Here is a 57,671-nt window from a genome sequence, read left to right as displayed (position 1 = left end):
TCAAGATTCGAGAGTTGGGTAACGTCAGTACCGATTCTGATGTCAATCTGGATGATGAAGTCAGTCAGTTGCAGAAGAAGAACGAAGAGCTGACGCGAAAGATCTATTCCAATCTGAGCCCCTGGGACATTGTCCGGGTCGCGCGCCACCCGCTGCGGCCTTATTCGATGGATTACATCCCACGGCTCTTTACTGAGTTTGACGAGTTGCACGGTGATCGCCACTTTGGTGATGACAAGGCAATTGTGGGTGGTGTGGCACGTTTGGACGGGCGTCCTGTGATGGTTATCGGTCAGGAAAAGGGACGTGCCATCAAGGACAAGGTACGCCGAAACTTTGGCATGCCAAAACCCGAGGGCTACCGAAAGGCACTGCGACTGATGCAGTTGGCCGAGCGCTACACAATGCCCGTAATTACCTTAATCGACACGCCAGGGGCCTATCCGGGGATCGATTCCGAGGAGCGCGGTATCTCCGAGGCCATCGCGCAGAATCTGGCGGTCATGTCCAGTTTACGCACGCCCATTGTGTGTGTGGTTATCGGTGAGGGGTCTTCTGGCGGCGCATTGGGTATCGGTGTGGGGGACCACCTGGCGATGCTGCAGTACTCCACCTATTTCGTGATCTCTCCCGAGGGCTGCGCCAATATTATCTGGAAGAGTTCGGAGAATGCGCCCGACGCCGCCGCGGCAATGGGAGTGACGTCGTCGCAACTGCTTGAATTGGGGATTATCGATGCCACCATCGAGGAGCCGCTGGGTGGCGCTCACCGCAATGCCGATGTGATGGCCGATCGTATCCGCGCACATCTGGTCGACCAGGTCGACCGGCTCTGCGATATGGAGATGGAGGCCATGCTTGAGGCGCGCTATCAGCGCTTAATGTCCTACGGAAACTAACGGGGAAAACCCGCTACTGCAGCGTATAGAGCCAGCGCTGCAGGCGCAGCTTTCGGCCCCGGCATGGTGGGTCGCCCTGTCCGGTGGCGCAGACAGCGTTGCCCTTCTCGAACTGCTTTATCAGTGGTGCCGCCTTCGCAAGACCCCGCCGTTACGTGCGCTCCACGTCCACCATGGTCTCGCAGCCGAAGCGGACCAGTGGGCTCAATTCTGTGAGCGTTTCTGTGAAGCGCGCAATATACCGCTCACGCTGACCCGCGTGACCCTGGGCGACGAGTCATCGGCCATCGAGGTGCGTGCACGGGAGGCGCGCTATCGCGCCTTTGATGATGCGGTTGGGCAGGGTGAAGCCCTGTTTCAGGCGCACCATCTTGATGATCAGGTGGAGACGGTGCTGTATCGGCTGCTGCGTGGCAGCGGACCCCGAGGTCTTCGGGGCATTCCGGCCGAGCGCTCCCTGACGCGAGGTAAGGTGGTTCGGCCACTGCTCGATATCGGCCGCCTGGAACTGCTCAATTTTTGCCGTGATGCTCGACTGTCCTTTGTTCAGGATCCGTCAAACGACGATTTTCGGTTTGATCGAAACTACCTACGCCACGCCGTTTTGCCGGTGATTGAGCAGCGATGGCCCGGTTATCGGGCTACCTTGAGTCGCGCAGCGGCTACCCAGAACCTGATGGTCACCTGGCTGGAGGAGGAGGGGCTCCACATTGAGGTCGGGTTGATGGGCGATCCCGGCATCTCATTTGATCGCACGGATTCCGATCCGCAACGCCTGGCGACCCGTCTGCATCACTGGCTGGCGACTGAGGGGCTCTCGGTGCCGGATCAGCGTCGGCTGGTAGAGTTTGCGCGGCAGGCGATGTTTGCCAGAGCAGATCGTCAGCCGCGCTTAGCCCTGGGGCCAACGGTGCTGGAGAGCTGGCGCGGGGTGATTTACTGGCACGCGAGTTCGGTTGACATAGCGCTGCCCAGGCAACTGGTCGCCGGGCAAATCGTAAAAACACCCGTGGGCCGACTGGAATGGAGGAGCGATCCCCTGGGTATTCCCGCGGGTACGCGACTGTCGACAAGGCTGCCAGGGCCCGGCGAGCGCGTCAGGGTTCCGGGAGGTCGGCGGCGAAGCATTCGCAAGCTGCTGCAGGAGCGTGCCGTGCCGCCCTGGTGGAGGGATCAACTGCCGCTTATCGAGTGGGAGGGCAATCCTGTTGCCCTGTTGCCCGTCGGACTGTTGTCTTCGGCTAAGCCCGATATTGAAGCTCTATCCACCGACCCTCTGGCCCCGGTTTGGGTGCCCGATTCAATGCGGCAACTGGGGGGGAGGGTTGTCGATTAAAGGTGGCGGTAAGCACATCTGTCATTGAGGGTATGCCACCGATGCTGGTAGACTGTCCTCCCATCGGACGGAGTGCGCGAGGTTGCCAGACACGGATCTACGCCCCCGGTTTTTAATCTCTTGGTGGGCGGCATGACGCGATACGTTTTCGTTACCGGCGGTGTGGTTTCGTCCTTGGGCAAGGGTATTGCGGCAGCCTCGTTGGCCGCGGTGCTCGAAGCGCGAGGTCTCAAGGTCACACTGCTCAAACTCGATCCTTATATCAACGTCGATCCCGGCACTATGAGTCCCTTCCAGCACGGTGAGGTTTTTGTCACCGAGGACGGTGCCGAAACCGATCTCGACCTTGGGCACTACGAGCGCTTCACCCGCGCGACCATGACGCGCAAAAATAACTTCACCAGCGGCCGTGTCTACGACACGGTACTGCGCAAGGAGCGTCGCGGCGATTACCTGGGCGGCACGGTACAGGTCATCCCCCATGTGACCGATGAAATCAAGCGTCGTGTTATTGAAGGTGCCCAGGGTGCCGATATCGCTGTGGTGGAAGTGGGCGGTACCGCGGGTGATATCGAAAGCCAGCCGTTCCTCGAAGCCGTTCGACAACTGCGGCTCGAGGTCGGGCCCCATCGATTGTTACTCATGCATCTCACGCTGGTGCCCTATATCGCCACCGCCGGAGAGATCAAGACCAAGCCCACTCAGCACTCGGTGAAGGAGCTGCGTTCCATCGGCCTGCAGCCCGATGTTCTGGTTTGTCGCTGCTCGGTGGATGTCGATGAAAGTGCGCGCCGTAAGATCTCCCTGTTTACCAATGTGGAGGAGCGGGCGGTCATCCCACTGCTTGATGCCGATTCTATCTACAAGATTCCGCGGAGTTTGAACAACACGGGTCTTGACGATTTCATTCTTGAGCGTTTTGGCCTCGACTGCCCTCCGGCGGATCTTTCCGAGTGGGATGACGTTGTCGAGCGTGAATTCAGCGAGCGCCATGGTGTTGTGCGCATTGGTATGGTCGGCAAGTATGTTGATCTGGTTGATGCCTACAAGTCGCTCAATGAAGCGTTGGGCCATGCCGGGCTGCAGACGCTATCGCGGGTTGAGATCGATTACATCGATGCCGAAGAAATCGAGCGCCACGGCACCACGCTACTTGAGCACCTCGACGGTATTCTGGTTCCCGGTGGTTTTGGTGATCGGGGAGTCGATGGCAAGATTGCTGCCGTTCGTTACGCCCGGGAGAATGGCGTCCCGTTTCTGGGAATCTGCCTGGGCATGCATGTCGCGCTTATTGAATACGCCCGTGATGTATGCGGCCTGGAAGGGGCGCATTCCACCGAAATGTGCCCGGATACCCCCCACCCGATTGTCGCTCTGATTACCGAGTGGCAAACACCCGATGGGGATGTGGAGGTCCGGGATGAATCCTCCGATAAAGGGGGGACTATGCGTCTGGGTGCCCAGCCCTGTCACCTGGTCGAGGGCACTTTGGCACGGCAGGTTTATGCCAGCGAATCGGTCAAGGAGCGGCACCGGCATCGCTATGAGGTCAATAACAACTACATCGCTACGCTGGAAGAGCACGGCATGAAGATTTCGGGCTGGTCTACCGGTCATCAGCTGGTGGAGATGGTGGAGTTGCCCGATCATCCGTGGTTTCTCGCCTGCCAGTTCCACCCTGAATTCACATCGCGGCCCCGCGGCGGGCACCCTATGTTTACCAGCTATATTGAAGCGGCGTTGGCACATGCCGCGCGCTCTCAATAATGACCGCTCAAGAACGGCGGGTCGCTGTCGCTGATTTTTCGATCGGTAACGATCGACCGCTGGTGCTGATGGGCGGCATCAACGTCATCGAGGATCGGAATTTTTGTCTTGACGTCGCCGACCATTACGTCAAGGTCTGTTCGCGTCTGGGCATACCGCTGATTTTTAAAGCCTCCTACGACAAGGCGAATCGATCATCGATTCACTCGTTCAGGGGGCCCGGGCTGGAATCCGGTCTGGAGACGCTTGCAGCGGTGAAGGCGCGTTTTGGTGTGCCCCTCGTGACCGATGTCCACGCGCCGGAGGAATGTGCACCGGCGGCCTCGGTGTGTGACGTAATTCAACTGCCCGCGTTTCTGGCCCGCCAGACCGATCTCGTTGCGGCGATGGCCGCCACAGGCGCCGCCATCAACATTAAAAAGCCACAGTTCCTGAGCCCGGAACAAATGCAGAACGTGGTCGAAAAATTTCGAGAGTGCGGCAATGACCGGTTGATGATTTGCGAACGCGGCAGTAATTTTGGTTATGACAATCTGGTTGTCGATATGCTGGGGTTTGGTGTGATGCGCCGCGTCACGGGCGGCGTGCCGATGATCTTTGATGTGACCCACGCGCTGCAGCGCCGGGATCCCGGAGAGAAGGCGTCCGGCGGTCGCCGGACTCAGGTGATGGAGTTGGCGCGAGCCGGTGTTGGTGCCGGCGTGGCGGGGTTGTTTCTCGAAAGCCACCCGGATCCGGATCGCGCGCGCTGTGATGGTCCGAGCGCCTTGCCACTGGCGTTGCTGGAACCCTTCCTCGAGCAGCTCAAAGCGCTTGATGACCTGGTTAAATCCCAGCCCAAACTACATATTCCCTGATTTTTTACGTCTTTTTGAGGAGATAAGCTGTGAGTGAAATCGTCGACGTTCGTGCTTTTGAGGTGCTCGATTCGCGCGGTAATCCGACAGTGATGGCCGAGGTCACCCTTGCCGATGATTCAATGGGCACGGCATGTGCACCCTCGGGTGCGAGCACGGGTACTCGAGAGGCACTGGAGTTGCGCGATGGCGATCCCGAGCGCTATTTGGGTAAAGGCGTCCTCAATGCGGTTGCCAATGCCAGTGGCCCTATCCGCGAACTTCTGGTGGGTCACGACGCGCTGGATCAAAGGGGCGTCGATAAGCGCATGATTGAGGCCGATGGCACAGAAAATAAGGCTAAATTCGGCGCCAACGCCATTTTGGCGGTATCACTGGCCAACGCCAAGGCCGCCGCACTCTCTCAAAATATGCCGCTTTATCAGCATATCGCCCAATTGTCGGGCACCACGAAACTGTCGATGCCGGTTCCGATGATGAACATTCTTAATGGTGGCGAGCACGCCGATAACAATGTCGATATTCAGGAATTCATGATTCAGCCGGTGTCAGCGGATAGCTTCGCGACGGCCTTGCGTATGGGTGCCGAGATATTCCAGCACCTCAAGAAAGTGCTGTCCAAAGCGGGTCTGTCGACTGCGGTGGGTGATGAAGGCGGTTTTGCACCCAACCTACCGTCCAACGCCGCAGCCCTTGAGATCATCGCGGAGTCCGTGGCGGCGGCGGGATATGTACTGGGCGAGGATATTACGCTGGCACTGGATTGTGCCGCTTCAGAATTCTACAACGATGGGGTCTATGATTTGAAAGGAGAGGGCAGGACCTTCTCCAACGCCGAGTTCAGTGATTACCTGGCCGATCTCGTTGACAACCACCCCATTATCTCCATCGAGGACGGACTGGATGAGTCCGATTGGGAGGGGTGGGCCATTCTTACCCGAAAGCTGGGTAAACACGTGCAACTGGTGGGTGATGATTTGTTCGTCACCAACACAAAGATTTTAAAACGCGGTATCGACGAAGGTATCGGTAATTCGATTCTGATCAAGTTCAATCAGATTGGTTCGCTGTCCGAGACTCTTGATGCGATTGCGATGGCGAAAGTCGCTGGATTTACTGCGGTCATCTCACACCGCTCGGGTGAAACCGAAGACGCGACGATTGCGGATCTCGCCGTGGGAACCGCAGCAGGACAGATCAAAACCGGCTCCCTGTGCCGCTCTGACCGAGTGGCCAAATACAACCGTCTGCTGCGCATTGAAGCGGAGTTGGGCTTGACGGCGTCCTATCGCGGCCGCGCAGAGTTCCTCCAGGGTTAATATGCGATGGTTATTGGGGGTTCTTGTCGCCCTGCTCGTGTTGCTTCAGTACCGTCTTTGGCTCGCCGAGGGTGGCATCGCTGAGGCGACTCGTTTGAGGCAGCAAATTGCTGAAGAGCAGGCGCGCAATGCGGAGATTCAATTGCGTAACGACGCACTCGAAAAGCGGGTCCTCGAGTTACAGAGTGGCAACAAGGTGATCGAGCAACGCGCCAGGGAAGATCTGGGTCTGGTTCGCGAGGGCGAGCGCTACTATCAGTTTGCCGAACCACTGCCGGGCGGTGATGCCCGTGAGTGACCTGTGGGCTGTGGTACCGGCCGCGGGTACCGGAGTCCGCCTGGGCGCGGATATCCCCAAGCAATACCTGACCCTGGCGGGTCTGCCGATGATCGAGCATACCCTGCGAGCGCTGCTGGCCAATGACCAGATTCGGGCCGTGGTGGTTGCCGTTGATCCCGCCGATACCCTGATTGATACGCTGCCATCGGCTACCGATCGCCGCGTTATTATTGTTCATGGCGGGCAGGAGCGCAGTCACTCGGTGTTAGCCGCGCTGGATACGGTCGCAGAGCTGGGCAAGTCCGGGGATTGGGTGTTGGTGCACGATGCGGCACGCCCCTGTCTCCCTCGATCCGCATTGGATCGATTGATTGCTGCTGCGCGCTCAAGCAATACGGGATCCATTCTTGTCAGTCCCGTCGACGATACGCTAAAGCAGGTCAATGCCGAGGGCGAGGTAATTGCTACCGTCGATCGCGAGGCGATGCGACGCGCGCAGACGCCGCAGATGTTCCCGCTCGGTGTCCTGCGCGCATCGATTGCGGAGGCACTGGCCGCCCATTATTCGGTGACTGATGAGGCCTCGGCCATGGAGTTTGCTGGACACCCGGTGGCGACGGTGCCGGGACCACGCTGCAATATTAAAGTCACGGTTGCTGAGGATGTCGCTCTCGCTGAGTGGTACCTCACCACTACCGAGCGAGGGCTTCAGTAATGCGAATTGGTCATGGTTTTGATGTCCATGCTTTTGGCCAGGGCGATCATGTGGTTTTGGGCGGCGTGCGGATTGCCAATGACGCGGGCCTTGTCGCCCACTCGGATGGCGATGTGGTTCTGCATGCGCTGATCGACGCGTTACTGGGCGCTGCCGCTCTCGGGGATATTGGGAAGTTGTTTCCCGATACGGACGCTGCCTACGCCAATGCCGATAGCAGACAACTGCTGCGGGATGTGGTCTCGCGGTTGCAGCAGAAGGGTTTGCGTGTGGGTAACGTCGATATCACGGTGATTGCCCAAAAGCCGCGATTGGCAGCCCACGTTACCGCCATGGTCAACGCTATCGCTCGTGATCTTGAGGTCGGCGAAGGTGCAGTCAATGTCAAAGCGACCACGACGGAACAGCTGGGCTACATTGGCCGCGGTGAGGGCATTGCTGCCCACGCCGTCGCACTGTTGCGAACCGAGGGCAAGTGACGGTGGATCGCAGGGGCATTGGCATGACCTCGAAACGGACCCGAGAGCGCTTGATTCAGCGCCTCATGGACCAGGGTATCAAAGATTACTCGGTGCTCGATTCAATTCGCGAAACACCGCGACACCTGTTTGTCGATGAAGCGCTGGCGCATCGGGCCTATGAAGACACCGCGTTACCGATTGGCTTCAACCAGACGATCTCCCAGCCCTATATTGTCGCGCGGATGACCGAACTTGCGATCGCCCATGGCAAACCTGAAAAAGTACTGGAGATCGGCAGCGGCTCCGGTTATCAGACGGCGGTTATCGCGCCGCTGGTGGGGCAGGTCTATGCGCTGGAGCGCATCCGCGGTTTGCTGGAAAAATCGCGAGCCCGGATTCGGGAGCTGCGTCTGCGCAATGTCCAGTTGCGCCATGGTGATGGCCTGGTCGGGTGGGCCAAGGAAGCACCCTTCGACGTCATTATTGCCGCGGCGGCACCCGAACGTATCCCCGGGGAGTTGCTCGAACAGTTAGCCCCCGGCGGCCGTCTGATCCTGCCCGTGGGTGGCGTGAAACAGTCCCTGGTGGTAATCGACTCAACCGAGGAGGGACTCAAGGAGACCGTTGTTGAACCGGTGACCTTTGTCCCGATGCTGCCCGGCACTCTTCGATGAATCCCCTTGGTATTTTTTGGCGGGGTATGGCGATGGGGGCGGCTGATGTGGTTCCCGGTGTCTCCGGCGGCACCATTGCACTCATTACCGGCATTTATGATCGGCTGATCGCGGCGCTTTCTGCGGTCAACAAAACGTCGGTCAGGCTGTTGCTGCAAGGCCAGTGGCGCCAGCTCTGGCAGCATTTTGATGCCGGGTTTCTGGCGGTTCTTTTTCTCGGCATTGTCACGGCGATCATCACACTCGCCAACGTCATCCATTTTTTGCTCGAGACACACCCGCTGCCGCTGTGGTCGTTTTTCTTTGGGTTGGTTCTGGCCTCTGTTATTCATTTACTGCAAAAGGAGCTTTGGCCAGTGACGCCCGTGTCGCTGGTGTTGGGTGGCCTCGGTGTTATCGTGGCTCTCGCCATTGCGTTTGCGCCGGTCGCCGGTTTCCCGCCCACCTACTGGGGGTTTACTTTTGCCGGGGCACTGGCGATCTGCGCCATGATTTTGCCGGGTATTAGTGGAAGCTTTATTTTGCTGATTATCGGCATGTATGCCCCGGTTATTGAGGCGCTGACGACTCCCGCCATGGGTTATCTCGCCTGTTTTATAGTCGGCTGTACCGTGGGCTTGCTGAGCTTCTCCAAGCTGTTGCATTTTTTGGTGGGGCATTATCGTGCACCGACCATGGCGTTGCTGACGGGGTTTCTGGCGGGGTCTTTGGTGTCCCTGTGGCCCTGGCAAATTCCCACGGTAGTCGTTATGGATCGCCATGGTGAGGACCGGGTGGTTCAGTCCGATCCCGTGTTGCCTTCGACGTTCGCCGACCAGGTGAGTGATCCCACGATACTGTTGTGTCTTGTAGCCATGGTTTTCGGCATTGCCGTCATCGCTTCGGCTACCGTAGCGGACAAATACTCGAGTGCGGCGAGGCCATGACCCGGTACCTGCTGGGATTGATGGGTCTCGGTATTGTGCTGTTCGCGGCCTGTGCCGACCACCCGCCCGCGCCGATTGAGGATCGGAACGCGGTCGCGGCTCCGGTCAAGCAGAACAGAACCGCCACAACCTCGAGCTCGATTGTCGCCGACAAAAAGGTCGCCGCGACAAGCAGCCCTCCGCTGCGGCCTGGTGTTCCCTATCGGGTGGAAAAGGGCGATACGCTGTATTCCATTGCCTTCCGGCTGGGTATCGATTTTCGTCGCCTGGCGGCGGTTAATGGCATCGAGAGTCCCTATGTCATCAATCCGGGTGCGATATTGACAACCGATCTCTCTAAAACCAGGAAAACGTCCGTCGCTGCGAAGCCAGCACCGCAACCCGCGGCCCGACCATCGCCGCCTAAACCCGTCAAGTCGGCCCCCCCAGTGGCAAAAACCCCGGCACCATTGCCGTCGTCAACACCCGCCAGGACTGTGTCCCCCGTGACAGCGGTCAAGCTGGGGCCGGTCAGCACCTGGCGATGGCCGACCAATGGTGGCGTGCAGAGAACGTTTTCAAACAACCTGCACAAAGGCATCGATATTGGTGGGGCTCGCGGGGCGCCCGTTCGCGCGACTGCGCCGGGAGTGGTGGTTTATGCGGGCACGGGCCTCAGTGGCTATGGCGCGTTACTGATCATCAAGCACAACGAGCGATTTCTGAGTGCTTACGGACACAACGACGCAATGCTGGTGAAAGAGGGTGACGGCGTGCGTGAAGGGCAGCAAATAGCCCGAATGGGCAGTACGGGCACCGACTCGGTCAAACTGCATTTTGAGATTCGCCAGGACGGCAAACCGGTCAATCCATTAAAACTACTGCCCGCGCGTTGAGCTCAGCGCTCGAGAAATTGGAGCTTGTCGGGCTTGCCGGCCCAATCTTCCGCGTCTGGGGGAGGGTCTTTCTTTTCGGTGATATTGGGCCAGATATCCGCTAACTCGGCGTTGAGTTCCATGAACTCGGTCTGATCGGCTGGGAGCTCGTCTTCGGAGAAGATCGCGTCAACCGGGCATTCGGGCTCGCAGAGCGCACAATCGATACACTCGTCGGGGTGAATAACCAGGAAGTTCGGCCCCTCGTAGAAGCAGTCCACCGGGCAGACCTCGACACAGTCGGTGTGCTTGCACTTGATGCAGTCCTCGCCAACAACAAACGTCATGAGTGATTTCCTCCAAATTTGAGCCGCGAAGGATACCCTTCTATGGGATTAAAAAAAATGCCTTGGGGCGCTTCACTGATCACTTTTTTCTTTTAGCTTATACAGGAAATCCAGCGCTTCCCTCGGGGTGAGTGTGTCTGGATCGAGCTGCTGAAGCTGTTTGAGCACGGGGTGAGGTTCTCCGCTGAAAAGATCAGTCTGGGCCGGCGGTGGCGTGGGAACCACCGGGGTGGTCGTATCACCACGCTCGAGTGCGGCCAGTTTTTCGGCGGCGTTGGTGAGTACCGGAGCCGGTACGCCGGCCAGTCTTGCGACCTGGAGACCAAAGCTGCGATTGGCGGGCCCTTCCTGTATCTGGTGCATAAAGACCACATGGTCTTCGTGTTCGGTGGCGTCCAGATGAACATTGGCCATACCTGGGCACTGGGTGGGCAGCGCCGTCAGCTCGAAATAATGCGTCGCGAACAGGGTGAACGCCTCAATGCGTTGGGCCAGGTCCAGCGCGGCGGCCCAGGCGATACTCAACCCATCGAAGGTGCTGGTGCCACGGCCGACCTCGTCCATCAACACCAGACTGCGGCGTGTGGCGTTGTGCAGGATATTGGCGGTTTCGGTCATTTCGACCATAAAGGTTGAGCGGCCGGAGGCCAGGTCGTCGGAAGAGCCGATCCGGGTGAAGATTCGATCGAGGGGTGACAGAATCGCTGACGAGGCGGGAACAAAGCTGCCGACGTGGGCGAGCAATGCAATCAGTGCCGTCTGACGCATGTAGGTCGACTTGCCGCCCATATTGGGTCCGGTGATCAGCAGCATTCGCCGTTGGCTGTCGAGGCGGCTATTGTTGGGGATGAATGGGGTTTCGGTGAGTTGCTCCACGACCGGATGGCGTCCGTGGGTGATGTCGAGCACCGGCTGATCCGAAAACTCGGGACGACAGAAATCCAGCGCGAGGCTGCGTTCGGCGAAGCAGGCAAACACGTCGAGATTACAGAGGGCTTCAGCGGTCTGTTGTAATGGCCTCAGCCACTCACCGGTTTTGCTGATCAGTTCTTCGTAGAGCGCTTTTTCCCGGGATAGTGCCCGGCTTTTGCTCGACAGGGCCTTGTCTTCAAATGCCTTGAGCTCGGGGGTGATAAATCGCTCGACGTTCTTGAGTGTCTGGCGGCGGATGTAATGCTCGGGAGCACCATCAGACTGGGCGCGGCTGATCTCAATGTAATAGCCATGCACGCGGTTATAGCCGACTTTCAGTGTGCTGAGCTCGGTCGCTTCGCGCTCTCGCTGTTCGATCTGGAGCAGGTAATCACCGGCATTCTGACTAATGCCCCTGAGCTCATCGAGCTCCGTGTCATAGCCCTCGGCGATAACGCCGCCATCGCGGATCAATACCGGCGGATTGTCAACCAGGGCACGCTGAAGTAGTTCCACCAACTCGGGGTAGTCCGGTAAATGCTCAATGAGACTGTCGATGGCCGGGCAGTCAGGGGGCAGGGTAGTCCGGAGTGCAGGCAGTGCCGCGAGGGTATCGGCGAGTCGCGAGAGGTCCCGCGGTCGGGCAGAACCCAGGGCAACTCGTGCCAGGATGCGCTCCAGATCGGCGATCGGTTTGAGGGCATTGCGGACCGTCTCAAAGCCGTAGTTGCTGCGCAGGGCGTCGATGGCGTCGAAGCGGTGGTTGAGGATTTCAGGATCGCGTACGGGGCGATGCAGCCAACGTCGCAGGTGCCTGGAGCCCATCGCGGTAATCGTGGTTTCGAGGACCGAAAACAGGGTATGGGTCTCGCCGCCGCTGAGGTTGATGTCGATTTCCAGGTTGCGCCGGGTGGCGGCATCAAGAACCACCGTATCGCCGAGGGATTCGGCCTGCAGCCCCTGCAGGTGGGGAAGGCTGCAGCGCTGGGTATCCTTGACGTACTCCAGCAGGCATCCTGCCGCGCGCACGGCCAGTTCCATGTCTTCGACACCGAATCCTCTGAGGTCTCGGGTCTGAAACTGACGATTCAGCATTTCGCGGGCGGCGCTCCCGTCAAAGGCCCAGCTGGGCTGCCTCCTGAGACCGCGTCGATGTTCAATGCCTTCATGGACCGAGTTTTCATCGATAAGCAGCTCCGCCGGGCGGAGCCGCTCGAGTTCGGAGAGCAGTGCGTCGCTGCCCCTGACCTCAGACACCCGGAAGCGTCCGCTACTGATATCGAGCCAGGCCAGCCCATGTGCATCACTCTGGCTGTATACGGCCATGAGCAGCGAGTCATTGCGTGCATCGAGTAGTGACTCATCGGATAGGGTTCCGGGTGTGACGACGCGAACCACCTCACGCGCCACCGGTCCTTTGCTGGTGGCGGGGTCGCCTTTTTGTTCCGCAATCGCGACGGGATACCCCGCACGAACCAGCCGCGCGAGATAATTCTCTGCCGCGTGGTAGGGCACTCCGGCCATGGGAATCGGTTCCCCCGCGGATTTGCCGCGGGCGGTGAGGGTGATATCGAGGACTTTTGCCGCGACCTGGGCATCTTCATAGAACAGTTCGTAGAAATCGCCCATGCGGTAAAAGAGTAGCTCGTTGGGGTGCTGCTCTTTAATGCCCCAATACTGTTGCATCATGGGGGTATGTGACTGGTCTGACGGTCCTGTCATTGCTAGGTTTAAAACCCCGAATAATCCGCTATATCAGTGTGAGGCTGCACTTAATGGGTCCACTGTCTATGTCCCTAACTCCCCAGTTCCTTCTCCGCATTGCACCCATTGGCGTACAAGAAAGTGTAGAAAGCGCAGATTGAAGTTGGCCCGTCACAACATTGATGCAGATTGAATCTACACCACCCGAAAAAATGGGGAGATCTTTAGGCAGCCAGAGCACCCCTTCAGTCAATGCGACGACACGGCCACCACCGAAACCAGGAGCAAGTCTAACAAGGACGGCGGCGCAAAGCCCCCCAACGGCGATCGCAATCAAGAAGATGAAGCTCGGGCGGGGGAGTATGTTCGACCCGTTGTTGATTTGATGACCACATTGGGTACCTGGCAAGGGCGTACCTGCTCGAGATAGCCTTTGATGCATCACCGGTGTTTTTCAGGATAACAGTATCCAATTCCCTGACGGGTTTCTGCGCTTTATGTTTGGCAAGGAGTGATCGGAGAGGCGGTTGACGTCGCCTCCTCAACCTTCATCGCGCGATTTCAGAGCCAGAAGCCCATCATTAATACGCATTGCCCAACTACCGAAGGCCCGGCGCACTTCAGCCATGTTGGTGACCGAGTTATTGATACCCCAGATATTGTGGTCTCCGCGGCGGGCGTCCTTGATCAGTGCAACGATTTCACCGCTGTCTCCATCCATAAACGCGATGGCGATGGAAATACTGCCGGCACCATCGGTGTAGACACGACCTCGAGCGCTGGACCGGGAGGCCATGTCCTCCTTCGGGGCGGATGGCGCTATGCGCGTGATCATGGCGCTGATGATTAGAACATCGTCACCATTGGTGTCTGCGATGGCAAATTCACCTTTCTCGGAAATTTCTCGAGTCATAACCTCAAGGTAGGCGCTCTGTAGAGCCGCTTTGTCTGAATCCGTAAGTTCCCACTCACGATTGTAGCGATTGAGCGTGCCGCTGGAGCTGGGCTGAACGATCTCCACATTATCCAGATTCAGGGGCTGGATGAGCACGCGCTGATAACGGGCGTAGTCTGCTTCAGGGTCAACGTAGGCCAGTCCGGATCTGGCGTTGTCGACTCGGTTAAGATTGCCCATGAGGACTTCGGCGTCTTCACCCGTCTGTATCGTCGGTTCACCTGCGCAGCCCATCAGGATCAGAATGGCGGCAGTGCCGAAGGCGATGAACGTGCGCCTGAGAAAAATCATAGTGTTGCTCCATTGTCCTGATCGCTTGTCATGATCGCCTGTCATGATCGATTTATTGGGTCGCTTTGCCTTGCTACCAGCTCGCAAGATGAAGCGACTGAAAGTGAAAAAAACACCGTGAGAATCTGATGATTCCCGCCCCGTAACGTGAGGATATCCCGTCGACAGGATCGGCTCAATGCACATGATTCTCGTTTTTTAGATGGCCGGCAGGCGCGAAACGCCTGGTAGAGCTGACGATTACACGCTGTAAACTGTCCGGATGATGCGCAGGGGCCCCCAGGTTGAGCTGCAAACGGTTGGTCTAACCCTGCGCTGGGTCACTGAGGCCGATGCGTCTTCGATGCTGGCCATTGTGTCGCCTGACAATAGGCCGTCGCTGCGACTGCTTGAAAGGTTGGGTAATGCAGTTCGAGAGAATGCTGCGCATGCCTGATGACGAAACAGAGGTGGCGCTTTAGGGGACCGCGTTTAAAAGCGCTTCACTGACCTGGATCAAGCGACTGATCCCGGCCGGGAGTAGCCTGCTGCAATCAGTGAATCCGCTAAAAAAAGTGCAGTGATTCAGGCAGAGGTTGGCCGTTTTTCTTTGGGTTGAACACCGCTGACACCGGAAGGAATGGTCGTGATTTTGCCGCCCTCTCGCTTGAACGCCTCAATTTGCTGGTTAAGTTCCTCGCGCGAGAGTTCCTCTTTCTTTTTCGCCATAGTGCGTTGTCTCCTTTATCGGATCTTGATTTGCGAGGCCGGCAATCATCCATCCATGCCCCTCGGTAATTTGGCCACGTAGCATACGCGCTTAGCCGCTTCAGCGGGGTTTTAATTAGCCAAACCATCACCAGAGCGCCGATAAAACGACTATTGGGTCACAGATAGGGTGACTGGTCCATTCATTGTTCCTCGGCGGCCGCTTGATTTTGGCTCAACGCGAGTGCTCCGGCCGTTTCAGGCACATGACCACTCACGACCCACAGCCGTCAGCCGCGAGTCTTCTATCATCAGTTTTCGCGTGAAGAACGGCGCCAAGCGAAGAAACGATCATTTTTTAACTAAGGATCAGTCTTGCAGTATCTCAGGCAATGGCTGCGGTTTAGGTAAGGGAGGCGGAAGCGGTTCCCTTGGCATGAGTTCGTCGCGTATCGCCGCGTGATAGACCAGGCTGGCCATGAAGGCGGCAGATACCATCAGGTCCTGGGGAACGATATGGTCGACGGTATCAACATTGGAATGGTGGGTATGTGACCAGTAATCCAGTTGATCCTGCAGTAGGTTAAAAGAGGGCAGACCAACCGCATCGAAGGCCTGGTGATCCGTGCCCCAATCATTGCGGGGAACCGCCGCGGAAATACCATGTTCTTCGAAGGGCTTCATCAGTTCAATGAAAATGGGTTTCACCATGTCGTTGCCCTGGGTCAGGATGCCACGGGTCTTGCCCGACCCGGTGTCTATGTTGAAGTAAACCGAAAACGTCTCGTGCGCGGATTTCAATTTCATGGTTCGGGGATCGCCCAGGTGCTCCTTGACGTAAGCCCGCGAGCCGAGGTGGCCGACTTCCTCTGCGTCCCACAGCCCCAGACGTACAGTGCGATCCAGCTCGAGATCCAGTGTCTTCAGAATCCGCATTGCTTCCATGACAACCGCCACTCCGGCGGCGTTATCGGTGGCGCCCGTGCCGCCGTGCCATGAATCGAGATGGGCGCCCATCATCACCACCTCGCGACGTTTGCTACCGCCCGGCAGGTCGGCAATCACGTTTTTTCCCTTTGCGTTCAGTTCGGGAAATGTGGCGTCGACCTTGATACTCAGGGATACGGGAACCTTGCGCTGGACCAGCCTTACCAGGCGATTGTAATGTTCCGGCATCAATTGAACGGCTGCTGCCGGGATGGGCCCCGACGCCAGGTTGGAACCGAAGCTTTCCGCGAAGATCACTGCACCATTGCCTTCGGTATTGGTCATCGCTACCGCAGCGACTTGCTCTTTGTTGAGAAATTCAATCAGGCGATTCATGAGCCTGGCAGTCCGATCGGAATAATCACTCTGAATTTCGGCGGGGATCATTTCGTACATCAACCAGCGATCCGCGGTTTTAAACGGCACTTTAAGCAGCGGCCATTCGTAGAGGTCTTCTGTCCGTGGGTCGCGGGCCGACATCATGCCGTTCAGGTCATCCGCGCTCCAGCGTTGGGTTTCCGGTTCTGAAGGTAGCTTGAAGGGACGTTTTCCAGAGAGCAAAACGATTTTGTCCTTCAGCTTGCCCGCATACTGGTTTTTGTAGGCGTCGATGCGTTCAGCCAGTTTTACCAGGTCGGTTTGCGCCGTGTCCCTCGGATTTTCCCACAGTGGTGCAAAAACCACGGGCGCTGTTATTAGGCCGTCGGTGCCGGAACTCCAGGCTAGGGGTACGGCATTGAGGGTCGTGGCTTGAGGTTCGATCATTTGCACTGAGATGCCCGACCATGTCCAGCTACGCCCGAAATCACCAAATTTCTCTATCCGCGCGCTTTCGATGCCGTCTTTACTGAGGGTATCCACTGCCCACTGTGCGGCGCGCTGGTATCCGGGCGACGCTGCCAGACGCGGACCATTTTCATCGGCCAGGTGATGCATGTATTCCATCACACGCGAGTGGTTGAAAGCCTGGTCTTTGATGCGGCTCACCACGCTTAAACTCGCTTCTCCTGCGCTACTCACGGTCGTCGAAGTGAGCAGGGCTGTTACGAAGAACACTGGGGAAAGCCGCATGCTTTGATTCCTGATTAAATGCATCGGCTATTGTACCGCGTCGGACTTAAGCGTCGAGACGTTCCGCTTCACCGTATTCTGTCACGGCATCCATCCCCTCCGGGACAACGATGCCTGTTGCGGCAGGGTACGCGGTATAGGGGTGGCGGCACATACCCGGTACTCTTTTGCCGTAAGCCCGTGAAATAGCGGTCTCATCGACTCATCGAGTGGATTCCAACGCTACCCTGGCAATTTGGTCTGGCGGCAAGCCTGCTGTTGTTTGCCAGTGAGATGTGGAGAACGATTACCCTGCGGAGACTGCCTTCAAAGCCGATGCACTGACGGCCCTGCACGGTGCTCCCATCACCTACCGTGTCGCGCTCGGTCCCCAGCAGGGGCGCAAGGTCTTCACTGTGCAAACCCTGCCGGCCTGCGAGGAAGCCTTATTTTCCCTACATGCCGGCGTCGCCGCGCGTGCCCAGGAGCGCGGCAAGGTGTAGCACCGGTGCCGCTTAGTGAGCCGGTGGCCGAGTAGCATTACGATGCTTCAGAATTCATTTGAACTCGTTGGCGAACGATCGAATCCGTAGCCGGTAGCGGACGCTCGCAGGCTTTTTGGCCCATGACCGCTTCCGACCCTTGGCTGAATCCATTTTGTATATCACGTGTCAACGAAGCTCTACGCCGCCGCGCGCTCTAGTCTCCGTCAGATTGCTCCGAATCCAGCCGCTTCTCTCCGCCAAAGCGATAGAGAACCGCCACTGCCACGGAAAGGATAACGATCGCGGACGCCTCATACAGAATTGCAGACGGCTCCATCTCTTTAGACTGAAGAACAATCAGCCGGGATAGGGCGGTTATCGCAATCAACAGGGGATATACTGTCGGAATCTGTCGGCTGGTGTAAAAAGCGCCGGCCATGGACAGCACCTCGGTATAAAGGAAAAGAAGCAGTATATCGGCAATAGTAACGTTGCGCTGTTCCCATATGGTAAAGATCTCGAAGAGCACAGCGATAACAGTCAGCGCTATTATCACCACAATCACGGCGCGCTCGATTACTGATATGAAGTAGCCAAATCCAGATTTTCCGCTGTTTGTCATGGAGCATTTCCTTTGATTCAGGTCTTTTGCGGAGTAACCATCGTAAACCACGGTGGCGAAGAAAAGAGGACTGTCCCTGCTGCCGACCTTTGGTCAGTTCCTGGTGGCAGGGAACGACTTTTGTCACTGTATATTGTCTTACACTGAAAGTGCTAGGTTGAATCCACAGCCGATAGCGGGCGCTCTCAGGTTTCTGGGCCAATGGCCGCTATCGACCGGTTGAATCCACGACTCTACTCGGTCACTAATTCCGCGGCCTGGGGCGGCCGTGCAGTGGACGTCCCGGCGTGGAGCATGCGTAAGCATGCGGGGTGACAGGTTCGCTGGTTTGCTTTAGCTTCATGTTATGCGTCGCTAGCGCTAGTGCGCGATTAACTGCTGTAATTCTAAGTCCAGCCAATGAGGCAATAAGGAAGGAGAAAACATGAATTGGTATTTTGAAGCGCTGAAAAAGTATGCAGTATTTTCGGGCCGTTCACGCCGCAAGGAATACTGGTATTTCTTTCTTTTTAACTTGATTATCACGCTCATCCTTGGATTGGCAGAAGTATTTGCAGGAATAGCACCAGAAACAGATCAAAGCGTCCTAGCCGCTCTGTATCAACTTGCCGTTTTATTACCCAGCATTGCCGTAGGCGTCCGCAGGTTACATGATACTGATAGATCAGGCTGGTGGTTGTTAATTGGTTTAATTCCAATTGTCGGAGTAATTGTATTAATCGTATTTTTCGTTCAAGACAGTAGCGCAAACGGAAACAGATTCGGCGAAAACCCAAAAGAAGCAGCCGCTTAACCGCCTAACAAGGCAGGTTCACCTGGATGTCACAAATTAAGTGTCAGCAGACCCTTGATCATTGACTAATCTATAAATTGCTTTTGGCCGAAGGCGGGCGTCCAGGCTGGGATTGGGATATGACCGCTTCCGACCCGGACCCGACGCTAGGTCAGCCGTTGAATTGACAAGAAGCGGTGTGCGACTATACTCAATCTGGCTCGCACAACAGTGGGTAGAGTTTTCACGTAGCAAAAAGGGCATGACCATCGAAAGGTGGTGGCGCAAAGTTACCGGCCTAAGGGCAAAACCTACGGCAGCGGGATTACCGGAAATATGTTGAATATGAATCGCAGTTCCTCGCACAAATCCCACATCGCATTGCGAAATAAATCGCCCCTTAAGAAAGTTAGGGGAGATAGGTGGTCGTCGATACCGTCGATCCTATGAACCTCGTAATGTAGTCATGCCTACTTCGCCTGCGCGCCGCGAGACTCCGGCTGAACCGAAGACTGAGGCCCCGCCTGAGCTCCGTTTAGAGCGCCGAGCGTATGAGCGCGACGTGCATCGGACCGGGATGGCGGAGCTCTCTCCCGTACTGAAGCTCGTCGCTGCGAGCGCGGCGGCGTTAGACGCGTTCGCGCCAACTATTGCTACTGAACTGATGCTTCGGCACTTCACCCGACCCAGGCGCAAGCCGAGGGGCGACTATTTCCAAAGCATGCCCGCGGGAGCAGTGCGGCTCGCTATCGCCCATGAAGACATCGAACTTGTGGGATGGGAGTGGGGTAGCGTTGGGCCTAAGGTTTTACTCGTTCACGGGTGGGAAGATAACTCGGGCAGCATGCTCGGTTTCGTAACACCATTGCTGTCTCTGGGCTACCGCGTAGCCGTTGTTGATATGCCGGGTCACGGGCTCTCGCCCATGCGAGGCACGCATTTAGTTGATGCCAGTATTGCGCTCGCAGCCACTGTGCGAGAGCTTGGTCCCATCGAAAGCATCATTGCGCACTCTTTCGGCGCCGCGGCAGTCTGCCGCATGGTTGCAGAGCAGCCACAGTTAATGCCGCGGCGCATGGCGCTGATTTCGCCAATGCAAAACTTTGCGCAACACCTGAGCATCTTCGCTGACATAGCGCGCTTGTCAAAATCCCGCGTAGATCGTTTAAGAGATCGAGTGGAACGTATGATTGATGGCCCAGTGGACGCAGTCTGCTCAATGCCAGCCATCAGGAGCTTGGACCTTCCCGGACTCGTAATCCATGACCTGCATGATCCAGTAATTGCTCACAGCGTAGGCGCACGTTTGGCGGAGGAATGGCGAGGGGCTCGCTTTGTTTCAACGGCCAACCTTGGACACCGCCGGATTTTGCGGTGCCCCAGGGTTTTAGAAGAACTTATGCGCCACCACCGCGCGCCGAACTCTGGATAGGTGAGGTTCGGTACCTCAACAACACAGTTTGACGACTATCAGAAGGCATCTATCTTCCTTCCAAGTCTTCGCTGTTTGATTGAGCTTCCCCACTCTAGAAAGCAGTCATTCACCGGCTGTTGGTAGAGGGCCGGTTTCGACCCAACTGAGACACCTGAAGAGGTCGCAATTGGTGATCGATTGAGACCTCAACTAATAGAAACCTCTTGTCGCATCGGGTCAAGCTCATGGCCTCAGAAAGCATGGATACATAGATTCAGCGGGCCTAGACTGTAGCCATCCAAGGCAGGAGGAAACGAAATGAATGCGAACCTAACTACATGTCGTGACTGCGGAAAAGATATTAGCCGACGGGCATCGACGTGCCCTAATTGTGGTGCCCCTAATGATGCTGGAGTTCTAGAACGTCAAATTCAAGCCCTTGAGAACCGGAGCATAGAAGAAAATACCGAGCGTTTTATTAAGCAGACTGATAAGTACTCAAAGGAATTTGGCAAAGCTGCTCAGGGATTCATTTTGTTCACCTGCATCGGCGCTCTAGGTGTTTGGGCAAGTTACGATTTTGAGCAATGGGAGTCTGCAGCAGCTTTTTTCGCTGCAAGTGCTTTTCTGGGGATGATAGGTATGCCGGCAAAGCTGCGTGGTCATGCGGTGCTGTCGAACTTGGCGGGAATTGCTTGCGGTGCTCTTTGGGGGTATACAACTTGGTTGGCAATTAGCAATTACCTTGATTGGCCTGAATGGGCGCTCTGGGGTGGTACCATTTCAATGGGCCTAATAGCACTCGGAATGATTGGTGGCGAGAAACCCCCAACCTTAGACACCGATTAGACGTACGAAACCCAAGTGCCTAATGATCACTCTGATGTGACAGCTGTCGACCCAATAGAGACTCTGGCACCGCTGGCGCGCTCAGGATTAGCGAAGTAGGCGTCTTTGCATGAGGCTTGCCACCAACCAATTGATACCGGTTTATTGAAAGGCTGAAACGGATCAGCCAAAGATGGCGGAACAAGAAGCCCAGCCGCTTCCTTTGGTCAGCCCCACCAGGCGCAAACGGGGCATCCCATAGCTGTCTCGTAAAGCCTAGCCGCCTCCAGGTGATCTGAGTACTATGCCTCAATCGTGCGAATCCCCCAACAAAGCATAGTCGCGAGACTTAACTCTCAGAGGAATGAGTAATGAGGCAGGCATCTTTTTTTCTGGCACTGGTGATCCTCACGGTATCCGCTTGCTCCGAGACTGTCGTGGACGCCGACAAGCTGCAAGAGAGAAATTCCCTGTTTTACCTGCCCAACGAGACTGAACCGTTTAGCGGCCGCGCTGTAATCTGGTACGAGAACGGCCAGAAACAGGAGGAAGTCACCTACAAGGATGGCAAGCCAGAAGGGCCGTCCACCACCTGGTACGAGAATGGCCAGAAAAAGGAGGAAGGCACCTGGAAGGATAACAAGCCTGAGGGGCTGGTGATCTTCTGGCATGAGAACGGCCAGAAGAAATTGGAGGACACCTGGAAGGATGGCAAGCCAGAAGGTCCATCCACCACCTGGTACGAGAATGGCCAGAAGAAATTGGAGGACACCTGGAAGGATGGCAAGCTAGAAGGGCCATCCACCACCTGGTACGAGAATGGCCAGAAAGAGTCGGAAGGCACTGCCAAGGATGGCAAGCGAGAAGGGCCGTACACCACCTGGTACGAGAACGGCCAGAAGAAATCGGAAGGCACCTTCAAGGATGGCAAGGAAGAAGGTCTGCACACCTACTGGCATGAGAACGGCCAGAAGTATTCGGAAGGCACCTACAAGGATGGCAAGGTAGAAGGGCTGGTGACCTCCTGGTACGAGAACGGCCAGAAGAAATCGGAAGGCACCTACAAGGATGGCAAGGAAGAAGGTCTGCACACCTACTGGCATGAGAACGGCCAGAAGAAATCGGAAGGCACCTACAAGGATGGTGAGCGACATGGGCTGGTGACCTCCTGGTACGAGGACGGCCAGAAGAAATCGGAAGTTACCTGGAAGGATGGTGTAATGGTTAACTGAATCCGCACACTTTATTAAATGGTATGTCCAGATAAAAAGAAAGCTTAGACCCCGTTGCAGGACTTTAAATAGCGTAGCAAACCAAAGCCATTGCTCAATAACTATCTCAACTGTGTAGCCAGCGCCCCAGTCGTCACTATTCACCCTTACTGTGCCAGTGCCGCCAGACTGCGACCAAAACTGACCTTGCATAATTGCGTCAAGAACCATTGGGGAGCAGCCTCGCCTGTTGCTCTAAGAATGAGTGGCTCGGCATAAGCCAACATGTCTTTTGAGGAAGCCTCAGCTTGGCTAGGATCATTAACGTTCAACACCAGCCCCTCGACGTTATCAATGACAGGGCTAAATGTCGGATTATTGGTCTAAGCCAAAAATTGCGTTCTTTCTTGTCTGCTCTTGGCCGGTAGCGGACGTGTTAGGTGGCCTTGGCAGATGTCTGCTTTCGACCCCAAGCAGAAGCCATTCGACTATTTTCTTTTGCTCAGCATGCTGAGACACTGCTCGTATTTGCTGTCAGGAGGGCCAAGCCGTTGAAACTGAAGTTGCTTCGATCAGCCACGATGATGGTTGCCATCCTGTTTTCTGGGTTGGCTTTTGCTCAGGTGATCTTGCCAATTTTCGGCACAGCGACATTCGGTGGGTCGGTCTTTGGGGGCACTGCGAGTCCTCCAACGCCAGTACCAATTATGCCGCTGTGGACACTTGTGTTGACTGCCACTGCTCTATGGTGCGTTGTCATAAAACTGAAACCCCGTCTATCAGAAGAGGAATAACATGTTTAAGTGGATATGTACCATCGTATTGGCCGCAGGGGTTTTCACGGCCTACGCTCAAACTCAAGTGCCCAACACGTTTAAGAATGGTGATGTGATTGAAGCTGAGGAGTTCAATGAGAACTTCGATGCGCTGGAATCCGCGATAGACGGCATTCCTGCTGGAGCCCAAGGACCTACTGGACCCGCTGGAGCCCAAGGACCTGCTGGAGCCCAAGGACCTGCTGGACCTCAAGGAGTTACGGGACCCCAGGGCCCAGCGGGGCCTCAAGGAGCTACGGGACCCCAGGGTCCAGCGGGTTCCTTGAATGCAATTGGCACGCAGTGCCCTGGAAGTACGGTAGCTAAGGGTTTTGACGCTCTGGGACAGTTGGTATGTGCTTCGGTTGCAGATGGCTCCCAGTTGACGTGTAGTCCGTACAACCTAACGCAAGTTAATGCCATTATTGGCGCTGCTTCCACATCCGTGACATCGTGTATCATTTTTGACAACGCCGTGGATGACTATCGTTTGAGCATTGTAACCGCGCTCCCTGACCCCTCTGGCTTTAGTGAAAACAGGATATTTTTTCGAGCGCAACGCCCCCTCACCCTTGTTAGAGGTGCTTGCGGGGTTGAAGTAGAGGGTGCCGGAGCGTCTGCCGAGTGCGGCGCCATCGTTATAAATAATGGTGCGGCGGCCACCGAACAAACTTATGCCTGTGCAACAGAATTGCGTCGTATAGCCGATGCCTTGTGCCCGTGACACGACCCGGCCGCCACTTTACGTGAGTAGCTCTCGCGAAAGACGGAAACGGCGGCAAGCCACAACAGGGGGCGAAAGAAGAACGACTGAGTCGGCTACTGGCCGATAGCGGACATACTAAGTGGCTTTAGCAGATGTCTGCTTTCGACCCATTGCGAACCAGTGCCAGCTAATTTGTCGCTATTGAATTCTCGTGTGCTAGAGGGACATTCGTGTTTCCTTGTATTTTGGGTGTGGGGGAGCTACTCTTCATGCACAAGGGCAAACCCATCGAAAGGTGGGGACGCAAAGTTTCCGGCCTACCGAGCAAGCCTCCAAGGTCGCGGGATTGCAACGCATAAGGTAATTGCCGAGGCTTTCGGAGCGCTTGCTCCTCTCCGGCATCGAATTCCTCCGCAGGCAATCTCCCTCTCTTGAAGTAAGCTGCTTCTAACGTCCGACTTTGCTCTTTGTGCAAATCCGCCGATGTATCTGGAGGATTCAACATGCCATGGGATTTTATCCCGAGGAGCTTATTGATATGAACACCCCCTGCTTCAAGCAATTAACACTCCCATTCCTGCTGGCGACGGCCCTGCTTTCTACACAAGCATCGGCTGCATTGACGGCGTACTTAAAAATTGGCGATATCAAGGGTGAATCTCAGCGTGTCGATCACGAGGAGGAAATTGATGTCCACGGTTTTTATTGGGAGAGCAGTACAGATTCGCGCACGGGTTCATCATCGCGGCAAAGAAGCGCCGGTTGCGACATCAAGGACCTTGAGATCCTCAAGTACGTCGACGCTGCGTCACCGCCGCTCATCATGTCCCAACTGTCCGGGCAGGTTTTCGACGAGGCAGTGCTGGCCGTGCGCAAAGACAGTGGTGAGGCGCATCTGGATTATCTTGTGATCACGCTTTATAACGTGACTGTCACCAGCATCAAAGCTGTGGGCGGCTCAGAGCCTGCCAGTGTGGGGCAGCGAGTCACGGAGCGCATCACGTTGGGCTTCGATAGCGGCATATACAGCTACACAGTACAGGAAGATGATCATTCTGCAGCCGAAACAATAGAGGCATCATTCAACGACTGTTGATGGCCAATAGCACGCACTGAGCGCCAGCCGCTCTGACGTCCGCTATCGGGAGAGCAGACGTTCAAGCTTCCCCAAGAGATGGCCGATAACCCGAAGGACCCGCTCAGTGGGTGGCCAGCCAATGGCCCCTTTTCCGTGAGGCCAGCTTGATCAGTGTCGGCGCCTTCGCTTTTAAAAGAGCTATAGAAAGTTCTACCCCACGATATCAATTCAAAATCAGAGGCGATAACTATCCCAGCACAGAGGAAGTACGATTTCGCATCATTAGGTCGAAAGGTTGCGCCGCGCCAACAGCAGCAGCCCAAGCAGGGTTAGTCCCAAGCCAAACATTGGCATGGCTGGAATAGCTTCCGGCGGTGCAGCAGGGACTGGCGAAGGCGGAGTCGCAGGGCCTGGTGGAGGCGGAGGAGGGTCCGCTGGCTCAGACCAGTTGACCGTGACGAACAGATCGGGGTTGAACGAAGCCTGAAATTGCACCGATTGCGCGATTGAGCTGGCGACCGTGTACGCCGCCTCACCATTGGAATCAGTCGTGGTGGGGCTAGTGGCAATGGTAACTGCCGATGTATCCAAGGATGCACTTGCCACAGCCATCGTCACTGAAATATCCGGAACTGGGTCGCCGGCTGAGTCACGTACGGTTACTGTAATTATGACGTCGTCATCAACTAACACTGATGAAGCGCTTACATTGATCGACGAAAGCGATTCGGATATTGGAACTGCTGACAGCGACACTGTTGTTGATGAAGAGTCGTTTGAAGCATTCGGATCTTCTGTTCCTGACCCGAAAGTGGGCTCGATGGTCGCCGTATTCGTCAATTCGTCACCGCCAGCTCCCGGGGCAACAGTGGCTGTGTAGCTAAAAGTGCTGCTCTCGCCGTTGGCCAGAGCGCCTGCACTCCTACACGAAATCTCTTGTGGGGCTCCCGCATCCGATGTGCACGTCCATTCACCGCTATTCGCGCCGGAAAGCAAGACCGACCCAACAGCACCGCCGTTGACCGACATACCTGCAGGCAACATATCCGTAATATCAACAGTGCTACTGGTCGCGTCGGGACCGTCATTAGACGCGGTAATAGTAAAGGTTGCGACCCCACCGCTAGCCGCCACCTGAGATGGCCCTGTCTTGGTGATACCGAGGTCACTGCTGACAGCGGCTCTGATCGATACACCGTCTAGGAACACCCAGCTACTGTTGTCTCCGTCGGTATTGCGAGCGGTGAACGTGAGGTCACAGGTTTCGGCATCGGCAGTGAAAAAGAGGCGCTCCTGAAACCACGTCCGCCTCTGTCCCGGAGTGAGTCGCAGCGTATCCTGCGTATCGGAGCAAAGGGTAACCTCAAACCAAGCTTCCGCGGAGGGGCCGACGCCCTGTACCAAATCCGTCATGACATACCACTCGACGGCATACTCTTGCCCGATTACGAGATTGGTGTAGCTCTTACTGATGCTTTCCTGAATACCAGGGACGCCGCTGAATTGAACACCGCCACCGTAATTATTTCCGTCTGGAGGAGTTAGGAATTCGTGATTAATGAATCCTGCGGGTGTAACGCAATCATAGCTTCCAGTACCATTGACCCACCCGTCGTCGCCGAAGCAGGGATTCATATCATTGTCGGCCGCGGACTCCGGCACGGTCGCGGCGTTAGAGCAGGTCGCGACCAGAAATAGAGTTACGGCGAAAAATCTCAGCATTCCGAAACAACTTGTACGCATGACATGCACCCCACCCGACTTGGGAATTCGCTACGTCAGAGGAGCGTAACTAATAACAAGTTGGACATCAAATCAGTCGAAAGTAGCCATAAGTGGGAAGACTGATCGGCTTTTTCAATCATTACGCTCCTGGCCGATAGCAGCCGTCCAGTGCGTCTCTAGCGGATGTCCGCTAACGACCCGGAGTGGACGTCACTTTGCCTTACCACTACAGTCGCGAGAATGGGGTATCCAATGACGGTACAGAAGATTCGAGAATGGCTTGAGATTATCGGATTATTCTCCGTGGTCGGGTCTTTGATTTTTGTCGGCCTTCAGATGAAACAGACTCAAGATATTGCGATAGCAGCGTCGTTTCAGGCGCGTACTACGACGCTTTCGGATGGGTTCAGCGCGAGGGCTGCCAACACCGAAGCCCTATCCGCAGAGCTAAGAGTGGAGGGAATAAACCCCAATAATCAAGTAACAGGTCTACCGATTGATATACCTGAATCTGCTGGAGTATTGACCGAGTTGGAGTACCGTGCCGGTATCCTGCACGCACTTTCAATGTGGCAGCAGTGGAACAATATTCACTATCAGCATGAGATGGGCTTTATGCCCGACGGTAGCTGGTCGAGATTACGCTCTGCGATCAAGCGTAATTTCGAACAGAAAACGTTGGCTTCACTGACCTACAAATCTTTTCAATGGCCGCCAAAATTTAGAACCGAAATTGACGAAATCATTGCTGAAGTTGAAGTAGAGAATTCGCAATGAACCGCCGTGAAGCGATGCTCGCTTATGGCCGATAGCAGCCGTCCAGTGCGTCTCTAGCGGATGTCCGTTAACGACCCATCTGAGGCGCTCAAAGCGGTCGCGATTGATGACCGCTTTCGCCTAGCAGCGGACTGTCGCGCAGCAGCTCCTGCAACGTGCTCAACTAGCGAAAAACTGACCCTACGCAACCTTGTTTCTGCGAACGCCAAAATAGACGAGAATAAGTAAAGAAAGCGCCAAGAAAGCGAGAGACCATAGAGGGGTAGTGGGAACACTAACGCTCGGAACAGTGCACACAGCATTCGTGAACGTCACCTGAGCATTCGGGTCAGTTCCAATGTCAATTGTAAACGTGCCGCTAGTTGGAACTCTGTAGCTAACGGTGCCTGGAAAAGCGGCAGTCGCCACAACGACGCCATTTTCTTCAATGACTAAATTTGTTGTCGAACCGGGGGCTGCCGCAGTGGCACTAATAGTCTCTCCAGCTAAATAGGCTCTTGGCGCGCCGTTAATTCTGTCAACAAAAGCTGGAAGTACCGCGATACCATTTATGATATTGCAACCTTCAGATTGCGCAAAAGTCTGCGAGCAAAATAACATTGAGAATAACAACGCAGAAACTTTGATGCGATTCATGAGCCACCCTGAATTAAATTACAGTTATTAGAATAGTGTGTTCTCAAAATGCTATTGATGCAACTTCGCGTGCCACCTAAATTCATAGCGCGGTCCAACAGACTAGCCAGACACAAGGCGAAAATCTATGGCTTCCCAACAGCGGCATTTGGCAGATTACAGCAGCAAAGAATATGCGATCCTAGCCCATACGCGTGACCGCTTCGAGGTGACAGCCGTCGCCCACTTGTAAAGCCTCGCACTTCCGCTCTTGGCCGATAGCGGACATTATGGGTGCTTCAGACGAGTGACCGCTTTCGACCCAACCGAGACGATCAGCTAGACGTTACTGAAGGTCGGCTATCGCCTAACAGCGTCCCTCCGTCTAAGCTCACACAACGATGGAAGCGCAGCACATCGACACCGCTTACCTCTGGCTCTGCCACCGGCGCCAGCACTATCCAGATAATGCGGACATCTGGCACCTGCGATTTCACTGGCAAAGCGAGCGTGAGCGCATACTGGACGCGCTGCGCCAGAGCAGTTATCGCGTCTCTCCCCTGCAATGCATCCACAGGGCCGACGGCACCGTGATTCACCTGTGGAGCGCCGCTGACGCACTGGTAGCCAAAGCACTGGCGCTGGCTATTAGGCCACATCTTGGTATTTCGAAGCGCTGCACGCACATCAAAGGAAACGGCGGTCTGAAGGGCGCCGTACGCGCCGTAGAGCGCAACAGCACCTGGTTCCGCTTCGTTATTCGCACCGACGTCAAGGCGTATTACGAGTCGATTGACCAATCCCTTTTGCTGACCCAACTGTCCGCCCATATCAATGACCGCTGGACCCTGAACCTGCTGTCCCAGTTCATCGGCCGTACAGTCGAGCATGGCGGGCTTTACCGGGATATTCGCCGGGGCATTGGGCGCGGGTCGCCACTCAGTCCACTGTTCGGTGCGGTTTACCTGCAAGAGCTGGATGCCGCATTGGAGCCACGCGACGTCTTCTATGTCCGCTACATGGACGACATTTTGGTGATGGCACGAACACGCTGGCAACTGCGACGGGCCATCGCCGTGCTCAATGGCGTGCTGGGGCGGCTGAAGCTGTCCAAGCATCCGGACAAAACGAGCATTGGCTACATCGCCCGAGGATTCGATTTCCTCGGTTACCGATTTAGCCGCAACAGACTGCAATTGGCGCGCAAAACCCTCGACAACATGCGAAGTACGTTGTCCCGGCTTTATGAGCAAAAGAAAGCCGACCCGCAAAGGTCGGCCTATCTTGGGGCGTACTTACGACGGTGGCGAGGCTGGGCCAGGGGTGGGCTGTGTGAAATATCGGTGGATTTAGCGGTGCGTGCTAGGTCCTGCGAGCCGAAAAAGGGGCTCCTATGGAACAACCGCAGGTCTATCGCGTAAGTTACCGTATCGGAATGTGGGCATCACTGCTCGGCGCAATACAGGCTGTTAGGAGCACCGCAAAACGGTAATGATGAACCCGGCGCGGGTGAGTCTATGGCGAATGAGTTTCGCAGGCTCGAACGCCCAACGTTCACTGGAAAGAGAAACTGAGTTGTCCACCCCTCGCAATCTAGCCCACTCTTGGACCAATCGGCATCAAGCGCCGTGAAGACATCCCGATCTGGTGTTGCGGTAATGCCTGCCGACAACGGGAAAGCAAATACCGCATTGCCATTTGTGCCAGCGATGAATGTGCCCGCGGCGTCCGGCCTGAAATACTTCGTGTCGGCCGCCAGAACCCAGTCGGTCGAGGTTGGCGCTGCCGACCTTCCCCCGCCCGCCAGCATCGCCTTGTAGGTACTACCATCGTTGGGCTTGTTTGCATCTGCCTCACACTTCGCATCCGCGCCCGCGATGCCACTCGTGGACGCCGTGTCCCCAGCGGGCCGCAGATCGCCTGTGAAAGTAGCGGCAGTCACAAAGAGGCGCTTGTCAGGAGCCGTGATCGCTGCCTCCGCTGAATCCTCGGTCCCGACGGTATAAGCAGCGCCAGCGGACACCGTCACAATCACGGTCTCACTCGGATCGTAGACGTCGTCGCCTAACACAATAATCGGCAGGTCAACAGTGGCCGATGCGGCGGGAATTTCAATCTGGGTCAGACTGGCTACCGTGTAGTCTTCATCATCAGACAAATCATCGGGAGTGGCCACTACAGCAACTCCGGTTGCGGTTCCTGCCAATGTATAGGTCACCATCAGAGGGTTGGTGGTATCGCCCGTCCGCGACACCGTAAAGGACGCATTCGTGGGCGTCATGCCCTCAGCCCCATCTGCCGTCTTCGTGACTGTCACCACGGGCGAGGCAACACTGAATGATTGCTGTATCTGTGGGGCCGCAGAGAAGTCCGTATCCCCCGCCTGATCAGCGTTGATGACGCAGTCACCCACAGCGTCGAATGTGACAGTGGAGCCGCTGACAGAACAGGCGGCGCTGGTAGTGCTGAACGTAACGTCCAGACCAGACGTCGCTGTGGCGGCCACGTCATAGGTACCACCACCGGAGGTGGCGTCGGTGGGGGCCGTCGAGGTAAAGCTGATGGTTTGCGCCTGCTTACCAACACTCACCGTCTGCATAGCTTGCGGTGCGGGGTCGTAGTCCGCATCTCCCGCCTGATCGGCGTTGATGACGCAGTCCCCAGCAGCCTCAAAGGTCACTGTAGAGTCACTGACAGAACAGGCCGCGCTGGTGGTGCTGAAGGTTACCGCCAAGCCAGATGTCGCAGCGGCTGTCACAGCGTAAGTGGCACCACCGGCGGTGGCGTCGGTGGGGGCTGTAGATGTGAAGCTGATGGTTTGAGTGCAGTCATATACCGTGCTGCAGCTTTCACCGTTTTCAAGGGTCAGGTCCGTAACACACTCGTCAGCAGGTGCGCTGGTCGCGCAGGATGGCGGTGCCGTTACCGTTCCGATCTGCAGGGCCACACCCGAGGTGTTGGTGTAGATGGCATCCGAGACAGGAATATCCACCGTGCCGCCGTTCGGCTGGTTCAGCTCAATCATCATCTGCGCAATGGCGTCCTGTATGTGCAGGCTGCTGATACCGCCAAGGCTCACGCCCGAGGCGAGCAGCACCGCGCCCAGCAGTTGCCTGCCACCTTGCTTACGCAGCGCCCGGTAGCCGAAGAACGCCAATGCAACGGCCAGCGGCAACAGGAACAGGGAGGGAATCGGAACAGGCTCTGCAGGGGTCGCGCCACTGCCTCCAGCCCCAGCCGACGGCCCGTAGGTCAGGGTGCCCGTGGTTTGAGCTATAGCTGACACGGGTAGGGTGACTGCGAGCCAAGCTAATACGTGCCTGAAGACAGACATGGGCACTCCCTGAGGAAATAGGTGTCGGAAAATTGAGGAGTGACAAGCATTCCAGTAAAAGAACGCGTCTGCAAGAGTCACGGACCGATGGTGCCTTTGGTTATCTCGTGAGGTTGAGCGGGGTCGTGAGTTTGCCGTTCAGTCTCTGGCAGGTTGTGGCCGATAGCGGACGCTCGCAGGCCTCTGAGCCAATGTCCGCTAACGACCCGAAGGCGACGCGCTAACTACGCTGTCCCAACTTTATGAGCAAAAAAAGCCGACCCGCAAAGGTCGGCGTATCCCGGGGCGTACTTACGACTGTGGCGGGGTTTGGCCCAGGGTCGGGGTGCAGGAGATGTTGCCTGGGATGTAATGTCGTGGTCAACGCCACCATTAGTTTGTTTCAAGACAAATCGTTCAATATCCCCCCGCCGATTCAGTCAGTCTTTTAGCAGCGATTTTGCGCTGGTGGGCGCGATCCTAACTGCGCCTACCCGCATTGACCGTTTCTGGCGGCGGGCAATGATCTAAACCGCAATCAATAAACTAGTTTCTTGTCTTTGAAATGATATCGATGAGCTCATCGAATTTTTGGCGTTGATCGATGGGATCGCCGGAAGAAATAGCCCGCTCCACGCAGGTAGCGGCGTGGTCCTTCAGCACAGCATCCTGTACTTTTGCAAGTGCCGACTGGATAGCCCGCAGTTGTTGAAGCACGTCAATACAATAGCGGTCTGACTCGATCATCCCTATGACTCCCCGGACCTGGCCCTCGATGCGGGCCAGTCGCCTGAGCGTCCCATCGCGTTGCTGATCCATCCCTACTCCTTGACGTATACCCCCCGGGAGTATTAAGTGTACGGTAATGCTCGATAGGAATCACATGAATTTCACGCGTCGGAAATTTCTTCAGCAGGGGACCTTTGCCGTGGCCGGCGTCGGCCTGAATTTGGCGCTGCCACCCTGGGCGCGCAGTGGAACAGCGTCAAATCTAACGGGAATGCGGCCGTTAGCGGGTAAGGTCTTTGATCTCAGCGTCGCTGCAGCATCCTCTATCATCGACGGGCGCCGTGGGCACGGTGTTCTGGTAAATGAACAGTTGCCGGCACCCCTGTTACGCTGGCGCGAGGGTGATACGGTCACCCTGCGGGTCACCAACAGGCTCGAGGTGGATACGTCGATTCACTGGCACGGCATATTGTTACCTTTTCAGATGGATGGAGTTCCGGGCGTGAGCTTCCCGGGTATCAGCCCCGGCGAAACCTTCGTTTACGAATTTCCCCTGCAACAAGCAGGCACCTACTGGTATCACAGCCACTCCGGGCTGCAGGAGCAGAGTGGACACTACGGGCCATTGATCATTGAGCCCCGGGAAGCCGATCCGGATTCTGTTGAACGCGAATATGTGATCCTGCTGTCGGACTGGACCTTTGAGGACCCCCATCGCGTTTTTGCGAAGCTGAAGAAGATGCCGGACAACTACAATTTTCAGCAGCGCACGGTGCAAGAGTTTTTCCGCGATAGCCGCGAGGATGGCCTCGCGAGTGCCGTTGACGACCGGCTCATGTGGGGAGATAAGCGCATGAACCCGACGGATATTGCTGATGTCACTGGCGCAACCTACACGTACCTGATTAACGGTCATGGTCCAAAAGACAACTGGACGGGTCTTTTCAAGCCAGGAGAGCGGGTGCGGTTGCGGTTCATCAATGCTTCGGCGATGAGCATTTTCAATGTGCGAATCCCCGGGCTGCCACTCAGTGTTGTACAGGCGGACGGATTACCGGTTGTTCCCGTTGAGACAGACGAGTTTCAAATTGGTGTCGCCGAGACCTTTGACGTCATAGTGAAACCCGACGACCGGGCCTACACACTGATGGCGGAGAGTAATGACCGGTATGGATACGCCCGCGCGACCCTCGCGCCGAGGGAGGGCATGGTTGCCCCCGTCCCGGAATTGCGGTCTCGGCCGACCCTCACCATGAAAGATATGGCAATGGATCATGGCAGCATGGGTAGCAGCGACGCGGGTCATGAGAGCATGGATGGTGGTCCGGTTGACCACGCCGCGATGGGGCACGGGAAGATGGATCACGGCGCAATGAACCATGATTTGATGGGGAATGGGACAATGGATCACGCGGCAATGAACCCTGTATCAAACCACGGTAGAGCCGCCGCACCACAAGCGCACGATCACGTCAAAGGCCCTGGTGTCGTAGGGCTGGCCGCGAATCCGGTCAATCGTCTGCATGAACGCCCCCTGGGCCTACAGGACGAGGATCACCGGGTGCTGGTGTACACGGACCTGCGAGCACGAGACTGCAACCCCGATGTGCGCATGCCCGGGCGTGAGTTGGAGCTCCATCTCACTAGCAATATGGAGCGCTATATGTGGTCCTTTGACGGGGTGAAGTTTTCAGAGGTGGACGAGCCTATCAAGTTTTACAAGGGTGAACGGGTTCGGCTGACCCTGGTCAACGACACCATGATGCCGCACCCGATACACCTGCATGGCATGTTCTTTGAAGTCGTAACGAACGACAGTGAATTCAAGCCCCGAAAACACACCATCGTTGTAAAACCCGGCGAGAAGATGTCCGTCGACATCACGGCCGATGCGGTGGGAGATTGGGCATTCCATTGTCATCTGCTTTACCACATGCACGCGGGCATGATGCGCGTTGTCTCCGTAGTCGATGAGCTTGTTCCAGTATGAGCCGCATCCCGACGCTGCCAACCATTGGGCTCGTCCTGTTTGCTGTCGGGGCTGATGCCCAGAATGCGGCCGATGCCTTTTATGACGCGCAGGCCATGGCCACTGCGCGCTCGAAATTGCAGGAAGGACATGGCAATCAGGTCAACAGTCTGATTATTGCGGAGCGTCTCGAGTACAGCACCAATGACACTGGAGATGCTGTTGTCTGGGAAGGTCAAGGATGGTTGGGTACTGACCGCAACAAATTCTGGGTGAAGACAGAAGGCGAATATGTCGACGGCGAAGAAATCGATGAAGCCGAACTACAATTGCTCTACAGCCGCGCAGTCAGCGCCTTCTGGGATGTGCAGGCAGGTATACGGCATGACTTTGAGCCCACTCCCCGTCGAAGCCATTTGGTGATCGGCACTCAGGGACTCGCGCCGTATTGGTTCGAGGTTGATGCCGCGCTATTCCTAAGTGACGAAGGCAAAGTGACCGCTCGTATTGAGACAGAATACGAGCTTTCTTTGACCCAGCGTTTGATTCTGCAGCCCCGCCTGGAAATCAATCTTGCAGCATCCGCTGACGAGGAAGCTGGGATTGGTAAAGGCCTATTTGATACGGTAGCCGAGCTTCGGCTGCGCTACGAATTTCGTCGCGAGTTTGCTCCGTACATTGGGGTTAGCTGGGGCGGTGATTTCGGTGACACTGCCGACATGGTGCAACGGCAAGACGGCAAGGCCAGGGGTTTTTCGATCGTTGCCGGGTTTCGCCTGTGGTATTGATTCGATGCACCATTGCTATCAATGATCGCTTGTGGCCGATGGCGGACGTATGAGCTGGCTTTGGCGGATGTCCGCTTCCGACCCTGAGCTACGTGTAGATTACGGGTTGTGGGTGTCACCGGTGCTGGGCCTCCGATGCTATGCAACACATCCCTCCATTTAACGTGGCCTAAGCTCCATTATCTGATATCTTGATCAGGGCAGCGCCATTGCTGCTTAAAGGCAACCCCGCTGAAAGGCGGGCAACGCAAAGTCACGGGTCTAACGGGCGCATGCCCTATGACAGCCGGACTGCCGATAACGCCGCTCTCATGGTGGTGCTACCGTCAATCTGACTAGTGACATGCGACAAACCATTACGTGGTCCTGGGCCACTACGGAGAACGCATGACAACTACAAATAGAAACACTTTAAGATCGGCAGCGTGTTTCACGCTCCTGGCGAGCTGTATCGCCACGACTACCTTCGCCGCAAGCGAGAATGGAAAGCAAAAAGGGGCAGATAACGGCCAGCCCTTCGTCGATCTGACGGCACTGATGCAGGCCGAGATCGACCTTGGATGCACGACTGATCAAATAATCCGTTGGGACGATACCGGTGGAACATGGGTGTGCGCGACAGATCCATTTGTTGGGCTATCGTGCAACGATGGAGACGCTCTTAGGTTCTCGTCTACTAATGGGTGGCAATGCACGGCGCAACCTATAACAGCCTCGCTCGTCGACACCTTCGTCGATTTTTCTTCTGGCGGGGGGGTCTATCTTTCTGACCGTTTTGAATCATTCACTAACGTGAGGCCTGACACCATTTGCGACGCCTTTCCTTGCGACATCGTAGTGCTTGGGGTTGCAGATCACAGTAGTTGCGTAGTAGAAATTACAGGGAATTCGAGGGCCTCCCGTTTGAACATAGATACATCTGTTGGCCGCATTACTCTTTTTTATATGGATGATTTAGCGTTCGGTGAACCTCTCTTCATAAACATCAGCTGCGCTACCTAGAATTAAAATGCCATGACCGCTTCTGGCCGACAGCGGACGCTCGCAGGCCAATGGGCCAATGTCCGCTACCGACCCTTAACGGAAACCGTTTGCCAAGGTAGCTTTCGTCATGATGCAATGCCGTTCAATGCTCCTCTAAGGCGTTCGACCATGGCACGTAAAGCCCTTCGGCTGATTACCGCTCTATCGGCGCTCACCGTCTCGGGACTGGCAGTGGCACAGGTGTTACCGCTCTTCGGCACAGCTGTTTTCGGTCAGTCCGTCTTCGGTGGCACTGCTAGCGCACCAACGCCTGTCCCCACTGCGCCTGTTTGGATGCTAGTCGTGACGGCAATTGTCCTTTGTATTACCACTTTTAAACTCAAGCCCAGCACGGCGAGCCATGGAGATTAGGATGATCAGATTGATTGGGGTGATAGCGGTCTCATTATTTGCCTCTATGGTGACTGCTCAGACGCAAGTACCGAATACCTTTAAGAATGGCGACGTGATTGAGGCCGAGGATTTCAACGAAAACTTTGATGCTTTGGAATCCGCGATAGATAACATCCCTGCTGGTCCGCAGGGTTCCGCAGGTCCTCAAGGAGAGCCGGGGCCTCAAGGAGTGCCGGGGCCTCAAGGAGTGCCGGGGCCGCAAGGAGTGCCGGGGCCGCAAGGAGTGCCGGGGCCGCAAGGAGTGCCGGGGCCGCAAGGAGTGCCGGGGCCGCAAGGAGTGCCGGGGCCGCAGGGGCCTGCAGGTGTGTCCGGGTACCAGGTGGTGACGTTCGGTGTGTCCATTGAAGCAGCGATTGAGTCCGGTACGTGGCTACGGGAATGCCCCGACGGGAAAACGGGAGTTGGCGGCTTTATCAAACCTGGTGCAATTAACGTCTCCACGATCACAGGCAGCTTCATTTATCCCCGCACCGATCTCACCAATCAGCCCTGGGAATTTCGGATTTTGACTACCGGCCAGACGCTCGATGCAACGCTCATTCTTATCTGCGCGAACGTGTGAATCAGGCGGAGCCAAATTTCGCAAGGTAGAGCCGGGAGCAACGCGATCTAGTCGCCCCGTAAAAGCCCGTTTTTAGCAATTCGGGTTTGAGAGGTTCACGGGTTCCTCCTGCTGGCAAGCACACCTAGAAGTTGTCACGTGCGACACTAAAGGCAAATGACGAAGTGCAAGTCCGCTCCTGGCCGATAGCGGACATACTAAGTGGCTTTAGCAGATGTCCGCTTACGACCCAAAACGGACATTCATACAAGCCACTTATTCTATAATCCCGAGGGAAAATGGCGACCAGCTTGCGGAAAAATTGAAAGAGCTGGCTTTAGGGGTAAAGACGGAGCGTGTTGAAAAGGTCACCGTTGAGCCGGAATGGTTTTTAAGTCTGTAAGGAAGTGATTAAGTGCGTTTCATAGCAAATAGGATCAACGGTGTTCATTTGCGCGACATATTACCTGGCGCGGACGGAGATATTGAAGGCGTCTACGCGGCCATTGCTTATGGCTCAAGAAGTGTAAACGAAAAAGAAGACTTTATAGGTAACTGCTTAGCCAATAATCTCCGTTTAGATATTTGGATGAGATACGACCACACAGTTCCCGTCGCAGTTTCCGTACTTAGGCGAATATTGGCTAATCATAGAAACAACATTTTTTGTAAATTAATCCCCGATTACCTTCATTCAAAAGTTATCTGGTGGAAAGGTTATGGGGCCTATGTGGGATCAGCAAACTTAACAGATCGTGCATGGCTTACAAATATTGAAGCAGGTATTTTCTTATCCGAAGATGATCTACAAACAAGCGGTATGCTGGCAGAAGTCGAAGGCTTCTTTGAAAGGCTTCAGGGGCTAGAAGTAGCTTTTCCTCTTTCGGAAGAGGTAATTCTAGAAATGGAGGAGCTTCAAAAATTGCGTAATGACCTAGACGAAAAAGGCAAGGCACAACGTAAAATCCCCGAATGGAACGGCCCTAGTTTTGAAAGCAAAGAAAAGGCTAAGGATCGTCGCAAGGAGAGCTTCCGAAAAGAGTGGCACGACACGCTAACTACCCTCCGAAAGATCGGTGATGAATTAAGTGGAAATAGACCATATTGGGTTCCTGCTGACATTCCCATAGGATGGCAAACGGATCAATTCTTACATGCGTACTATTACAGTCAGGTTTCTGATGGCTTAAAAAAACCATACGAAGATTTTTATCAGCTGAACAAGAAAAATCCTCAGCTTGCACTAGCGAATGCTGTTTCCTGGTGGAAAGAGACTGCAAGCCCGCCGTCAAATGAGGATCACACTTTTAACGAGTCGGCGCCTTATATTCAACAAAAACTCGATCAGAAAAATATTCTAAATCTAACGCCGGAAGAATTTTCTCAAGTCTGCTACCACACTCATGCCACTAAAGATCATGTAATCAAAATCAATTTGGCAACCCTTGGCAGACCAGATATTTCCTCAATGCCCAGAGATGAGCGAATTCCATTATTCGCCAATTGGTTGCTTTCACTGCGTAACAAAAAGGGTTGGGACGTTAGAAAGCTATTGCACTACGTGCTGTACGAAGGAAATGATGAGATGCTTTGGGAGCGTTTGTATGCCGCAGCAAAAACTGCCGAATACAGCCTCCCTCATTATGGTTTGAACTCCTTGGCAGAACTTGTGGGTTGGGCTAGACCAGAAATAGCTCCTCCCAGAAATGGCCGGACAAGCAAAGCACTACGAGCCTTAGGCTATGATGTTAGGATATATTAAAACCTCGCTTTCCCCTCTTCGTATTAAATGAAGTAGTTCAGACCAAATCTGACACCTCGCATTTAAAAAGAGAGGGTTTGTAGTGGTCAACAAATATTGGACAGCAAGTCAAGTTTTTTCTGGTTAATGCCTAACATTGAACAAACTGTTGGGCAGCCCAGTCGTTAGCCTGCGCTTCGGGAACCCCGTCTAGGGCGTCCAGCGCCTGCCAAATATCTTCGATTCGAACGGTCATGGTTCGGTCGTTCATAGCGTGTCCCCGATAGAAACGCCCCACTTGCACGCCCAGGCGGGGGCTGACCTGGTGGAGGTCGATACTGTACGCCCATAATCTTGCGCGGCCATTCCGCCATAGAAAGATCAGAATCGGTCTAACTTCACCATTGGGGTTGCACTGACCCTTGAATCCACAGCCGATAGCAGACGTTCAAAGGCGGCCCGTACACGCACCATGGGGCGAGGCGGCGAATGTCCGCTATCAACTGCGGATTCAATCGGTCGCTGCAACACAGGCATTAAATCTATCGGCTGGCGTTTCAAACCTGGTCGGGGTCAGCGTGAATCCACCCGCCGAGGCCGTTGCGGTCTCTGGAGCGTTTCGTACCGAGTCGGAAGATTCTTTGTTTACTGTGAAATATACATGCGTGTTTTTATTGCCTATAGTCATTATCTTTAGGCTAATCCAAGGAACGACGGTCGCCTTTTTTGTTTTGTATACGCCCCATCCACTCAGTAGGAATTAATGCGTATCTTGGTGAACGGCGAGAATTAGCCACGTTGAGGTCGTAAATATCGCAGGGAAGTATACATCGGACGCTAACTCAGTTTGGTCTCGCACACACGCGAGAAATGGCTTTGAGTCGTTGTGCATATCGACGTCAGATAAAGGCTGGTGCTGGAAAATCCCGTGTACAACCTGCGCGAATCATGAAATTCGCTGTGCCATCCATGACATTGCATCTGGCATTCCAATTCGAGAGTCGTACGTCGATAGCCCAGCAGAGTCTATGGTTTTAGACACCGCGAAGTGGCGACATCTGGCTCGTGTATCGGCTCTAGCTAACATTAAAAAAATAGCTGATGAAGCCCGTTTCCCTGATTGGCTGGGATGTATGGGGCAGATTCTGTTTTGGATCAGCCGAGACAAGGACGCATACAGAACGGTAGCAGACAGTTGGGCCAAGCAGCTCATAGATGTTGTGGATCCTGGTAGCCATGTCCACACGCGATTATCTCGGGTCCTAAATGAACCAGACGAGCTGTTGACGTTAAAGGACTTAGAGCTGTGTGAGCAAGGGATGTTGCTCAAATTTAACTCACAGTAACGAATTAAATTATGCGCTTGAAGTGGAGGCTGATAGGGCAGCGGGGAAAGATCAGTTGATGGCCGATAGCGGCCGTCCACGAACGGCCGCTTTGTTCGTCAAACCTCAGTCTGCTCGGCCAGCTCAAGGGCGTCATCTACCTCGACGCCAAGATACCGTACGGTGCTTTCCAGCTTTGTGTGACCGAGCAGCAGCTGTACAGCGCGCAGATTCTTCGTCCTCTGGTAGATCAGCGATGCCTTCGTGCGCCGCAGGGAGTGCGTCCCGTAATCGCTCCCGTCGAGGCCGACGAGATCAATCCAGTGATGAACGATCCTTGCATACTGCCTAGTCGATATGTGTGAAGAGCCTCGAACCCTGCTCGCGAACAGATAGTCCGTCGCTTGCAGGCGCGCTTTGTCAATCCAACTCGACACAGCCTCACGTGTGTCCTCAGTGATCTCGAATTGGACCCGCTGATGGGTCTTCTGTTGCATCACGGTTGCTCTGCGCATTACTTTGTTGCCGTGTGTCACGTCCGTGACTCTCAGCTTCACCAAATCGCAGGCTCGCAGTTTACTGTCGATCGCTAGATTGAACAGTGCAAGCCCACGCACATCGCTGGCCATCTGCAACCTGACACGGATCGTCCAAATTTCCTTGAGCTTGAGGGGCTTCTTCTGGCCAATGAGCTTGCCCTTATTCCAGGGTGGGTGGGGTGCTGTGTCGTCAACGAGATAGAACATCCTTCGATTCCTCCTTTGGTTGGAAGGAACCGCATTGTGACGCCGGGGAAAGCGGACGTTGGTGACTGTCTACTATCGTGGCGGGAATCGACCCGATTCGGAATAAACGCGAAGTCGCGATGTGGCAGTCACGTCTCGTGCTCGTGGGATGAGAGCACCTCTCCAGTATTTTTACCAATAATCTGGATTATCGAACTCCGAAACGCACACGGGGCGACCCTTAAGCTCCGGGATAGCCTCTCCCGATAATGACTGACCGAGCCACCCCTCGGGCATAGACAGGTCTAAAGGGGCTTGAATCACATCTTCAGATAACGCGTGAAAACCGACCTTTGAGTAATAGAGTGGGTCCCCGTAAGTGACCACTACGGATACGGAACGTCTCTTTAGCTCCTGAAGCCCAAAATTGATTAATGCCTGACCAACCCTCGATCCTTGATGTGCAGTGCTGACCGCAACGGGAGAAAGCATGTAAGTATCGACAGGCTCATCGAATCGGAGTCGGGTGAAAAAAATAGCTCCGATGATCGATCCGTCCTGATAAGCGCCCAGACAGATTACTTCCTGATCATCGACACGCGCAGCCAACTGGGAAGCAAGACCGCCGATCAGTCTGCCTTCTTGCTCCCCTTCAGATGACGAAAACACTGAAGTGAAAAGACTCGATAGTTCTTCGTCACTCAGGTTATTGAGAATCCTGTATTCCATGCTTCGATCTGGGCTGCTGCTCTACCGCTGTCCTTGCAGCGTAACAGAGGAGTGCTCTCTTTCTCTGGTGCTGCAGGACAGAGTTTCCGCTCCTGGCCGATGGCAGTCCTTGTTTCGCCTTTGGTGTTGATTCGAAGCTCCATTGTTATCAATGATTGCTGCAGGTTGATAGCGGACGCTCGCAGGCTTCTGGGACAATGTCCGCTATCGATTGTGGATTGAATCGGTGGATGCAACACATCGATATTCTTAGCGCCACACTTACAATGCGAGCCGCTTTACTTCACCGCTTGGTTACTGCAATTATTTTTCGGGCGGCCGCAAAAACAACCAACACTGTTCCAATCAATATTAACAATGCTCCTAGGGGGAGAAACATAGTTTCATTCAGTACGCCGTCTTCATCCAGATACTGATAGAAAGTGCTCTCTAGCCAGACGAATACGCCACCGGTCAGCAGAACAGCGAGTCCCGCGACCAGAGGCTTGCCTACCACCAGTTTAGGCTTCATGACTATTCTGCGTATAACAGCGTATTAAACTGCACAGGTTCGCCTTGTCGTTGCGCGCGAACACGCTGTTGCTCCTTCGTTGTGTGTCTGAAAACGTAAGCTAGCGCAGTACGTTTCGCAAGCTTTTTTCGCTGAGGCCTGAGTGCGGGGCAGGCATCGGTCCGCCTCAGGCCGATGGCAAACATTTTTTGACCCCGGCCGAAGCGGTGTTGGCTAGGCAGCGTTGAGAGCAGGGTGCAGGAAGGGATTAACCCATACTACGTTGAAGTGCATCATATACGGCATGAATGCAATGGGTTTGGTGTGCTGCGTCGCTGCGAGGCGTAAAAAGTACTCTGGAGCACAACGTTTTTACGTTTGTCACCATTGACTACCGGTTGCGAGAGGGTCTTCATATCATAGCGGCCGGGAATGGGAGTAAGTCCCCGTCGGGGGGCTGAAAACGACGGCCACGGCGTCTGAGCACAACCAGCGATAAGGCGTGGGAGGGCAGTACCTTATCGGCGGCGGCACTGATTGAGCGCTAGCGGCAGCCCCCGACCGTTTGTATCAATGTTTCTTATGTTTGCCATGGCAGCCACGCTCAAGGTAGTGTCACTGGTATCGATCGACCGATTACAGCTCGAGGGCTTGGCTTATGCACCAGGAGAAAGACGCTGAAGATCTAAGTTTCATAGAAACCGAGGAGGCGCTGGAAGAGAACTACGGAGAACCTCTGGAGATCGCCAAGGCGATTATGTTGGAGAGCCTTGATAAGTATCATACGGCTTTCATCAACGCCTCGCCCTTTTGTTGCATTGCGACCGCCGACGCGGGCGGACAACCCACTATCTCACCCAAGGGCGACGCGCCCGGTTTCGTAAAAATCATCGACTCGAATACTCTGCTGATACCCGACCGCATGGGTAACAATAAGCTCGAGTCGTTTCATAACCTCATTGAGAGCCCAAAGCTGGGGCTGATCTTCTTTGTGCCGGGCTACAAGGAGACGCTGCGGTTATCGGGTCATGCACGATTGATCAAAAGCGAGGAGCTTTTGGCCTATAGCGCCGTCAACGGCCGCCACCTCGATGTTGGGCTTCTGATTACCGTGACCAAAGCCTATTTCCACTGTGGTAAAGCCGTTATTCGCTCTAAATTATGGACCAATGAATACCAGCCCGAGGACAAGATAATCCCGTCATTTGGCCAAATTATTGGTGAGCAGGCAGAATCCGATATGGCGGTGTCAGTGATGGACGACATCGTCGATCACGCCTATCAAGACGAGCTTTACTGAGTAATTTGCGCTTGAGCCCGCCAGGATCGTTTGGTCGGGTTCACAAAAGTACGCGTAATCGGAGGTCTTCGCTGGGGCCGATCGAGGCACAGCGTCAAGTAAACCGGTGATTGAGACAGCCGCGGCTCAGTATCGGTAATAAGTGTTTCGATCTCTTTGGTGGTTGCAGTGGTGACCTGATTTCGGCGCTGTGCAAAAAGCATATCCCGAAGCATTACAATTTTTGGCCATCGCGCTACCGAAAAAGGGGTAAACCTATTACCCTCATTCGTGTGGCACAAAATAATTCTTCAGCGAAGACACGCCGTCGGGTTGCAGCTGGCGATGGGGCGTTCTCCCTCTTCGTGGTGACGTGGATGAACGGTTATGGATAACTCCCCGATCGTTGCAGTCCTATTGGTCTACCTCGGATTCATGCTGGCAATCGGCGTCTGGGCCCGGCGTAGTCACGATTCTGCTGCTGGATATTTTCTGGCCGGACGTAAGCTACCGTACTGGATTGTAGCGTTTAGCATGAATGCAACCGGAGAGAGCGCCTGGCTCTTGTTGGGCTTATCCGGTGTTGCTTATCTCACCGGTTTGCAAGCACTTTGGGTGGTTGCGGGTGAGACTATCGGCGTTGCGTTGGCGTGGCTTTTGGTGGCTCGGCGGTTGAATGAGCAGTCCCGCGAGAACAATACCATCACCGTGCCGGATTTCTTGTCCACTCGCTTCCCTGCGCAGGGTGCCCCAATTCGTTATGTGAGTGTAGCAATCATTCTCGTGATGGCCTGTGCCTATATCGCGGCGCAGATGTTGGCGACCGGAAAGGCATTTAATGTTTTTCTCGGATGGAATTACAGCACCGGTGTGTGGGTGGGCGGCCTGGTGACTGTGGCTTACACGGCGTTCGGTGGCTTCAAGGCGGTGGCATACACCGACGCGGTACAGGCGTTACTCATGCTATTCGCTCTCGTAGCCATACCAGTTGTGGGTATCGCTGCGATTGGTGGGCCCACTGAGCTCTGGCATGGTCTTCAGGCCATTGATCCCAGGTTATTAATTCCCTGGTCGGTGGGAGAGGGCAAACTCGTTGCCGTGGTAGCAATCGCTAGCGCACTGGCTGTTGGTCTGCCATTTTTGGGTGTGCCTCAACTGTTGGTGCGGTTCATGGCGACCAGGGATACTCGCGATGTGCCGCGCGCCGCCGCGGTTTCAATCGTCGTGATTATCCTATTCGATGTTGGCGCAGTCGCAACCGGTCTCGTGGGTCGAATACTGTTTCCCTCTCTTGGGGACGCCGAACAAGTCATGCCCGTTCTGGCACAGGAGCTGTTTTCCCCCATCGTGACCGGTGTGCTCGTCGTGGCGGTGCTATCGGCGGTTATGTCCACCGTGAGCTCCCTGCTGAATCTGGCTTCTTCAGCACTGGTACACGATATCTACCGCAAGGTATCGCAGCGCTCCGGTTCGTCCAGGCGGGAGGCCATTATTGGGCAGTGGGTCACCTTGGCGCTGGGTATTGCGGGTTGCCTGGTGGCACTGGTCCAGGACGGTTTTATTTTTTCGCTGGTACTATTTGCCTGGAGCGGCCTGGGTGCGGCGTTCGGTCCCGTGATGCTTTGTACCCTACGCTGGAGCGGCACAACGGGGCGCGGTGTTATCGCGGGAATGATCGCAGGATTTTTTACCAGTGTGACCTGGGCACTATTGGCCAAGTCGGCAACCTTTGGCTTGTATGAAATGATTCCCGCGAGTGTGGCTAGCTTACTTGCCACGGTGCTGGTGAGCCGTGCCACCGCTGTCGATGATCAGGTTGGCGAAAAGTAAGGCACAACAGGCTGCTTGTTACACAGGCTTGGGGTTGCGCCCTCGTCTCTTGATCGGGGGGAGGGCAACCGCGACCCGACGCAGCCAAACTAAACGTTAATCGTCGTGGAGCAATTCGAGTCTGACTAAGCGAAGCACCTTTCTCGCGTCGTCGCTTGCGAATTTATGCCACTGGGCTCGCATGGCCTGCATTTTAAGGATCGTTTGAAGGTGAGGTAGTGACTGCCTCATCGTCTCCCAATCAACGGATTCAACCTCAAAGTCGTCGTTGCTAATCTGCCTTCCTAAAACACTTTCAGTCTTTAATCGTATAGGCGCATCAATAACACCTGAGTTGAGCAATGCTACATGCTCTATAAGGAGCATTCGATCAGCGTCAGCTTCACGGGCATAGAAGGTGAGGGCATCTTTCAGCTCTGGGTCTCCGATCCTCGATAGCATTCCCGAGTCCACGGCCTCATTCTATGAAGGAGGAATTGGATAGCTGGTCCAAGTATCTAATGCGGCAAGAAGCCAGCTTTCTGTCTCCTGGTTCAGTGTTAGGTTTTTGTCTGACCATAGCGCTTCAATGAGATGGCTGGTTAGAGCGCTTTGCTCGCGAAGTTTTGGTTCAACCAAATCGGCAGTCGCAACGATGTCTGTAAAATCATCCTTTAGCCGCTCAAGTAAAACGCCATCACTGATTCGCAGCTGGCGCTGGTCATTCCAGTTGGCCACCTGAATACCAATAACGACACCGACGATGACAATGAGCAAATCAATGCCTACAGCAACCCAGTTTTGATTCCTCACGTGCTCCGTGATGCGGCGCAATAGCATTGAATGGCTTCCGGATTGAGACTGACTATAAAGATTGCCGTAATCAGTGGATTTTGACCAGACCGACCTTAAAGTAAGCGTCCAGACAGCCGTTTCGAGATGTTAGCTGCCTGCTCATGCAAAGGCACCCACTGAGTGCTGCTGGCCGATAGAGGATTTTAGGGGTATTACGACGAGCGACTGCTTACGACGGTTGTTCGTATCATCATGCCTCTGGCGGTTACGGATCGCTGTGCTATTTTAGGCATGTATTTCTGCTCCTGTTTCATAGTATGAAAGATAGCATCCAATCCATTAACGAACTGATCGCGGACCAGAAACCGGGCTATTCGCTCGATCAGCGATTCTATACTGACCCCGCGATCTATGAACTTGAACTCGACAAGGTCGTCTATCGCAACTGGATCTTTGCGGGCCACGCATCCCAGCTGCCGGATTCGGGTGATTTTCGAGTCCTCAATGTGGCGGGCGAATCCGCCATCATTGTGCGCGGCAGCGACGGAACGCTAAAAGGCTTTGCCAACGTCTGTCGGCACCGCGGCTCCCTGGTTTGTCTTGAAGAACGCGGGCACGCCGAAAAATTTACGTGCCCGTACCACGGCTGGATGTATGACATCGACGGCAAACTGTTTGCCGCGAGGAACATGCCTGACGATTTCGATATGGCGTCGCATTCGTTGAAAACAGTGTCCGTGGAAACCGTGCACGGACTGATCTTTGTGTGTTTTACCGATGAGCCGCTGTCACTGGAAGGTTGTCGGCGGGACATGGCCGAACCGATGGCCATGTTCGATTTCGAGAATCTCAAAGTCGCGGCCACGAAATCCTACGAAATACCTGCCAACTGGAAGCTCTCGGTCGAGAACTACCAGGAGTGCTATCACTGCGCCACTGCCCACCCTGAATATGCACGCATGCACACACTCATGCTTGACGAGGACAAGAAGGCCCGTGTGCAGAAGAAGATGTTGGATAGCATGGACGCCTGTGGTCTTAAGAAAATCGAAATAGACTTTTTCAATGAAGCGGCACGCCCGGGCGAGATGGGTTACGGCTACTCGCGTACGGCGTTGTTCAACAGGTACAAGACCGGCACCAGAGATGGCAGTCCCGTTGCGCCGTTGCTTGGCAATTTAACGGACTACGACAATGGTGCCTCGGATTTCAATTTTGGTCCCTTCTCTTTCATGCTCGCCTACAGCGATCACGTTGTTGCCTATGTCTTCACGCCGATCGATCACAATAGCTCGAAATGCGAGATCTACTGGATGGTGCGAGGCGATGCGGAAGAGGGCAAAGACTTTGACGTCGATGAGCTAACCTGGTTGTGGGATATCACGACGATTTCCGACAAGGAAATCATCGTTAATAATTCAAAAGGCGTGCACTCGAAGTACTACCAGCCAGGCCCATTTTCCGGCATGGAAAAAGAAGAGCGCTCCTACATCGAGTGGTTTCTCCGGGAGTTGCAGCGACCTTAGCTTGCGTTGTCCCGTTCGCGAGTAACCAACCAGGCGAGCAGAGCGCCAACGCCGACGAACCGGATGATCAGCGTTGTTTGTATTCTCGACGGGTCCACTGCTCACAGGTTGGCGAGCTTGGTTTTTAGGTTACGAGGGCGTTTCGGTATCAATAGGGGATCTGCACGGAGTGGTGCGACGCGATGACAATCAGGGATATGAGAATCCGGGACCATCGCAGCGTCGCATGATCGGGGCCTAATTTTCTTCTCCGCAATCCCTAGCGGTGCCGGTTGAAGGGAGGACGTCCGCGAAACTGAACGGGTTCCGCCGCCTCGGCCGCTTCCACACTCATGGCCGATACCTCGGACACCGGAAGCTCTTCAAACCGGCGCTTGAAGGGGGGCTTGCCGCTGCGATCAATGGTCCAGACTCTGACAGTCTCTGCGTTTTCATCAGCGATCTCCAGGCGAGCAGTATCCACTACCGGCACTTCGATACGCTTGCGGGCATAAGGCGGCTTGCCGCGCATGTCCACTTCCCAGAGCGTTGTCGTTTCGATGTCTTGTTCCATTGGTTGCGCGTTCGCCAGTGGCAGGCCCGCAGAGATTCCCATTGCCATTGCCAGAGCCAGTGCGTGTTTAGTCATGATCAGTAATACCTCCTTGTTGATGTGGTGTAGCCCACGAGTCAAATCTAACAGAGGAATCAGGGTTAACCTGCGCCACTCTGCCGCTATTTATGATAGTTTTTAGCTATCATAAAGCTAAATTTTAAAGGCAAAGGCTAATTTACGGTAGCTGAACCTGCACATTTCTGGTGCGGGCGCTTCGTTTTAGTGCGCCTTAATTCCGCCTTATTGTAATTCTTCTTTAAAAAACATCAACTTAGGTTTTGGCACGGCGGTTGCAATATATACCGGCACTATTTCCCGGGTTTTGCCTATGTCAGCGCGCGCGCCACGACGATTCATCCCTACCATGGCACTCTCTGTGTGGGCGTTGTTCCTGTCGGTGAATAGCTTCGCGGAGGAGTTTGGCCATACCGTCTCTCTGGCACGAAGCGGCGCTGGAGGTATGTATGTCAGTGCGCAGATTGCCGGCGTTGAAGCCGATTTTCTGGTGGATACCGGAGCCGACCTGGTAACCGTTACCGAGAAACTGTTTAACCGCATCAAAAAGACTGGTGAGGTCCGCGAGGTTCGTCGTGTTGCAGCGCGGATGGCGAACAATCGGCTGCAAGTCATGACCGTCTACGAAGTTACTGAGCTGACGTTGGGCGGCAACTGTGAACTCGGGCCGGTGGAGGTCGCCGTGATGAAAGGGGCCGGGCGAAACCTGCTGGGCCTTAGCGCGTTGAGTCGCGGTGCGCCGTTCACCCTTTCCATAGCACCGCCGACGCTGGTTTTGGATGCCTGTCCCGGTGATATGCGGGTTGTCAGCACCCAGTAGCAGATCTGACTTGCCGGTCGCCAACGGGATGCGGCGACGTCGGCTTCAGACGGGTAACCCCGAAAAATCGGTGCGCGCGGGAGGTTCGCTTCCGAGCTGAGGCCGTCATCCACGGACGCCCAACAGAAATCCATGCCTTTGCAAAGTCGTCATCGAATTCCACGGTGACTCGTCGGGTACTGTTTTAAATGCGCCACACTCGGTAATGGCAAATTTCATGCATCGGCTAAGGCGATCATCTTGCATGATTTTATCGGAGATGCCAGTCGCGAAGCGGTGGTAGATGCATCCCAACTCTCCGGCTCGACGTCGCTGCCCCTGCGGGGCGGTTCCGCTGGTGCGGTGGTGCGGTGGTGCGGTGGTGCCTTATTGTGGGTGTTCGTCCATGGAAACCGGCATGCGTTTCTTGCCCAGAAATGGTGGATCGTCGACGTCGATGGACAGAACGTACTGTTGCCCGCAGTGCACTCTTCAGGGTGCAGCGCTACTGTAGGGCCTTGTTTTCAAGGACTGGTTTACAGCGATGCATTCAGGACAATTCGGTAACGATTGGGCGTAGCCCTACCAGCGCCGCTTTCACCGTAAAATAGGAGAGGTAACCTGCCGGACGAACGGCAGAGCATTGGCGATGAGGACATTTTAGATGGGATTATTCGAACGTTATCTCAGCGTGTGGGTAGGGCTTTGCATCGTTGCCGGTGTTTCACTGGGTAGCTTGTTTCCCGCGATTTTCCAGACATTTGCGGCACTGGAATATGCGCAGGTCAATCTGCCTGTCGCGGTACTGATCTGGTTAATGATCTACCCCATGATGGTGCAGGTTGATTTCTCTTCGATCAGGGATGTTGGTAAGCGTCCGCGCGGACTCGCATTGACGCTGGCCATCAACTGGCTGGTTAAGCCTTTCACCATGGCGGCTTTGGGCTGGTTGTTCTTCAGAGTGCTGTTCGTCGATTGGGTGGATCCAGTCACCGCTGGCGAATACATCGCCGGGATGATTTTGCTCGGTGTGGCGCCCTGTACGGCGATGGTCTTTGTATGGAGCCAGCTGACAAAAGGGGATGCTAACTACACGCTGGTACAGGTTTCAGTGAACGATATCATCATGATCTTCGCGTTCGCGCCCATTGCCGCCTTTCTGCTCGGCGTGAGCGATGTCACTGTACCCTGGGAGACCTTGCTGCTGTCGGTCGTGCTTTACGTGCTGCTGCCGCTGCTGGGGGGTTACTTTACCCGACGGGTGCTGGATTCAAATGACGACCACGGGCGGCTTGACCGCTTTCTTGCCAAACTAAAACCGATCTCGATCGCCGGGCTGCTGATGACGGTAGTCCTGTTGTTTGGCTTTCAGGCTGAGACCATTCTCGGTCAGCCGCTGGCAATCGTGCTCATCGCGATACCCTTGCTCATTCAGACCTACGGTATCTTCGCTATTGCTTACTCCGCAGCACGTTCGCTGAAACTGCCGCACAGCATCGCCGCGCCCGCCTGCATGATTGGAACGTCAAACTTCTTCGAACTGGCCGTCGCTGTCGCCATCTCCCTGTTTGGACTTCAGTCGGGTGCGGCTCTGGCCACTGTCGTCGGCGTTCTGGTTGAAGTGCCCGTGATGCTCTCGCTGGTCGCGTTTGCGAACCGGACTCGGCACTGGTTTCCCGAGTGATACGCGTTTAATCCCGGCATAAGCGTGCCGGCTTCCCATGGTCAGTCGTGATCACCAGTTTCTCCGATTGTGCAGTCCGCGCTCGATGCACAGTGATTTAAGGTCATCGGTCGGTGTTTTTTGGCGTGTTAAAAAGGGCCAATGCGTAGGCTGCACCCCAATGTGCACCTTATTTGCACCCAAAAGACGCATAGCCCAGCCGTTGAGTTAGGTTAGGATCACTACAATGATAGAAACACAACCGTTCGAGAAAGGAACCCGTGACATTGATGCCGTTCAATAACAGCGTACCCCGACTGAGGCGTGTGCTGCCGACCATCGCCTTGGCATTACCCGCGTTCGCCAGTTCACAAGAGGGGGGGCAGACCGACATCGCGGCGCAATTGGCGAATCCAATTGCGTCGCTGATCAGTGTGCCGATCCAGGCCAACTACGATGACAATTTTGGTATCGACGACAAGGGCTCAGTGTTTCGCACCAATGTTCAGCCGGTGATCCCGTTCTCCCTGAACGAGGATTGGAATGTTATTTCCCGCACTATCCTGCCCATTATCGATCAGCAGGACACGCCCTTTGTCGGCTATAGCGAGTTCGGATTGGGTGATGTGACGCAAAGCCTGTTTTTCTCACCGAGTAAGCCTACCGCGGGTGGCTGGACCTGGGGCGCTGGGCCGGCTTTTCTCCTGCCGACGGCCACAGATGAGTTCCTTGGTGCCGAGCAGTGGGGTGTCGGACCGACCGCCGTTGCGCTCAAACAGTCTGGTCCCTGGACCTTTGGCGGGCTGGTCAATCATATTGAGTCGTTTGTCGGCGACGACGACCGCGGCGATATCAGTGCGACGTTTCTGCAGCCTTTCGTGTCCTATATAACGCCGACAAAGACCACATTCAGTATGAACCTCGAATCCACCTATAACTGGGAGAATACGGCCTGGTCGGTGCCCATTAATCTGCAGGTCAGCCAGCTACTCAAGTTCGGCGACCAACTCATGCAGTTGGGGGCGGGTGTCCGCTACCGGGCCGAGTCTCCCGATCAAAGACCGGAGGGCTGGGGCGTACGATTGAACGTGGTGTTCGTGTACCCGCGATAGATGCCATGCATCTTTCGGTGCGACTATAAAGCTCTCAGACAAGCTGAAAGCGGGGGAGGACAGCTCCTCCCCTTGATGGGTTTGGCGCCTCCCAGTGCTATCAGGCGGCGGCCTCTGAATAGTCGACCAGCTTGGTCTTGTAGGTTTCTCGAGGCAGAGACCCGTGTTCTACGAGACGAACGTCGCTGGTGACCAGCAGTCGCGCTTTGATCTCGTCTTTGATTTTCTTTGTGAGTTCGGCATTGTCTGTCGCCGTACCGTGGGCTACCTCGACCAGCAGCGGCAATGGTGGTGTCTGCAATACGCCATGGGTTTTCGGCCGAATACTGAAGATACCCGATACTTCATTCTCGAAAGACTCCAGAACACTTCGAACTGCGGTTGGGAACAGGTTGACGCCGCGCACAATGAGCATGTCATCGGTGCGTCCGACACAGCGAATCCTCGGTCCCGTCCTTCCGGTCGGATTGTCCTGCATATTCACCACGACGTGATCGCGACTACGGAAGCGAAGCATCGGCATCGATTCCCGTTGCAGCGCCGTGTAGACCAATTCACCCTCAGCGCCGTCTTCCCATGCGATAGGGTTGCCCGAGGCAGGGTCAATCAATTCGACATGAACGAAACCCCGGGCCATGAAGTTCATACCATCTTCGGCGGCATCTTCGGCCCAGACCGACAGGGAGATATCACCAATACCCATTGATTCCCGGAGTGTGCAGCCGAAGGCCTCGGTGATGGTTCGCCGGACCAGAGGATCACCGCCGCCGGGCTCGCCCGCGGTAATCATGTTCTGCAAGCCCAGTGACTGGGTGTCGATACCGTGGTCACGGCACCAGTCGATCAGATACAGGCCATAAGAGGGTGTACAGCTCACGCCTGTGGCGCCAAGCTTTTGAATCGCGGTGACCATACGCTCGGTATTACCGGTGCCCACGGGTATGACATTGCATCCAATCTTGTCAAAGCCGTAGTAAACGGCCCCGGCGACGAAGGGACCGGCGTTGAAGCCGACCACCAGGCGCTGTCCTTTCTTGAAGCCGGCGGCGCTATAGCCTCGTGCCACGTTGGTGGCGTACATATCCAGATCGCCGCGGGTCAGGCCGAGATAGCAGGGCGTGCCGGTGGTTCCGCTGGTGCTGAACACCCGAACCAGACTGTCCGGATCGGCGGCAACGTGATTGCCAAATGGCGGGTGGTTCGCCTGGCTGGAGCGAATCTCATCCTTTTCGGTAAAGGGCAGCGCTGAAATATCATCGAGCTCACCGATCTTTTCCGGCGTGTCGAATCCGGCATTCGCCAGCTTCTCCTGATAGAACTCGGAGTTCTCCATCAGGTACCGGATCTGTTTCCTGTAGGCGTCCCTGTCGAGCTGGAACTGCTGATCAATCGGACGCGTCTCGATATCCGGATCAAAGATTTGGTGGTCGCGCATGCTATTGACCCCAGCGCTTCGCGGCTTCTGCAACACGAGCACCGAAGGCAACGGCGGTTTGACGATCAGAGTCGGGGGGGGCGACGTCGCCGCCCTGGTCTACGTTCGCCTGGGTCATACACCCAATCGATGCACCGCAACGATTGAGGTCCGACTCCGACCCCTCTGAATGATTGTTGCCCGGCATCTGTCCCAGCCCCACCCAGATCATGCTGTGCTGCATGGCGAAGGTCATAAACTCAACAAGCGTGTTCTGCTTGTCACCGTTCATCGACCCGGAGTTGGTAAACCCGGCGGCGAGCTTGTTCGCCCACTGTTGCTCCATCCAGCGCGTGGAGGAGGCCTCCATGAAGCCTTTAAAAGCGGCGGCAGCGGAACCCATATAGGTGGGTGAGCCAAAAATCATGGCGTCAGCGCTGTCGAGTTTCGCAAACTCCGGACTTTCGGGCGAGGTGATTTCGCCGGCTTTGACGATAATGACCTCAACACCATCCACAGAAGCGGCACCTTCAGCTACCTTTTCGGCTACGGCGTCGGTGTGACCATAACCCGAGTGATAAACTACGGCGATATTCAATGACATCTGTTTTCTCCTGAATCAGCGGTGGAACTGTTCGTTGTTGGGTGTGTGATCCCCTGAAAGCCATTTCTTCAGGTCCTCATGTGCCGTTGCTGCCTTGTCGCGATTGATGGTTTCAACATCGTCGTGATCAACCGTGAACTCCACGAGCAGTCCCGACGGGTCGAAGCAGTAAATCGACCAACAATAGCCGTGGTTGAGCGGATAGGCCTCTCCGCTTTCGAAGTAGCCGGCTGCTTCGAGTCGGTCCTTGATCGCATCCTGCGTTTCCTGATCAACTTTCATCGCTAGATGACGAAAGCCCGAACGGGGCAGCTCGGGGCCAAATTCCGCCGCATCATCGTCGTCGGCAAACTGGAAGAAGGCCAGGCAGGAACCATCGCCAAGGTCAAAGAAGCCGTGACAGTAGGTGCGGACTTTTCCGAACAGATCGGTTCGTTCCGCCCATGTGGCCACCAATTTGAAGCCAATGATTTCCTCGTAGAATTTTCTGACTGCCTCCAGATCCTTGCAGACGTAGGCGTTGTGGTGAAGGCTGCTCTTAATTTGTGTAATAGCGTTCATGGTGTGTTCTCCGCTGTTATTGTTCGCTGCAGTGAATTAAAACCACTTGGTCAGCTCGATGCCGTAGCGCACTGGCTGCGCTCGCCACAGGAAATTGAAGCCCGGTGCCGGACCCGGTGAATACTCGGTGTTGTATTCTTTGTCGCCGGCATTCCTGACCCAAAGCGTCACTGCCCAGTTATCGAGGTCCTCAATACCCATTCGGGCATCGAGCAGATTAACGCCGCTTCTGGACGAGTCATTATTGGGCTCCCACCAGGTCTCGCCGAGATACTGGTAGTCGCCACGGATAAAGAACTCCTTGTCGTCGCCAATCGGTGCACGGAACTGCAACCCGATATTACCGGTTACTTCACTGACCAGCGGTGCCTGGTTACCCAGCCAGTCTTCGGTTGGAGATTCTGTGATTTCGCTGTCAGTAAGGCCCAGTCCAAAATTCAGGGTCACGTAGTCACCCAGCAGGGCGCTACCCTCGATTTCCAGACCCGTGTATTCAACCTCATCGATACTGCCCAGATTCTGGGTGTTGGTCGGTGCGTCGTAGAAGAAGAAGTACGCGCCTTCAAGCGTGGTGTGGTAAGCGGCTGCCGAGAGGCGTAGCTTGCCATCAAGCATTGTTCCCTTTGCGCCGACTTCGTAAGTATCGGCGATCTGCTCATCAAACAGATCCTCAATGCCAGGGTAGGTGACTGCACTACCCACGCCGGTCTGGTTAAAGCCGCCGCTGCGGAAGCCCCGGCTGGCATCGGCATACAGCATCCAGTCCTCATTGGGGCGGTAACGCACGGTGAACTTGGGTTGCAGTGCGTCCCAGGTCTCTTTGCGAACTTCACCGAACACGATCTCCGGGTTGAACGGTACGTTGTATTCCGGTGGTGTCAGCGTGGTGTTCTCCCGCTCGTCCTCGTCGTAGCGAATTGAAAGTGCGACCTCCCAGTAGTCGTTGATATCGTAGGCCAGTTGCCCGAATACCGCCCAGGCAAAGTTGTCCTGCTCATCCGCGAGCACACCGAGTTGCGGGCTGGGGTCATCGACCACGCCGTCAGCCGCGTCGATAAAAATCTGCGGGCGGAAATTCTTCTCGACATCAAAAACGCCAAGGCCGCGGTCGATCTGGCCGCCCGTGGAGATGTAACGGTCCGTTGCAATAACGTAAGCGCCGGCGATCCACTGAAGACCCGTGTCGTTGTTGCTGGTCAGACGGATTTCCTGACTGATGGATTCAACCTCGAGGAACTGGTTTTGGCTCAAGTCGGTGAATTCGTCGCCGGTGAGGAACTTGATAAATTCTCCAAAAGGATCGTTGTTAAAGAAGTTGAACTCCGCTTCCCGGGGCAGGAAGTTGAAGTTGTCGCCGCTGGAGAGTTCGGTGACATCGTCGTAGGAGGTAATGCCGGTCACAGTGAAGGCATCGGTTTCCCAATCGAATTTGAAGCTCGCGCTGGTGAATTCGCGTTCGTTGTTCCCGGGGTTGTTGACCTGGATAGGAATGTCCACGTCGTCCGCTTCCGCATCAATCACAAAGTAAAAGGCCTGGGTCTCAAGCTTCGAGTAGCTTACGCGGAAGTCGGTAGTCAGGTTGTCGCTGACATCCCAGTTCAGTCGACCACGGAAGGAGGTATCCTCATACGGATCCGCTTCCTGGTTGAGATACTCGTTGTCGAGATAACCGTCAAGGTCGATGTAAGAACCCGCGAGGCGGTATTTTATTGAGCCGTCGTCGTTCAGTGGCCCGCCAACGTAGCCTTTGACGCTGTAACCCGGTGCGCTTTCCGCGCCGACCCGGATCTCTGCTTCGGTTTCTTCACCTGGCTGCTTGGTGACAATCGTGATTGCACCGCCAATCGCGTTACGTCCGTAGAGTGCGCCCTGGGGACCACGCAGTACTTCAATCTGCTCGATATCGAACAGCTGCTGGTTAAGCTGGGTGGGGTTGGATAACAGCACGCCGTCAATCAGGATGGCCGCCGCCAATTCGCTGTTTCGCGAAGAGGATATGCCGCGGATGTTCAGGAATGAGTTGCCGGTGCTTTGGGTTTGCACCAGCGTTACGTTCGGTGTCAGATCGACGAAATCCTGCGGTGTCTGGATTCCTGTGGCGCGTATCTCTGATTCAGTAAAGGCGCGGACGGAAACCGGGCTGTCGGAGAGGGTCTCGGTGCGCTTCCGGGCGGTCACTACGACTTCCTCGAGCAATCCCTGTGCCTGTGTTTCGGTAGCCAATAGTGCAGACAACACCCCAAGTGCTAAAAGCTTTCGCTGGTAAACCATGGTTGGTCCTCTAATTTTGTATTATTCGATAATCGAAAAGGTATTCGGAATCCGAATTAGTGATTCTACCGTATAACCGCACAATCGGATTAAATTTTTTTTAGTGAGTGACAGGAATGACTATGACAACGGATAACCAACCCACGACCAGGATCTGCGGCTACGACGCGGACAGCATTACGCTCCGAGGTAAAGACCTTGTTGCCGACGTCATCGGTAATTACTCGTTCACGGGTGCGTTCCTGCTCCAGGCGTTGGGCAAGGAACCGACAAAGCGGCAAATGGCGCTTGTCGATGCGGTTCTCGTGACGATCATGGAGCACGGTCTTGTGCCCTCTGCCGTGGTCAGTCGCCTGACCCTCCATGGCGCACCAGAATCTTTTCAGGGCGCGATTGCCGCGGGGCTGCTGGGCGTGGGTGATCGTTATGCGGGGACGGCAGGGAAGTGCGGTGAGTTGGCCGAGCGGATCATTTCGTCGGGTGATATCGACGGCGAGGCCGTAAAGGTGGTGGCTGAACACCGAAGTATCAAGCGGCCCGTCCCTGGCTTTGGTCATCCCATTCATACGGGCCGTGATCCGAGGGTGGAGAAGCTTCTTGAAATGCTTTCTGACGAATCCCCCGCGAGACGCACCATGTTTGCTCTGGAATCAGCGATTAGTGATGCATTGGGACGCTCCCTGGTAATGAACGTAAGCGCTGTGCTGGCGGCGCTCTTGATAGAGGCCGATGTCCCTCCAGCGATGATGCGCGGTGTGGTGCTCGTTGCCCGCTGCGCCGGGCTGGTCGGCCATGTGCTCGAGGAATCGACGGACCCAGTGGGGCATGCTCTATGGCAGGGGGCACAAGGTGCTGTCAGCTACCAGGAAGATTGAGCCTCAGCGCAGCATGCAAGAAAAACAGGCGATCGTGAAACCACTGGTGCAGGATCTTGAGGTACCGGTATCCGGAGGAGTGATCGCGCTGCAAGTACACATGCCCGAGCGGGTGCGGGGACCTGCACTTATTTGTGTGCATGGTTGGACCCTGGACCGAACCTCGTTTTTGCCACAGCTGGCACTTGTTGATCGAGGCATTCCGGTAGTTCTGTACGACCGTCGTGGTTTTGGTGATAACCCACTGCCGCCGGACCTCAGTCGAGAAGCCGATGACCTCGAGGCCATATTGCAAGCACTGGCGATGCCCGCGGTGATATTCGGTGTCTCCCAGGGCGCAAGGCTTGCTCTCAGGTATGCCGCCAGCGAACGTCTGAACGCCGCAGGTATTGTCATCCAGGGTGGGCATCTTGACGGTGTCGCGCTGGATGACCTTCCCGGCGAAGTATCCCGTATCAGATACCTCGATCTTATAAAGCAGAGATCTGGCGCTTTTC

At 55.3% G+C, this 57,671-nt stretch carries 50 protein-coding genes, 1 pseudogene and 3 riboswitches (1 of these 54 cut by a window edge); of the genes and pseudogenes, 32 read left to right on the top strand and 19 right to left on the bottom strand.

The annotated features are described in order from the left end of the window. From accA to NOR51B_RS13250, 11 genes are all read left to right on the top strand, one after another. Positions 1–899, top strand: partial view of an acetyl-CoA carboxylase carboxyl transferase subunit alpha gene (gene accA, locus NOR51B_RS13300; protein WP_009019142.1) — the 3' portion only. 49 nt of this gene lie to the left of the window's left edge; the window shows 899 of its 948 coding nt (coding positions 50–948); its start codon lies off the left edge, out of view; it ends in the stop codon at positions 897–899. Between the two features lie 16 nt (positions 900–915). Next, positions 916–2,235, top strand: a complete 1,320-nt coding sequence (gene tilS / locus NOR51B_RS13295; RefSeq protein ID WP_326544579.1) for a tRNA lysidine(34) synthetase TilS — start codon at positions 916–918, stop codon at positions 2,233–2,235. A 132-nt stretch (positions 2,236–2,367) separates the two neighbouring features. Continuing rightward, positions 2,368–4,002 carry a CTP synthase gene (locus tag NOR51B_RS13290; protein ID WP_040482638.1) on the top strand — a complete coding sequence of 545 codons (1,635 nt, stop codon included), beginning with the start codon at positions 2,368–2,370 and terminating at the stop codon, positions 4,000–4,002. Beyond that, entirely contained in the window at positions 4,002–4,859 is an 858-nt protein-coding gene (gene kdsA, locus NOR51B_RS13285) for a 3-deoxy-8-phosphooctulonate synthase (RefSeq protein WP_009021417.1), read from the top strand. Before NOR51B_RS13290 ends, kdsA begins: the two co-directional genes overlap by 1 nt. A 29-nt stretch (positions 4,860–4,888) precedes the next feature. Next, positions 4,889–6,178, top strand: a complete 1,290-nt coding sequence (eno, locus tag NOR51B_RS13280; protein WP_009020418.1) for a phosphopyruvate hydratase — start codon at positions 4,889–4,891, stop codon at positions 6,176–6,178. A 1-nt stretch (position 6,179) separates the two neighbouring features. Continuing rightward, positions 6,180–6,476, top strand: coding sequence for a cell division protein FtsB (gene ftsB / locus NOR51B_RS13275; RefSeq protein ID WP_009020492.1), 297 nt, complete (start codon positions 6,180–6,182; stop codon positions 6,474–6,476). Then, complete coding sequence (gene ispD, locus NOR51B_RS13270; protein WP_230198474.1) at positions 6,469–7,173, top strand: 2-C-methyl-D-erythritol 4-phosphate cytidylyltransferase; 705 nt, start codon at positions 6,469–6,471, stop codon at positions 7,171–7,173. Before ftsB ends, ispD begins: the two co-directional genes overlap by 8 nt. Continuing rightward, positions 7,173–7,652, top strand: coding sequence for a 2-C-methyl-D-erythritol 2,4-cyclodiphosphate synthase (gene ispF / locus NOR51B_RS13265; protein WP_009019435.1), 480 nt, complete (start codon positions 7,173–7,175; stop codon positions 7,650–7,652). Before ispD ends, ispF begins: the two co-directional genes overlap by 1 nt. A gap of 23 nt (positions 7,653–7,675) precedes the next feature. Continuing rightward, positions 7,676–8,308, top strand: a complete 633-nt coding sequence (locus tag NOR51B_RS13260; protein ID WP_050759540.1) for a protein-L-isoaspartate(D-aspartate) O-methyltransferase — start codon at positions 7,676–7,678, stop codon at positions 8,306–8,308. Further along, positions 8,305–9,234, top strand: a complete 930-nt coding sequence (locus tag NOR51B_RS13255) for a DUF368 domain-containing protein (protein ID WP_009019518.1) — start codon at positions 8,305–8,307, stop codon at positions 9,232–9,234. Before NOR51B_RS13260 ends, NOR51B_RS13255 begins: the two co-directional genes overlap by 4 nt. After that, the gene (locus NOR51B_RS13250) at positions 9,231–10,109 is read left to right on the top strand and encodes a peptidoglycan DD-metalloendopeptidase family protein (protein WP_009020637.1); all 879 of its coding nucleotides are present in this window, start codon (positions 9,231–9,233) and stop codon (positions 10,107–10,109) included. The genes NOR51B_RS13255 and NOR51B_RS13250 overlap by 4 nt, the downstream gene beginning before the upstream one ends. Positions 10,110–10,111: 2 nt before the next feature. On the opposite strand, the gene fdxA is transcribed toward NOR51B_RS13250, so the two are convergent. The 5 genes from fdxA to NOR51B_RS13230 all read right to left on the bottom strand — a co-directional run bounded on the left by fdxA (position 10,112) and on the right by NOR51B_RS13230 (position 17,042). Continuing rightward, on the bottom strand, positions 10,112–10,435 hold the full coding sequence (gene fdxA, locus NOR51B_RS13245) for a ferredoxin FdxA (RefSeq protein ID WP_009020249.1): 324 nt from the start codon (positions 10,433–10,435) through the stop codon (positions 10,112–10,114). 72 nt (positions 10,436–10,507) lie between these two features. After that, positions 10,508–13,069: a DNA mismatch repair protein MutS gene (gene mutS / locus NOR51B_RS13240; protein WP_230198473.1), complete on the bottom strand. Its 2,562-nt coding sequence runs from the start codon at positions 13,067–13,069 to the stop codon at positions 10,508–10,510. Between the two features lie 523 nt (positions 13,070–13,592). Next, entirely contained in the window at positions 13,593–14,297 is a 705-nt protein-coding gene (locus NOR51B_RS13235) for a DUF3313 family protein (RefSeq protein ID WP_009021560.1), read from the bottom strand. A 564-nt stretch (positions 14,298–14,861) separates the two neighbouring features. Next, the gene (locus NOR51B_RS15465) at positions 14,862–15,005 is read right to left on the bottom strand and encodes a hypothetical protein (protein ID WP_009021027.1); all 144 of its coding nucleotides are present in this window, start codon (positions 15,003–15,005) and stop codon (positions 14,862–14,864) included. Between the two features lie 348 nt (positions 15,006–15,353). After that, positions 15,354–17,042 carry a M20/M25/M40 family metallo-hydrolase gene (locus NOR51B_RS13230; RefSeq protein WP_195891505.1) on the bottom strand — a complete coding sequence of 563 codons (1,689 nt, stop codon included), beginning with the start codon at positions 17,040–17,042 and terminating at the stop codon, positions 15,354–15,356. 272 nt (positions 17,043–17,314) lie between these two features. Between NOR51B_RS13230 and NOR51B_RS13225 the strand changes: the two are divergent. Continuing rightward, positions 17,315–17,521: pseudogene (locus NOR51B_RS13225) on the top strand (IS91 family transposase); the annotation flags it as partial. Positions 17,522–17,720: 199 nt separating this feature from the next. On the opposite strand, the gene NOR51B_RS13220 reads toward NOR51B_RS13225, so the two are convergent. Beyond that, positions 17,721–18,128, bottom strand: a complete 408-nt coding sequence (locus NOR51B_RS13220; RefSeq protein ID WP_050759493.1) for a phosphate-starvation-inducible protein PsiE — start codon at positions 18,126–18,128, stop codon at positions 17,721–17,723. Between the two features lie 424 nt (positions 18,129–18,552). Here NOR51B_RS13220 and NOR51B_RS13215 point away from each other — a divergent pair, with 424 nt between their 5' ends. From NOR51B_RS13215 to NOR51B_RS13185, 5 genes are all read left to right on the top strand, one after another. Beyond that, positions 18,553–18,921: a DUF805 domain-containing protein gene (locus NOR51B_RS13215; protein WP_040482134.1), complete on the top strand. Its 369-nt coding sequence runs from the start codon at positions 18,553–18,555 to the stop codon at positions 18,919–18,921. Positions 18,922–19,149: 228 nt separating this feature from the next. Next, positions 19,150–19,233: riboswitch (cyclic di-GMP riboswitch) on the top strand. Between the two features lie 133 nt (positions 19,234–19,366). Continuing rightward, the gene (locus NOR51B_RS15945) at positions 19,367–20,332 is read left to right on the top strand and encodes an alpha/beta fold hydrolase (protein ID WP_009019764.1); all 966 of its coding nucleotides are present in this window, start codon (positions 19,367–19,369) and stop codon (positions 20,330–20,332) included. Positions 20,333–20,632: 300 nt separating this feature from the next. After that, on the top strand, positions 20,633–21,163 hold the full coding sequence (locus NOR51B_RS13205) for a zinc ribbon domain-containing protein (RefSeq protein ID WP_040482132.1): 531 nt from the start codon (positions 20,633–20,635) through the stop codon (positions 21,161–21,163). A gap of 350 nt (positions 21,164–21,513) precedes the next feature. Continuing rightward, a complete protein-coding gene (locus tag NOR51B_RS13200; protein ID WP_009020408.1) occupies positions 21,514–22,374 on the top strand; it encodes a toxin-antitoxin system YwqK family antitoxin in 861 nt (286 codons plus the stop codon). 1,768 nt (positions 22,375–24,142) lie between these two features. Further along, a riboswitch (cyclic di-GMP riboswitch) is annotated at positions 24,143–24,228 on the top strand. Positions 24,229–24,382: 154 nt separating this feature from the next. Continuing rightward, positions 24,383–24,970 carry an Hcp family type VI secretion system effector gene (locus NOR51B_RS13185; protein WP_009020064.1) on the top strand — a complete coding sequence of 196 codons (588 nt, stop codon included), beginning with the start codon at positions 24,383–24,385 and terminating at the stop codon, positions 24,968–24,970. Positions 24,971–25,234: 264 nt separating this feature from the next. On the opposite strand, the gene NOR51B_RS13180 is transcribed toward NOR51B_RS13185, so the two are convergent. Further along, positions 25,235–26,614, bottom strand: coding sequence for an Ig-like domain-containing protein (locus NOR51B_RS13180; protein ID WP_230198472.1), 1,380 nt, complete (start codon positions 26,612–26,614; stop codon positions 25,235–25,237). A gap of 315 nt (positions 26,615–26,929) precedes the next feature. Here NOR51B_RS13180 and NOR51B_RS13175 point away from each other — a divergent pair, with 315 nt between their 5' ends. Further along, a complete protein-coding gene (locus NOR51B_RS13175) occupies positions 26,930–27,454 on the top strand; it encodes a hypothetical protein (RefSeq protein WP_009021661.1) in 525 nt (174 codons plus the stop codon). Between the two features lie 180 nt (positions 27,455–27,634). Here the strand turns inward: NOR51B_RS13175 and NOR51B_RS15460 are convergent, their stop codons facing one another. After that, positions 27,635–28,090: a hypothetical protein gene (locus NOR51B_RS15460; protein ID WP_154647679.1), complete on the bottom strand. Its 456-nt coding sequence runs from the start codon at positions 28,088–28,090 to the stop codon at positions 27,635–27,637. Positions 28,091–28,470: 380 nt separating this feature from the next. Here NOR51B_RS15460 and NOR51B_RS13170 point away from each other — a divergent pair, with 380 nt between their 5' ends. Beyond that, a complete protein-coding gene (locus NOR51B_RS13170) occupies positions 28,471–29,490 on the top strand; it encodes a reverse transcriptase/maturase family protein (RefSeq protein ID WP_009019190.1) in 1,020 nt (339 codons plus the stop codon). A 23-nt stretch (positions 29,491–29,513) separates the two neighbouring features. Here the strand turns inward: NOR51B_RS13170 and NOR51B_RS13165 are convergent, their stop codons facing one another. Beyond that, positions 29,514–31,403, bottom strand: a complete 1,890-nt coding sequence (locus NOR51B_RS13165; protein WP_040482128.1) for a midcut-by-XrtH protein — start codon at positions 31,401–31,403, stop codon at positions 29,514–29,516. Positions 31,404–31,928: 525 nt separating this feature from the next. Beyond that, positions 31,929–32,201, bottom strand: coding sequence for a metal-sensitive transcriptional regulator (locus NOR51B_RS13160; RefSeq protein WP_009020962.1), 273 nt, complete (start codon positions 32,199–32,201; stop codon positions 31,929–31,931). A 64-nt stretch (positions 32,202–32,265) separates the two neighbouring features. Between NOR51B_RS13160 and NOR51B_RS13155 the strand changes: the two genes are divergently transcribed. From NOR51B_RS13155 to NOR51B_RS13130, 5 genes are all read left to right on the top strand, one after another. After that, a complete protein-coding gene (locus NOR51B_RS13155; protein WP_009021358.1) occupies positions 32,266–34,101 on the top strand; it encodes a copper resistance system multicopper oxidase in 1,836 nt (611 codons plus the stop codon). After that, on the top strand, positions 34,098–34,868 hold the full coding sequence (locus NOR51B_RS13150; protein ID WP_009019902.1) for a copper resistance protein B: 771 nt from the start codon (positions 34,098–34,100) through the stop codon (positions 34,866–34,868). Before NOR51B_RS13155 ends, NOR51B_RS13150 begins: the two co-directional genes overlap by 4 nt. Positions 34,869–35,079: 211 nt before the next feature. Further along, positions 35,080–35,167: riboswitch (cyclic di-GMP riboswitch) on the top strand. Between the two features lie 88 nt (positions 35,168–35,255). Then, positions 35,256–35,870, top strand: a complete 615-nt coding sequence (locus tag NOR51B_RS13145; protein WP_040482127.1) for a hypothetical protein — start codon at positions 35,256–35,258, stop codon at positions 35,868–35,870. A gap of 394 nt (positions 35,871–36,264) precedes the next feature. Next, positions 36,265–36,867: a collagen-like protein gene (locus NOR51B_RS15455; RefSeq protein ID WP_009019062.1), complete on the top strand. Its 603-nt coding sequence runs from the start codon at positions 36,265–36,267 to the stop codon at positions 36,865–36,867. A 394-nt stretch (positions 36,868–37,261) separates the two neighbouring features. Beyond that, positions 37,262–38,608: a phospholipase D family protein gene (locus NOR51B_RS13130; protein WP_009020388.1), complete on the top strand. Its 1,347-nt coding sequence runs from the start codon at positions 37,262–37,264 to the stop codon at positions 38,606–38,608. 1,423 nt (positions 38,609–40,031) lie between these two features. Here the strand turns inward: NOR51B_RS13130 and NOR51B_RS13120 are convergent. From NOR51B_RS13120 to NOR51B_RS13110, 3 genes are all read right to left on the bottom strand, one after another. Further along, positions 40,032–40,658, bottom strand: a complete 627-nt coding sequence (locus NOR51B_RS13120) for a tyrosine-type recombinase/integrase (RefSeq protein WP_009020985.1) — start codon at positions 40,656–40,658, stop codon at positions 40,032–40,034. Between the two features lie 171 nt (positions 40,659–40,829). Beyond that, positions 40,830–41,366, bottom strand: coding sequence for a GNAT family N-acetyltransferase (locus tag NOR51B_RS13115; protein ID WP_009021356.1), 537 nt, complete (start codon positions 41,364–41,366; stop codon positions 40,830–40,832). 283 nt (positions 41,367–41,649) lie between these two features. Continuing rightward, entirely contained in the window at positions 41,650–41,877 is a 228-nt protein-coding gene (locus tag NOR51B_RS13110) for a DUF3955 domain-containing protein (protein ID WP_009020904.1), read from the bottom strand. 637 nt (positions 41,878–42,514) lie between these two features. On the opposite strand from NOR51B_RS13110, the gene NOR51B_RS13105 reads away from it, so the two are divergent. Both NOR51B_RS13105 and NOR51B_RS13095 read left to right on the top strand, forming a co-directional pair. Then, on the top strand, positions 42,515–43,156 hold the full coding sequence (locus NOR51B_RS13105) for an MSMEG_1061 family FMN-dependent PPOX-type flavoprotein (protein WP_009019454.1): 642 nt from the start codon (positions 42,515–42,517) through the stop codon (positions 43,154–43,156). A gap of 366 nt (positions 43,157–43,522) precedes the next feature. Further along, complete coding sequence (locus tag NOR51B_RS13095; protein WP_009021566.1) at positions 43,523–44,965, top strand: sodium/proline symporter; 1,443 nt, start codon at positions 43,523–43,525, stop codon at positions 44,963–44,965. A gap of 462 nt (positions 44,966–45,427) precedes the next feature. Here the strand turns inward: NOR51B_RS13095 and NOR51B_RS13085 are convergent, their stop codons facing one another. Next, positions 45,428–45,784, bottom strand: a complete 357-nt coding sequence (locus NOR51B_RS13085) for a hypothetical protein (protein WP_009020732.1) — start codon at positions 45,782–45,784, stop codon at positions 45,428–45,430. 272 nt (positions 45,785–46,056) lie between these two features. Here NOR51B_RS13085 and NOR51B_RS13080 point away from each other — a divergent pair, with 272 nt between their 5' ends. Further along, positions 46,057–47,265, top strand: a complete 1,209-nt coding sequence (locus NOR51B_RS13080) for an aromatic ring-hydroxylating oxygenase subunit alpha (RefSeq protein WP_009018933.1) — start codon at positions 46,057–46,059, stop codon at positions 47,263–47,265. A gap of 259 nt (positions 47,266–47,524) precedes the next feature. Here the strand turns inward: NOR51B_RS13080 and NOR51B_RS13075 are convergent, their stop codons facing one another. After that, on the bottom strand, positions 47,525–47,893 hold the full coding sequence (locus NOR51B_RS13075) for a hypothetical protein (RefSeq protein ID WP_050759492.1): 369 nt from the start codon (positions 47,891–47,893) through the stop codon (positions 47,525–47,527). Between the two features lie 331 nt (positions 47,894–48,224). Between NOR51B_RS13075 and NOR51B_RS13070 the strand changes: the two genes are divergently transcribed. The 3 genes from NOR51B_RS13070 (at position 48,225) to NOR51B_RS13060 (ending at position 51,449) form a co-directional block, all read left to right on the top strand. After that, positions 48,225–48,695, top strand: coding sequence for a retropepsin-like aspartic protease family protein (locus NOR51B_RS13070; protein WP_009019993.1), 471 nt, complete (start codon positions 48,225–48,227; stop codon positions 48,693–48,695). A gap of 643 nt (positions 48,696–49,338) precedes the next feature. Next, positions 49,339–50,358 carry an ACR3 family arsenite efflux transporter gene (gene arsB / locus NOR51B_RS13065; RefSeq protein WP_009020077.1) on the top strand — a complete coding sequence of 340 codons (1,020 nt, stop codon included), beginning with the start codon at positions 49,339–49,341 and terminating at the stop codon, positions 50,356–50,358. Positions 50,359–50,627: 269 nt separating this feature from the next. Beyond that, positions 50,628–51,449 carry a hypothetical protein gene (locus NOR51B_RS13060; protein ID WP_050759490.1) on the top strand — a complete coding sequence of 274 codons (822 nt, stop codon included), beginning with the start codon at positions 50,628–50,630 and terminating at the stop codon, positions 51,447–51,449. Between the two features lie 100 nt (positions 51,450–51,549). On the opposite strand, the gene NOR51B_RS13055 is transcribed toward NOR51B_RS13060, so the two are convergent. Genes NOR51B_RS13055 through NOR51B_RS13040 form a run of 4 tightly spaced genes read right to left on the bottom strand, consistent with a single transcriptional unit; the run spans position 51,550 to position 56,299 of the window. Then, entirely contained in the window at positions 51,550–52,884 is a 1,335-nt protein-coding gene (locus NOR51B_RS13055) for a phenylacetate--CoA ligase family protein (RefSeq protein WP_009020419.1), read from the bottom strand. 1 nt (position 52,885) lies between these two features. Continuing rightward, a complete protein-coding gene (locus NOR51B_RS13050; protein ID WP_009019803.1) occupies positions 52,886–53,467 on the bottom strand; it encodes a flavodoxin family protein in 582 nt (193 codons plus the stop codon). A 15-nt stretch (positions 53,468–53,482) separates the two neighbouring features. Then, positions 53,483–54,028: a VOC family protein gene (locus NOR51B_RS13045; RefSeq protein WP_009020543.1), complete on the bottom strand. Its 546-nt coding sequence runs from the start codon at positions 54,026–54,028 to the stop codon at positions 53,483–53,485. A 36-nt stretch (positions 54,029–54,064) separates the two neighbouring features. After that, entirely contained in the window at positions 54,065–56,299 is a 2,235-nt protein-coding gene (locus NOR51B_RS13040; protein WP_009021619.1) for a TonB-dependent receptor, read from the bottom strand. Positions 56,300–56,421: 122 nt separating this feature from the next. Here NOR51B_RS13040 and NOR51B_RS13035 point away from each other — a divergent pair, with 122 nt between their 5' ends. Further along, the gene (locus tag NOR51B_RS13035) at positions 56,422–57,174 is read left to right on the top strand and encodes a citryl-CoA lyase (RefSeq protein WP_009021612.1); all 753 of its coding nucleotides are present in this window, start codon (positions 56,422–56,424) and stop codon (positions 57,172–57,174) included. A 13-nt stretch (positions 57,175–57,187) separates the two neighbouring features. Next, positions 57,188–57,671 (top strand): alpha/beta fold hydrolase (locus tag NOR51B_RS15070; protein ID WP_195891503.1); only part of this gene is annotated, 484 nt, incomplete at its 3' end.

This window comes from Luminiphilus syltensis NOR5-1B (genome assembly GCF_000158175.1).
Taxonomy (GTDB): Bacteria; Pseudomonadota; Gammaproteobacteria; order Pseudomonadales; family Halieaceae; genus Luminiphilus; species Luminiphilus syltensis.
The sequence above is the reverse complement of the archived record's forward strand: the minus strand, read 5'-3'. Positions and strand labels throughout refer to the sequence as shown.

What these genes read in the sequence shown, in the direction of transcription:
- NOR51B_RS13050 (WP_009019803.1), bottom strand. Translation starts at nt 53,467, where the DNA reads ATGTCATTGAATATCGCCGTAGTTTATCACTCGGGTTATGGTCACACC.
- NOR51B_RS13175 (WP_009021661.1), top strand. Translation starts at nt 26,930, where the DNA reads ATGACGGTACAGAAGATTCGAGAATGGCTTGAGATTATCGGATTATTC.
- arsB (WP_009020077.1), top strand. Translation starts at nt 49,339, where the DNA reads ATGGGATTATTCGAACGTTATCTCAGCGTGTGGGTAGGGCTTTGCATC.
- NOR51B_RS13255 (WP_009019518.1), top strand. Translation starts at nt 8,305, where the DNA reads ATGAATCCCCTTGGTATTTTTTGGCGGGGTATGGCGATGGGGGCGGCT.
- NOR51B_RS13185 (WP_009020064.1), top strand. Translation starts at nt 24,383, where the DNA reads ATGGGATTTTATCCCGAGGAGCTTATTGATATGAACACCCCCTGCTTC.
- NOR51B_RS15460 (WP_154647679.1), bottom strand. Translation starts at nt 28,090, where the DNA reads ATGAATCGCATCAAAGTTTCTGCGTTGTTATTCTCAATGTTATTTTGC.
- NOR51B_RS13105 (WP_009019454.1), top strand. Translation starts at nt 42,515, where the DNA reads ATGCACCAGGAGAAAGACGCTGAAGATCTAAGTTTCATAGAAACCGAG.
- NOR51B_RS13095 (WP_009021566.1), top strand. Translation starts at nt 43,523, where the DNA reads ATGGATAACTCCCCGATCGTTGCAGTCCTATTGGTCTACCTCGGATTC.
- NOR51B_RS13110 (WP_009020904.1), bottom strand. Translation starts at nt 41,877, where the DNA reads ATGAAGCCTAAACTGGTGGTAGGCAAGCCTCTGGTCGCGGGACTCGCT.
- ftsB (WP_009020492.1), top strand. Translation starts at nt 6,180, where the DNA reads ATGCGATGGTTATTGGGGGTTCTTGTCGCCCTGCTCGTGTTGCTTCAG.
- NOR51B_RS15465 (WP_009021027.1), bottom strand. Translation starts at nt 15,005, where the DNA reads ATGGCGAAAAAGAAAGAGGAACTCTCGCGCGAGGAACTTAACCAGCAA.
- NOR51B_RS13070 (WP_009019993.1), top strand. Translation starts at nt 48,225, where the DNA reads ATGGCACTCTCTGTGTGGGCGTTGTTCCTGTCGGTGAATAGCTTCGCG.
- NOR51B_RS13035 (WP_009021612.1), top strand. Translation starts at nt 56,422, where the DNA reads ATGACAACGGATAACCAACCCACGACCAGGATCTGCGGCTACGACGCG.
- NOR51B_RS13085 (WP_009020732.1), bottom strand. Translation starts at nt 45,784, where the DNA reads ATGCTATTGCGCCGCATCACGGAGCACGTGAGGAATCAAAACTGGGTT.
- NOR51B_RS13200 (WP_009020408.1), top strand. Translation starts at nt 21,514, where the DNA reads ATGAGGCAGGCATCTTTTTTTCTGGCACTGGTGATCCTCACGGTATCC.
- NOR51B_RS15945 (WP_009019764.1), top strand. Translation starts at nt 19,367, where the DNA reads ATGCCTACTTCGCCTGCGCGCCGCGAGACTCCGGCTGAACCGAAGACT.
- NOR51B_RS13160 (WP_009020962.1), bottom strand. Translation starts at nt 32,201, where the DNA reads ATGGATCAGCAACGCGATGGGACGCTCAGGCGACTGGCCCGCATCGAG.
- NOR51B_RS13250 (WP_009020637.1), top strand. Translation starts at nt 9,231, where the DNA reads ATGACCCGGTACCTGCTGGGATTGATGGGTCTCGGTATTGTGCTGTTC.
- NOR51B_RS13055 (WP_009020419.1), bottom strand. Translation starts at nt 52,884, where the DNA reads ATGCGCGACCACCAAATCTTTGATCCGGATATCGAGACGCGTCCGATT.
- NOR51B_RS13170 (WP_009019190.1), top strand. Translation starts at nt 28,471, where the DNA reads ATGGAAGCGCAGCACATCGACACCGCTTACCTCTGGCTCTGCCACCGG.
- NOR51B_RS15455 (WP_009019062.1), top strand. Translation starts at nt 36,265, where the DNA reads ATGATCAGATTGATTGGGGTGATAGCGGTCTCATTATTTGCCTCTATG.
- NOR51B_RS13060 (WP_050759490.1), top strand. Translation starts at nt 50,628, where the DNA reads ATGCCGTTCAATAACAGCGTACCCCGACTGAGGCGTGTGCTGCCGACC.
- NOR51B_RS13075 (WP_050759492.1), bottom strand. Translation starts at nt 47,893, where the DNA reads ATGACTAAACACGCACTGGCTCTGGCAATGGCAATGGGAATCTCTGCG.
- NOR51B_RS13120 (WP_009020985.1), bottom strand. Translation starts at nt 40,658, where the DNA reads ATGTTCTATCTCGTTGACGACACAGCACCCCACCCACCCTGGAATAAG.
- NOR51B_RS13215 (WP_040482134.1), top strand. Translation starts at nt 18,553, where the DNA reads ATGAATTGGTATTTTGAAGCGCTGAAAAAGTATGCAGTATTTTCGGGC.
- kdsA (WP_009021417.1), top strand. Translation starts at nt 4,002, where the DNA reads ATGACCGCTCAAGAACGGCGGGTCGCTGTCGCTGATTTTTCGATCGGT.
- NOR51B_RS13080 (WP_009018933.1), top strand. Translation starts at nt 46,057, where the DNA reads ATGAAAGATAGCATCCAATCCATTAACGAACTGATCGCGGACCAGAAA.
- NOR51B_RS13260 (WP_050759540.1), top strand. Translation starts at nt 7,676, where the DNA reads ATGACCTCGAAACGGACCCGAGAGCGCTTGATTCAGCGCCTCATGGAC.
- NOR51B_RS13115 (WP_009021356.1), bottom strand. Translation starts at nt 41,366, where the DNA reads ATGGAATACAGGATTCTCAATAACCTGAGTGACGAAGAACTATCGAGT.
- NOR51B_RS13145 (WP_040482127.1), top strand. Translation starts at nt 35,256, where the DNA reads ATGACAACTACAAATAGAAACACTTTAAGATCGGCAGCGTGTTTCACG.
- NOR51B_RS13045 (WP_009020543.1), bottom strand. Translation starts at nt 54,028, where the DNA reads ATGAACGCTATTACACAAATTAAGAGCAGCCTTCACCACAACGCCTAC.
- NOR51B_RS13150 (WP_009019902.1), top strand. Translation starts at nt 34,098, where the DNA reads ATGAGCCGCATCCCGACGCTGCCAACCATTGGGCTCGTCCTGTTTGCT.
- NOR51B_RS13155 (WP_009021358.1), top strand. Translation starts at nt 32,266, where the DNA reads ATGAATTTCACGCGTCGGAAATTTCTTCAGCAGGGGACCTTTGCCGTG.
- NOR51B_RS13040 (WP_009021619.1), bottom strand. Translation starts at nt 56,299, where the DNA reads ATGGTTTACCAGCGAAAGCTTTTAGCACTTGGGGTGTTGTCTGCACTA.
- NOR51B_RS13235 (WP_009021560.1), bottom strand. Translation starts at nt 14,297, where the DNA reads ATGATTTTTCTCAGGCGCACGTTCATCGCCTTCGGCACTGCCGCCATT.
- NOR51B_RS13205 (WP_040482132.1), top strand. Translation starts at nt 20,633, where the DNA reads ATGAATGCGAACCTAACTACATGTCGTGACTGCGGAAAAGATATTAGC.
- NOR51B_RS13220 (WP_050759493.1), bottom strand. Translation starts at nt 18,128, where the DNA reads ATGACAAACAGCGGAAAATCTGGATTTGGCTACTTCATATCAGTAATC.
- NOR51B_RS13290 (WP_040482638.1), top strand. Translation starts at nt 2,368, where the DNA reads ATGACGCGATACGTTTTCGTTACCGGCGGTGTGGTTTCGTCCTTGGGC.
- mutS (WP_230198473.1), bottom strand. Translation starts at nt 13,069, where the DNA reads ATGACAGGACCGTCAGACCAGTCACATACCCCCATGATGCAACAGTAT.
- fdxA (WP_009020249.1), bottom strand. Translation starts at nt 10,435, where the DNA reads ATGACGTTTGTTGTTGGCGAGGACTGCATCAAGTGCAAGCACACCGAC.
- NOR51B_RS13230 (WP_195891505.1), bottom strand. Translation starts at nt 17,042, where the DNA reads ATGCGGCTTTCCCCAGTGTTCTTCGTAACAGCCCTGCTCACTTCGACG.
- NOR51B_RS13165 (WP_040482128.1), bottom strand. Translation starts at nt 31,403, where the DNA reads ATGTCTGTCTTCAGGCACGTATTAGCTTGGCTCGCAGTCACCCTACCC.
- ispF (WP_009019435.1), top strand. Translation starts at nt 7,173, where the DNA reads ATGCGAATTGGTCATGGTTTTGATGTCCATGCTTTTGGCCAGGGCGAT.